A 57,671-nucleotide genomic window follows, 5' to 3' on the forward strand; every position below is an offset into this window, starting at 1 on the left:
GCCGCCCGTGCGAGCCGGGCCCGGGACGGACCGACCGGGCGCGCACACGACGCCCGCGGGACGATGAAAGCAGCCCTTCGGAGCCACCCACGTGGGTGGCTCCGAAGGGCCCCTTTCCCGACGAGTCCGGGCCGGGCCGGGTCCTACGGGTGTCTGACAGATCCTGTGCGGTGTCCGCGGTGTCCGGTACGCGGGAGTGCGTGCCGGGCGCCTCGGGCGCCGTGCGGGATCTGTCAGACACCCTCCTAGTCGAGGTAGTCGCGCAGGACCTGCGAGCGGGACGGGTGGCGCAGCTTCGACATGGTCTTCGACTCGATCTGGCGGATGCGCTCACGCGTCACGCCGTAGACCTTGCCGATCTCGTCGAGAGTCTTCGGCTGACCGTCGGTGAGACCGAACCGCATCGAGACCACGCCCGCCTCACGCTCGGAGAGCGTGTCGAGGACGGAGTGGAGCTGCTCCTGGAGCAGGGTGAAGGAGACCGCGTCCGCCGGGACGACCGCCTCGGAGTCCTCGATGAGGTCACCGAACTCGCTGTCGCCGTCCTCGCCGAGCGGGGTGTGCAGGGAGATGGGCTCGCGGCCGTACTTCTGGACCTCGATGACCTTCTCGGGGGTCATGTCGAGTTCCTTGGCCAGCTCCTCCGGGGTGGGCTCGCGGCCCAGGTCCTGGAGCATCTGGCGCTGGACGCGGGCCAGCTTGTTGATGACCTCGACCATGTGCACCGGGATGCGGATGGTGCGGGCCTGGTCGGCCATGGCGCGGGTGATCGCCTGCCGGATCCACCAGGTGGCGTACGTGGAGAACTTGTAGCCCTTGGTGTAGTCGAACTTCTCGACCGCGCGGATCAGACCGAGGTTGCCCTCCTGGATCAGGTCCAGGAAGAGCATGCCGCGGCCGGTGTAGCGCTTGGCCAGCGAGACCACGAGGCGGAGGTTGGCCTCCAGCAGGTGGTTCTTGGCCCGGCGGCCGTCCTCGGCGATGATCTCCAGCTCGCGCTTGAGCTTCGGGGCGATCTTGTCCGCGTTGGCGAGCTTGTCCTCGGCGAACAGGCCGGCCTCGATGCGCTTGGCGAGTTCGACCTCCTGCTCGGCGTTGAGGAGGGGGACCTTGCCGATCTGCTTGAGGTAGTCCTTGACCGGGTCGGCCGTGGCGCCGGCGGCCGCGACCTGCTGCGCGGGCGCGTCGTCCTCGTCGTCGTCGGACAGGACGAAGCCCTGGCTCTCGCCGCCGGTGCCCTCGGGCGCGCCTTCCTCGCCCGGCTTGCCGGTGGTGGGCTTCTCTTCGGCCTCCTCGTCGAGCAGCTCGTCGACGACGTTCTTGGCCGCGGTCTTCTTGGCGGCGGTCTTCTTCGCCGTCGCCTTCTTCGCCGTCTTCTTGGCGGCGGCCTTCTTGGCCGTCGCCTTCTTCACGGGCGCCTCGTCGGACTCCTCGTCCGACGGCGCGGCCGCGGGGGCGCTCTTCTTCGCCGGGGCCGCCTTGGCGGCCACCGTCCTGGTGGTGGCGGTGCGCTTCGCCGGGCTCTTCGCCGCGACGCTCTTCCGGGCGCGCTTGGGCTCCGCGGCACTGACCATCAGCGTCACACCCTCTTCCTCGAGGATCTGATTGAGGCTGCGCAGAACGTTCTTCCACTGAGTGGCCGGGATCTGGTCAGCTTCGAAGGCACGACGCACGTCGTCGCCGGCGATCTGCCCATCAGCCTTTCCCCGCTCGATCAGCGCCATCACAGACTGGGACTCGGCGATCTCCGGCGGGAGCGTACGGGATGTGCTGGCCGACACGAACAACCTCTCGGAACGTTGAAAAAACGGCTTCCGACTCCTGTCCTGGGTGAAGGACGAGAGCCGACGACCCACGGCTGGGTTGGGCCGGGGGCGCTGCGGGACCGGTGAGGGTTACAGCGTCGCGAACGACGACCGCGTTCCCTCCTCGGCTATCACCTCTTAGGTCATCGCGCTGCCCGGTCGAGCGTTACGCCCAATCCACGTGGCCCGAGTCACACCCCTATATCGGTCAAAAATCTCCGAATAGCGACAGAGGGTGACATCAAGATTCCGTGAGGTGCGAGGCCGGGAGTGACGCGTCGCTGTCAGGAGGCTGAGCAGGCTACTGCCCCTTCGGACGGGAAGGCTCGGAGCAGCCGGCGAGCGCTTCCCGCGCCGCCCGGCCCTTCCACAACGGCGTACGGGGCCTCCCTCTTCCCTGCGCGTCACGTCCCTTACGCGTCGCACGCCCACGCGTCACACGCCCGGCCCCTGGCGCCTCGGCGGTGGGCCGGGTGCCAGGGGCCGGGGGAACGTTTCCGTGGGACCGTCCGGAGGCGGAGGCGGGGGCCGGAGCCCGTACGGCCGAGGCTCACAAGGCCGGGTCCCGGCCATCGGGCGTGGGCAGTGCGAGCCTCTTCGACCGAGGGGCGGCCGGTGCCGGCCTCCCCGCGCGAGACGAGTCCGGCGGGGTGGCCGGCCGGGCGGGCCGGGGGCTGGTCGGCTCCGGCGGACCGGAGGGAGGCGGCGAGGGGCGCGCCATCGGCCGGGAGGGGTTCAGTGCTGCTCGCGCGGCCCGGGGACGACCCGCTCCACCTCGGGGTGGGCGGTGAGGAGCTGGCGCATGGCGTGCTCGGCGGCCGCCCCGTCGCCCTCGGCGAGGGTGTCGATGATGCGGGCGTGGTGCCCGAGGGAGGTCTCGTTCGGCCGGTCGCAGCCGGTGGCCGGGCCGCCGGAGACCTGGAGGGCGGCGGAGACGATGCCGGAGAGGTGCTCCAGCATCCGGTTGCCCGCGAGCTGGATCAGCAGTCCGTGGAACTCGGCGTCGGCGCGGGAGAAGGTCATCAGGTCGCCCTGGCCCAGGGCGTGCCCCATGATGTCGACCATGTCCGCGAGCCGCTGCTGGGCGTCCTCGCGGCCGTGGCCCGCGGCGAGGCGGGCGGCGAGCGGCTCGATCGTCCAGCGCAGTTCGCCGAGCTCGCGGCGCTGGTCCTCGCGCTGCGGGCCGAAGGCGCGCCATTCGATGATGTCGGGGTCGAGGAGGTTCCAGTCGCTGACCGGGCGGACCCTGGTGCCGACGTTGGGACGGGCGCTCACCAGCCCCTTGGCCTCCAGCACGCGCAGGGATTCCCGGACGACGGTGCGGGACACCTCGAAACGCTGCCCGATCTCCTCGGGCACCAGGGGCCGGTCGGCGCCGAGATCGCCGGAGACGATCATCTGGCCGAGCTGCTGGACGAGTTGACCGTGAAGACCCCGGCCCCGGTTGCTGGTCGGGCGCCGCACGGCCCTGCCCAGATCCGAATCGGCGCCCTCCCAGGCCGTGGCGCTCCTCTCGGGCCCGGGCACCTCCGCGTAGGGGTAGCGGTCGAGTTCGGCCGGTCCCGCGAGGCTGGAGTCGGCGGAACGGGCGGTGGTCATCATGGAGTGCGCAAGGGTAGTCACGGAACCTTTGTCGGCGTCGGTTCCAACTCCCTTGAGGTCTTTGGTGAAAAGCACACGAAAGGGTGATCGCTCACCTCATGGCCCTTGACGCCCCGCCGAACGAGCCCGAACACCCCTGCCCGACCTCGGACTTGCCCTCCCGACCGATCGGAATCTGTCATCCCGCGGACACCACACGAACAGATCCGCACGGGATACGTGCAGGACAGAGCCCTGAACGACAACATGACGGTGATATCCGCAGGTTGTCCGCGCCTTCCCGCCCACTCGGGAGGCCCGCTCCCCCAGGTCGCTCCAGGGGTGTCACAACCGCCTTGTACGACAGCGCAGATCGCGCCCGGCGCGCACGACGGCGCTCGCACGAAGGGCCGTTGGACGCACGGGCGTACGAGGGGTGGCGACGGCCGGGCCGACGCTCCCCCAAGGGCCGCCGTGTCCCCGGCAGCCGGGCCACGGGCGGCCTGCCGGCGACGGAGGTTCAGACCTCGGGGCGCAGCATCGGCGGGTTGAGCAGGGTGGCGCCGCCCGCCCGGAAGAGCTGGGCGGGGCGCCCTCCCTGCCGGGTCGTGGTCCCTCCGGTGGGAACCAGGAAGCCGGGCGTACCGGTCACCTTGCGGTGGAAGTTGCGCGGGTCGAGGACGACGCCCCAGACCGCCTCGTAGACCCTGCGCAGCTCGCCGACGGTGAACTCGGGCGGGCAGAAGGCCGTCGCGAGGGAGGAGTACTCGATCTTCGAACGGGCCCGCTCCACCCCGTCCCCCAGGATGGCGCCGTGGTCGAAGGCGAGAGGTTCGGCCGCAAGCTCCGTGCGGCGGCCGCCGGCCGTCGTCCCCAGCAGCTCCTCGACCGGGGACCACCGCGCGTGCCGGGCGTCGCCGCCGGCCCGCGGCGCGGGCAGGTCGGGGGCGAGGGCCAGGTGCGCGACGCTGACCACCCGCATCCGGGGGTCGCGGTCGGGATCGCCGTAGGTGGCGAGCTGTTCGAGGTGCGCGCCGTTCTCGGCGGTCGGCGCCTCGGCGGTGTGGGCACAGAGCCCGGTCTCCTCGGTGAGTTCGCGGGCCGCGGCCGTGGACAGGTCCTCGTCGGGCCGGACGAAACCGCCGGGCAGCGCCCACCGCCCCTGGAACGGGGCCTCGCCCCGCCGCACCACGAGGGCGCAGAGGGCGTGCTTGCGCACGGTGAGGACGACCAGATCGACAGTGACGGCGAACGGCGGGAAGGCCGACGGGTCGTAGGGGGGCATGGGTGGATCATAGTCGTCTGCCTGACGATAAACAGCCTGTTCGCGGAGGCTGCGCCGGGTACGGATGGCGCGCTTTCGTGCTTGGGGGCGGCACCGTGGCTCAGGCGGGGAGATCGGTGAGCGTGCGGGTGAACCAGTCGCGGGCCTACGGGGCGAGGAAGTGTCGGGCGTCACTGGGGCTCGCGCGCTTACGACACCCCGGCCCCGGCCGTCCCCGCCAACTCGATCCGCTGGGCCCAGCCGAAACTCCCTGGCTCCCGGCGTCGGGACCACACAGCGGCCCCGACGCCGATCACAGCCCACGACAGACCACGACAGCCCAAGCCATCAACGCGAATGCTCAGCCAAGCCCCGAACGTCCCGACGCCGCAGGCCAACTCACCTCACTCCCTTCTCGCCCACGCCCTCAAGCCGCGTCGACGACACTGCAAACACCTTCTCCGGCGCCACACCGCCCCCGCCCGGAACCGAACCCACCCCCTGCGGCGCCCCTTCCCCGCCCCGAACGCCCCGCCACCCCCACGCCCCGCAGCCACAACCACGCCTCGGCGAGCCTCCGCCTGCTCCTCCACGCCAACGGCCTCCCCCGCATCGCAGACCGCCCACGCACACCCCCGCCGGACGCCCCCGTCACCGCCGCCCCCTGGGCGGTCGACCGCCCTGCGGGCGGCGGGTAGGCCGTGAGCTCCGCAGGGGCAGCCGCCCGCTCGGCCCCCGGCCGGGGGCCGCCCCGTACGGACCCCGAGGCCCGCCCGGCCCGGCTCCAGGGCGCCCGCCCCGCGGGCGTACCGGAAGAGGCGGGCGCCCGGCGCCCGTCTGCCTCAGCGAGCCCGCGCTGCCGCTGCTGCCCGGCCGGGCGTCCCTTCCCTGCTGTGAAGCACGCGCCGCGGGAGCTCCCCGGTCCGGAGCATTCCCGCCTTCCGCCCCGGAGGCTGAAGGCCGCGGCCGTCGGCCGGGCCACCTCAGAGCCGAAGGCAGGGGAACCGTCCGGCGCTGAGCCGACGGTCCGCTTCCGCGGCGTCCCGGCCCGGGCGTCCGCACCTTCTCGGCCACCCGGGTGGCCGCGAGACGCCGGTCCTTGCCCGCCCTGCGTAGGACGCGACGGATCGACTCGGCGGCCAGCCCTTCGTTGCACGCGTGGTGGAGGAGGAGTGCGAAGGTGTAGTCGGGGTCGGCCCGCAGTGCCAGGGCGAGTGCGACACGCGCCTCCGCGGGGTCGCCTGTCGACCAGGCCACCCATCCGGCGAGCGCGAGGGGGCCGGCCGCGTACTCGTCGTAGGCCCCGGAGCAGCGTCGGGCGAGGGCGCGCCACAGGCGCAGAGCGGGTGGGGCCAGGGGGCCTTCCATCCATTCGGCGGCCCGGTCGCGGGTCTCCCGGTCCTGAAGGCCCACGATCACGGCGGCTGCCTCGTCGAGGCCGATCGCGCGGTCGTCGCGGGCGTCGGCTTCCTTCGGGTCCCGTACCTCGGGGAGTTGGAGGAGCCTGGTGATGAGACCGGCGGCGACCGTCAGGGTCTGCTCGCCTACGACGGGTCCCTCGTCGTCGTCCAGCAGCCGGGGCAGCAGGTGGGAGCAGGCCCCGTCCAGGGCGGTCGTCCAGGCGGGGTCGCCGCCGTCGTCCGGCGGGAGCAGGCGGCGCTCCATGGCGCGCAGGCTCCCGCGGACGGCGACGCCTGCGTAGACGGCGGCCGCGGCGAGGACCGAGGTGCCGGGCGGTGTCAGGGGTGTCCCCTCCGCCGGGCAGCAGACAGGGTCGGGGCAGCAGTAGGACCAGCAGCGGTGGTCGGAGAGGCAGATGGCCTCCACCACCGGCACGTCGCGCGCACCGGCGGCGAGCCGGACGTGCTGGGCGAGGGGGCGCAGCGCCTCCATGACGGTGGCGCCGGTCTCGCCGGGACCCGGTTCGCGGCAGAGGAAGGCGACGATGGCGTCGGGTGTGCCGAGGCGGCGGGCGCTGCCCGTGACGAGAGCGTCGGTGAGGACGTCGGCGATCGCCGGCCAGTCCGCGGGGTCGGTGGGGATGCCGACCCGGACCCGGCCGCCGAAGCGGCCTCCTGATCCGTGGACGGCGACGAGGACGAGGTTCTCGTCGGGTTGGAAGCCGAGGAGGTACGGCAGGGCGTCGGCCAGCTCGGTGTGGCTGCGGACGGTGATGCGGGGCTCGTCGGAATCGGCGGGCGTGGTGTTCGTGTGATCGCTCATGCCGCCGACTCTGCCGCGGTCCGGGGACCGCCGCCGGAGCCTGTGGACAGAAGCGGGTGGCGGAATTGTCCACATCCGGCGGGTTGTCCACATCGGGGCGGTCGCCCACAGGCTCGCCGGGCCTGTTCGCGGATTGTCCGACCCATCGGGTTGCATGGGGGCCACGAGCAACGCGGAGCTGCCGACCACGGCCGACTCCGTCCTCGCCCGGCTGGTGGGCGACCCGACGGGCGCCGCCGAGCTGCGGGAGGACCAGTGCGCGCCATCGAGGCACTGGTGGCGGAGGGCCGCCGGGTGCTGGTCGTGCGCCGAACCGGCTGGGGCAAGTCGGTGGTGTTCTTCGTGGCGACGGTGCTGCTGCCTGCCCAGGTGCCGGTCCGGCCGTGATCGGTCACGAAGCCGACACCGGGCAGCTCACCGCATGCCCCGAGTCCTCGGTCTGGGTCACGGCACATCCCTCCTCGACGCCGCCCACAAGGGTGCCGCCGTCGCAGAGTGAGGGGTTTTCAGGCGGGTGGTACCGACGCGGCCTGCCCGCCGGGCCCCGGCGCCGAACGCGAGCACTCGGTCGAGGGGCGGAACGCTACGGAAACCCTCACGGCCGGGGTGGGGCTAGCCGCACCCCGTTTCAGCAGGCTGGCGCCATCGAGCGGGCGACCGGCCCGCGACATGCTCAAGGAGTCGCCAGAACAGCCCTGTTGGAAGGAAACTCCGTGTCCGTTCGTCTTCGCACCTCCGCCCAGAACAAGCCGGCGAAGCAGCGCGGCCGCCGCGTGTTGTCGGTGGTCGCCGCACTGGCGGTCCTGGGCGGCGGCCTCGCTGTGAGCGGCTCCCCGGCCTACAGCGCCCCGGACCGTGCCGGTCACCCCGACGCCGTGAACGAGGGCGCGAGGAACCTGGTGCACGAAGACGGCTTCCCCGCCGTACTGGCCGCCGTCGAGGGACGCCACGGACGCGTCCGCGACCACACGGCCGGCACCGGTGACCTGGAGACCGGCGCGGCCGTGCCGGTGAACGGCCAGGTCCGGGCCGGCAGCAACACCAAGTCCTTCACTTCGGCGGTCGTGCTCCAGTTGGCCGGAGAGGGCAAGGTGGACCTGGACGAACCGATCGGGACGTACCTGCCGGGTCTGGTGCGCGGTGAGGGCATCGACGGGACACGGATCACTGTGCGGAACCTCCTCCAGCACACCAGTGGCCTGCCCGACTACACCCAGTCGCTGGACCCGAACCCGTTCGAGATCCGCGACACGTACTACAACCCGCGCGAGATGCTCGACCTCGCTCTGAGCGAGAAGGCCGTGTTCGAGCCCGGCGCGAAGTGGCAGTACAGCAACACCAACTACGTCCTGGCGGGCCTGCTCGTCGAAAAGGTCACGGGCCGCCCCTTCGGCGAGGAGATCACGAACCGGATCATCCGCCCCCTCGGCCTGAAGGACACCTACTGGCCGAAGGCGGGCGAGCGCGGTGTCCGGGGCGCCCACCCCAAGGGCTACGCCTCCGCGACCCCCGGCGGCCCGCTGGAGGACATCACCCGCCTCGACCCGTCTCAGGCATGGGCCGCCGGGCAGCTCGTCACCACCCCGCGCGACCTCAACCGCTTCTTCTCCGCCCTGCTCGGCGGCGAGGTGCTGGATGCCGCCGAGCTGAAGGAGATGACGACCACGGTCCCGGCCGCCGAAGGCTCCGCCACGCCGAACACCGAGTACGGCCTGGGCCTCTTCCGCACCCCCCTGTCCTGCGGTGTCGAGCTGTGGGGCCACGGCGGCGCCATCCACGGCTACGAGACCTTCGGCGGCGTCACGGACGACGGCCGCGCGGCCACGGTGGCTGTCACGGCGCTGTCGGCCTCGGTGGCCGCCGAGCCCGAAGGGATTCTGGAGGCGCACCAGCACGTGCAGGAGCTGGTGGAGACCGCCATCTGCGAGTAGCCGCTCGTCGCCGCCACCCACCGCGCACGTACTCACCGCCGACACCAGCTCTCCGTCCGAGCACGAGTGGCGAGGACTTGCCGCTGCTCTCCAGCCCCACCACACAGCACGAGTGACGGCCCGCCTCCGCACGTGATCTCGTACTTCGCCCCTGCCCATGGGCTTGTAAGCCGACACCGCTCGACGTGGAGGCGGAACGGCTCACAGCGGCGCCGGGGCCACGAGGATCTCGCCGCGGTCGTCGTCTGGAACGAGCCGAGGGGCGCCAGGACATCGTTCGCGGCTAGCCGGCCAGAGCCAGGACCAAGGGGAGTACTTGGTCGGCTCCGGCCTGGCGCAGGAGGCGTGCGCCGACGGCCAGGGTCCAGCCGGAGTCCGTGTAGTCGTCGATGAGCAGGACCGGGCCGGGGGCGTCGGCCAGGGCGGCGGTGAGCGTGTCGGGCACGGTGAACGAGTCGGCCAGGGCACGCAGCCGCTGGGCGGAATTGCTGCGGTGCGCGGCGAACTCGTCGGCGTGCGGGGTGTAGGCCAGGCTGCCCAGGAGCGGGAGCCTGCCCACACGGGCCACTCCCTCGGCCAGAGAGGCGACCAGCTGGGGGCGGGTGCGGGAGGGCATGGCCACGATCCCCACCGGCCGCGCCATCGCGTCAGGCGAGCCGCCGGCCCAGCCACCCGGCGAGCGGGCCCAGTCCGCCAACACGGTCACGACGGCGTTCAGCACGTCGTCCGGGACCGGCCCGTCCGCCGCCTGCGCCGACAGGAGGGGGCGCAGGCGGTTGCCCCAGCCGATGTCCGACAGCCGGCCCAGCGCACGCCCCGTCACCGCCTGCTGCCCCGCAGGGATACGGCCCTTGAGATCCATGCCGACCGCGGCGAGGCCGGTCGGCCACATCTTGCGGGGCTCGACCACGACGCCAGGCCGGTCCAGCTCGCCCGTCGCCGCCCCGAGGGCCGCGGAAGAGACGGCTGGATCGAGCCAGGAGCCGGCGCAGTTGTCGCAGCGGCCGCACGGAACCGCCTTCTCGTCATCGAGCTGCCGTTGCAGGAACTCCATACGGCAGTGGGTGGTCGCCACGTAGTCCCGCATGGCCTGCTGCTCCGCCGCGCGTTGCTTCGCCACCCAGGCGTACCGCTCCGCGTCGTACACCCACGGCTTCCCCGTCGCGGTCCAGCCACCCTTGACCCGCTTGACCGCCCCGTCCACGTCGAGGACCTTCAGCATCGTCTCCAGACGCGAGCGCCGAAGATCCACCAACGGCTCCAGCGCCGGCAGCGACAACGGGCGCCCCGCCTCCTCCAGCACCGAAAGCGTCCGCCGCACCTGCTCCTCGGGCGGGAAGCCCACCGAAGCGAAGTACGCCCAGATCGCCTCGTCCTCCCGCCCCGGCAGCAGCAGCACGTCAGCGTGGTCCACGCCACGCCCCGCACGGCCCACCTGCTGGTAATAGGCGATCGGGGACGAGGGCGACCCCAGGTGGACCACGAAGCCGAGGTCCGGCTTGTCGAAGCCCATCCCGAGTGCGGACGTGGCGACCAGCGCCTTCACCCGGTTGCCCAGCAGGTCCTCCTCCGCCTGCAACCGGTCGGCGTTCTCCGTCTTACCCGTGTACGAGGCCACCGGATATCCGCGCTGCCGCAGAAACGCGGCGACCTCCTCCGCCGCCGCCACCGTCAGCGTGTAGACGATCCCCGAACCCGGCAGATCCCCCAGCCGCTCCCCCAGCCACGCCAACCGGTGCGCCGCATCCGGCAACTCCAGCACACCCAGCCGCAGACTTTCCCGGTCCAGCGGCCCCCGGAGAACCAGCGCGTCCCCGCCGCCCGTACCCAATTGCTCCGCCACGTCCGCCGTGACCCGCGCGTTCGCCGTCGCCGTCGTGGCCAGGACCGGCACTCCCGCCGGCAACTCCGCGAGCATCGTGCGCAGCCGGCGGTAATCAGGCCGGAAGTCATGACCCCAGTCGGAGATGCAGTGCGCCTCGTCGACCACCAGCAGACCCGTCGTCGCCGCCAGCTTCGGCAGCACCTGATCGCGGAAATCCACGGAATTGAGACGCTCCGGGCTCACCAGGAGAACGTCGGTCTCCCCCCGCTCCACCTCCCCGTAGATCGTTTCCCATTCCTCAGGATTGGCTGAGTTGATGGTGCGCGCCCTGATGCCTGCCCGCGCCGCCGACTCGACCTGGTTACGCATCAACGCCAGCAGCGGCGAAATGATCACCGTCGGGCCGGCTCCACGCCGACGCAACAGGGCAGTCGCCACGAAGTACACCGCCGACTTCCCCCACCCGGTGCGCTGCACCACCAGCGCACGACGGCGCTCCTCCACGAGGGCCGCGACCGCCTGCCACTGGTCCTCCCGCAGCCGGGCAGCCCCTCCCGGGGCGCCGACCAGCTCAGCAAGGATGGCGTCGGCTTCGGTGCGCAGTTCCAGGGTGTCCATACCCCCATGCAACCCGACGGCGCCGACAATCAGCGAATCCACCCAGCAGGGCGGAAGGCGTACAAGGACCGCGTCCGCCACGGCTCCCACAGCAGGCGATGGGCGCGTACGCGACGACCGACGGTGCCGGATGGCGTTCCTGCGGCTGCTGCGACGGGCCGGAGCCGCCGGGTGGCGCCGCTGGCCCTTGCTGTCGAGGGGCGAGATCGCGCGTCGGACGGCTGTGCGCTGGGCATACATGGGTAAGGCGTATCGGCGGATACCGGTCGGCCCCTCCAATTGCTCGTTGCCGCGGGCCGGTGCGGCGGCAAGAATGGCCATCGCTCCCCGCGGCTTCGCATGGTCCGGCAGGGCTCTGCCGCGGTGCGCTCTCTCCTCGTCACCTCCTCGCCCGCAGTGTGGGCGCGTACCCGAAGGGAGGACCGTGACCTTCGGCTTGGCTCCGTCCGCGACGGCTTCGACGTCCCGACCGCCGATACCCACCGATTCCCCCAACCGGCTTGCCCGGACGTTGCAGCCCGCGGAGTGGGCCGCGGCGGGCATTCCCCTGCTGCGAGACCCGCGCGAGGTGGTGGGCGGCCTGCACGCGCTGCACCGGCCCACCGCGACGACGGCCGTCGTCGCGGTGCTGGACCACCGGGAGCGGGTGTGCGCCAGCGCCTCGTTCGCCCGCCGGTCCGCCTCGACCGACGGCTGGGTCTACCGGAACGCGCTGCTGGCCCAGTTGCGCCGGGTGGTGCCGCACGATCTGCGGCGGCGCTCACCGGCGCGGACGGCGGTCCTGCTGCACTGCCGTGACGGGGAGGGGCGTTGGACCGAGGAGGACGGCGCCTGGATGTGGGGGCTGCGGGACGCGTGCACGCTGCACGGTCTGCGCTGCGGGGCGTACATCACGCTCACCGGGGACGGCTGGCAGGTCCTGGGTGAGGACCGGGGCGGGCGTCGGCCGAGCGTCGGACCGGCGTCCGACCAGGCGGAGCAGGAGAGTTGGGAGATCCCGGCGCAAAGGGGCACGGTGCGGACGGGCTGACGCGTCCCGCGGCGTGCGGCCGCCGTCACGCAGGCGCGAGGGTCGACCGGTGCCCGGTGCGGGGCCTGGACCCGTCGTCAGGGCTGCCCGTCGGCATGTCGGCGGTCTGGCCCGGGCGTGAGCGGCCATGACCGAGTCGCGTCCGGGCGGCCGGCCGGAGACCGGAGGCGAACGCGCTCGAGGGCGGGCAGCGCCGCCCCGGCGCCGGAGGGGTCCGGCGCCGGGCTCGGCGTCAGACGCCCGCGCCCAGCACGGAGTTGATCTGCTGGGGGTCGCCGCAGACGATCAGCAGGGCCTGGGCCCGGCCGAGCGCCGCGGGGAGCACCGTCTTGACGGCGTCGGCGCCGCCGTTGGCCGCGACCACCACCACGGGGCGGGGCTCGGCCTGGTCGGCACAGGCGCCGTCGGCGTAGAAGACGTCGTCGGCCGCGTCCTGCTGCCGCCAGTAGGCGTCCTCACCGAAGGACCGTTCGTGCGCGGTCCACGGGTGGGGGTCGCCGGTGGTCAGCACCAGCACCTCGGCCGGGGCGCGCCCGGAGTCGAGGAGGAGGTCGACCGCCTCGTCGGCGGCGTCCAGAGCACCGTCGGCCGGGGCCGGGATGAGCTGGATCTGCGGGGCGCCCGCCGTGCCGGACGGGCCGGTCGGAGGCTTGGGCGCGGGGGCCGGACCGGGCTTCGCACCGGCGGCCCGCTGAGCGGGCGGCGCGGGGCGGGGCGGGCCGGGACGGGGCGGTACCGCGGAACGCGGTCCGGGTACGGGGCGAGGGGTCGGCGCCACGCGGCTGCTGGCCGGAGTGGTGCGGGGACCCTGGGCACTCTCGTGAATCTGAGGCTCCTCGGGAAAGGGAGGCATAAGGACGACATTTATCAAACGCCGACACAGGACATGGGAGGGGGTGGCACACAAGTGCGGAAAAGATCAGAAATCGAAACCGAGCTGTCCCTTGATCTCCGTGACGTTTCCGCGTACCGGCACACGGATCTTCTTGAGGTGCTGCCACTGCGGCAGCCCGTCAAGATACGACCAGGAGAGCCGGTGGTAAGGGGTGGGGCCCCGCTCCGCGAGCGCCGCCTGGTGCGCGGGCGAGGGGTATCCGGCGTTGTCCGCGAAGCAGAAGTCCTCGTGGTCGACGCCCAGTTCCGTCATCATGGCGTCCCTGCGCACCTTGGCGAGCACCGAGGCGGCGGCGACACAGACACAGGACTGGTCCCCCTTGATGACCGTACGGACCTTCCAGGGCGCACCGAGGTAGTCGTGCTTCCCGTCGAGGATCACGGCGTCCGGGCGGACCGGCAGCCCCTCCAGGGCCCGCACGGCGGCGAGCCGCAGGGCGGCGGTCATCCCGAGGTCGTCGATCTCCTGCGGCGAGGAGTGACCGAAGGCGTAGGCGGTGACCCAGCCCTCCAGCTCACCGGCGAGCGCGGTGCGCCGCTTCGGAGCGAGAAGCTTGGAGTCGGTGAGGCCTTCGGGTGCCCTGCGCAGACCGGTGACGGCGGCGCAGACGGAGACCGGGCCGGCCCAGGCCCCGCGCCCCACTTCGTCGACACCGGCAACGATCTTGGCCCCGGTCGTGGCGCGCAAGGACCGCTCGACGGTGTGCGTGGGTGATTCGTACGGCATGGCGCCAGACAGCGTACGCCGCCCGTTCCGGGGAGGACACCCCGGCTCCTCCCCTTGTCCGGATCCCGGGTGTCCGGGGCCCTCGCGCCTCCGCCCGCGCACCCCGGCGCGGACGGACGGCGCATCCTTCCGGCGGTCCCTCCGTGCACTGGTCATGGCCTTCGCTCCCGCACATCGAGCGTACTCCGGCTGGAGCGCCCTCCACCAGCACGGCGGCGGCGGTGACGAAGACACCCGCACCCCCGGAAGACTCCGAACCCTCCGCAAACTCGCTGGTAAGTCAGGCCGATTGACTCTGGCGGTCGGCGCGTTCCGGGAGTCCGCGGGACGTCTTCGGGGGCTGGGGGCGGGCGGGGCGTGGGGGCCGGTCGGAAGAGGGGGCGTTGGTCACGTATGCAAAGTGTGGTGGGAGGGTGGTCAGCGGACGGAAGGGTAGACGTCGTCGGTGAGGAGGTCGCGGCAGGGGTGGTCCTGGACGGGGCGGGCCGTCAGGATCTCGCGGGCGCGGGCCTGGCTGACGCTGGTCGCGTACCAGGGGGTGTCCTCGACCGCGACGGAGCGCAGGGCGCAGGAGCGCTGCGGTTCGTCGAGGCGGTCCAGGGCCGGGACGGCGTCGGCGGAGAGTCCCGAGAGGTAGGCGAGGTCGAGCGTGCGGCCCTCGTGGTGCGCGGCCACGTTGCTCTCGGCGATCAGTTCGTCGGGCGAGGCCAGGCCGAAGGCGAGGACCGCCACCGCGCCCGAGGCCACCACGGCGCGGGGCAGCAGCCGGGCGCCGAGGACGCCGGCCGCGATGATGAGCAGGACCACGGCGCCGAGCCACAGTTCCATGGTGACGACGGTGAGCCTGAGACGGGTCAGCCCGTACTCGTCCATGTACAGGTCCATGCGGCGGACCGCCGAGGCGACCACGATCAGGGTGAGCAGGCAGAGCGTGCCGAGGACGGCGCGGACCAGGGTCTTGTCGCGCGGACCCGAGCGGGGCGCGACGCGGACGGCGACGCAGATGACGGCGAGGGTCAGCACGGTGGCGAAGAGGAGCTGCCAGAAGCCCTCCCGGGCGTACTCGGCGTAGGTCATGCCGTTGCTGGCGCGCACCGCGTCCTCCCCGCGCAGCAGCACGGCGGCCTGGACCGCGACGAAGGCGGCGAAGAGCAGGTCGAGGAGGACCAGCGGCAGGGCCCACTCGACGCGTCCCCGGGCGCGGCCGGGACCGGGGCCCAGCCCGTCCCACCGGGTCGGGGCGGCCGCCGTGTGGGCGACGGCCAGCGCGGCGGCCGCGGCCAGCACGGCGAGCACCGCCCGCCACGGCACACCGGAGGCGCCGATGTCCGGGACGAGGCTGCCGAGGAGGTCGGCGAAGGCCCGGTCGGCGGCGGCGAACAGCCCGCCGAAGACCACCAGCAGGACCACCGCGACCAGCACCGACCGCAGCAGCGACCCGAGGTCCTTGTCGCCGCCCGAGGCCCGCGCACGCACCCCGCGCCAGCCCCAGCCCAGCGCCCGGCGCGCCGAGGTGAGGAGGCCGAACGGCGCCAGCAGCACCCCGGACCAGGTGCGGCACCCGTGCAGCGCCAGCGCCCCCAGCCCCACCGCGGCGAACAGCGCCAGCAGCGAAGGCCATTCGGCGTCGCTCCACACCGGTACGGCCAGCAGCGCCAGCCCGCCCGCACCCCAGCCGAGCGACGCCGGACGCGGACGGCGGCCCGCCCGCCGGGCGGCGAACCAGGCCGCGGCGGCGAGCGGGAGGGCCATGATCAGGGCGTTGACGGCGAGGCCCTCGCCGAGCAGGAGCGCGCTCAGCAGGCCGGTGGCGGCGGCGGCGACGAGCGTCGCCGTGCCGACGGGAGCGGGAGGCGCGGCGCGGACCTTGTCCAGCAGCGGCGGGGGCGGGCCGGGAAGCTTCTCGTAGCGGACGCCGCTGCCCTCGGTGGCGGGGCCGTCGGCGTCGGGTGTGCCGGCGTCGGCCTCGTCCGGGACAGGCTCCGCACCGGGCGCGGTGTCCCCCGCCGCCGCGTCGGGCCCGGCGCCCCCGTCGTCCTGTTCAGCACCGGCGCCCGTCTTCGCCAGTGCTTTCGGCTCGCCCTCCGCACCGGTGGCGGCAGTGGGGCCTCCCCCGGCGCGCGCCTCTGGCACACCCCGCTCCTCCGGCCGCGCCGACCCCCCGGAGCGTCTCTGCCCCTCGTTCTCCTCGACCCCGTCCGACACGGGTCCCCCTCCCGGCCGGCCCGGAGCAGCGGCCGTTCGGCTCCGGCGCGAACGCGAGGGAGGACGGGGCGCGCCGGAACCGGCGATCGTTCGTCGCGGCCGACGTGCTCGTCCGGGCGCGTGAGGGCAGGCTAGCCAGGGTCGGGGCGTGCGCCCCGGTCAGGACCGCGTTGTGGCATGACCGTGACACTTCCCGGGCGGGCGGGAGGGGGAGCTGCGCGGCGGGAGTCCAGGCGCCGACCCACGTACAGGTGTCCCGTGCGTCGCCCCCAAGGGGCGATCCTCCTGGTCGGCAGGTGGTTCCGTATCGGGGCGGGCACCTTTCGGGCAGCGGGGGCAGGCCCCGCTCGACCACGCTCGGAGTGCCGCATGCGCCGCTTGACCGCCGCCCTCGCCCTGTCCGCCGCAGTCCTCGTCGCACCCGCCTCCCCGGCGCTCGCCGCCCAGGGCACGCTCACCATCGGCTGGGACCAGTACGCGAACCCACAGGGTTGCTACCCGGTCCAGGGACAGGCCGACTCGCTCCTGGTCAACGACACCGACTCGTTGGCGCTGGTCCTCTCCGGCCCGAACTGCGAGGGACAGGTCGTCCATCAGGTGCCGGCCGGGGGCCGTGCCGTGGTGACGGCGGGCAGCAGCGTGTACATCGGCTGACCCGGGCGCTGCCGGGCGTGCGCGGGCGCGGCAGGGGGAACGGAAGCCGCTCCCCGCGCCGTCGGCGGCGCTACGCCCCGAGTGCCTCGTCCAGCCATCCCGGGAGCGGCTCGGTCCGTTCGGCCCATTCGGCGGGCGGGGCCGCGCCCGCCGCTGCGAGGATGCCGCCGACGATGGCGCAGGTGGTGTCGATGTCCCCGCCGACCTGGGCGGTGCGCCAGAAGGCGGCCTCGTAGTCGTCCAGGCCGCGCGCGGCCGACCAGAGGGCGAACGGCACCGTGTCGTGGGCGGTGGAGCGGCGACCGCAGCCCAGGACGGCGGCGACCGTGCCCGCGTCGCGGTAGTCGAGCATGTCGCGGGCGCGCCGCAGCCCCGCCTCGGCGGCGCTGCGCGGCACCAGCTCCAGTACGCCGTCCAGCAGTGTCCGCCCGTCCGGCGGCCCGGCCGGGCCGCCGGCGAGCGCGGCGGCCGCGGCAACCGCCATGGCCCCGACGACCGCCTCCCGGTGCTGGTGGGTGGGGTAGGCGGAGATCTCGGCCTGGTGGGTGGCCTGCTCGGGGTCGCCCGCGTACCAGGCGCCGAGCGGGGCGACGCGCATGGCGGCGCCGTTGCCCCAGGAGCCGTGGCCCCTGAACATCGCAGCCGACAGGTCGCGCCAGTCACCGCCGCCCCTGATCTGCTCCAGCAGCCAGTCGGTGCCCCGGCCGTAGGAGCGGGTGGGGTCGTGGTGGCGGGCGAAGGCGGTGGCCAGGCCGTCCTGGTCGATCCGGTGGTCGGCGGCGAGCGAGGCGACCACGGAGGCGGCCATCTCGGTGTCGTCGGTCCACCGCCACGGCCCGTCGGGGAGCCGTCGGCGGCGCAGGAGGGGATGGCTGCCGGGGTGGGAGAACTGGGCGCCGAGGGCGTCGCCGACGGCCACTCCGCGCAGAGAGGCCAGGGCGCGGGCGACGCGCGGGTCGGGGTTCGTGTCAGCGGTCATCGCGCTCTTCACTCTAGCCGGTGCGTCCGTAGGGCTCCGGTTCCCGCCAGCGGTCGAAGGGCCGGTCGAGGCGGTAGCGGCCGTCGTCGCCGAGCTCCAGGACGCGCAGCTCGCCGTTGTCCGGGTTGGAGAGCGACTCGAACTCGGCCACGGTCCAGTGGAACCAGCGCATGCAGAACAGCCGCATGGTGAGGCCGTGGGTCACCAGCAGCACGTTGGGCGGATGGTCGGGCGACTCGAAGCTGCGGTAGAGGCTCTCCAGGAACGCCCCCACCCGGTCGTACACGTCGGCCCCGGACTCGCCCTGCGCGAAACGGTAGAAGAAGTGCCCGTACGCGTCGCGGTACGCCTTCTGCCGGCGTACGTCGTCGCGTTCCTGCCAGTTCCCCCAGTCCTGCTCACGCAGGCGGGGCTCCTCGCGGACCCGGACGACCTGCGGGTCCAGGCCCAGGTGGGTGAGGGTCTGGTGGGTGCGGAGGTAGGGCGAGACGTAGACGCTGACGCGTTCGCGGCCGAACAGCTCGCGGAGCCGGCCGCCCGCCTGGACGGCCTGGGCACGCCCTCTCGCGGTGAGCGGGAGCGCGTGGTCGGGCTGGCGCTCGTACACGCTGTCATCGGCGTTGCCCACCGATTCGCCGTGCCGGACGAGGACGATGCGTCGCGGTCGGACCATGGGCAAACCCTAGTTCGGCCCCGCCGGGCGGCGGCGGCCGGGGCACCGGCGCGTCGTGGGCGCGCGGTCCCCGGGCGGGCGCCCCCTAGGGGCTGTCTGACAGATCCCGCACGGCGCCCACGGGGCCCGGCACGCACTCTCGCCGCACCGGACACCGCGGACACCGCACAGGATTTGTCAGACAGCCCCTAGACCGTCCAGGACGGTTCGAGGTCGACGACGGCGCCGGTCAGGGCGGAGACGTCGGCCGCCGTACGGGCCCGTAGGGAGAGCCGCTCGATGCGCTCGGTGCGGTACTTGCCGTGCTCGGCGGCCGCCTGCCACATGGAGAGGATCAGGAACTCGTCACCGGGCGCCTCGCCGAAGAGTCCGCGGACCATGCCGGGTGAGCCCGCCATGGCCGGGTTCCAGACCTTCTCCTGCATCAGCGCGAAGTTGTCGACCCGGCCGGGCCGGACCCGGCAGTGCGCCACCCGCACGACGTCCGCCTCGGTGAACCGCGGCTCGAACCCCGTCTTCACGTCGAAGCGGTACGAGAAGAGGCGCACCCGCGCCCCGGTGAAGGTGCCGGACTGCGAGGCGGCGAGCCGGTCGTGGGAGCGGGCCATGAAGGAGTCGTAGAAGGCGCGGCTCTCCCAGAAGGCGAACACGTGGACCACGTCCGGCCGTGACCGGCTCCACCCGCCCCCCTGTCCCAGGAACCCCGGCTCCCCCGGGAGCCCCGCCCACTTGCGCTGCCCCCGCTCGAATCCCCGGCGGTCCTTCACGGTGCAACGCGTCCACTTGACCAGCACCGCGCCATCGTACGGGCCCAGGCGCCCGCGCAGGGCCCCGCGCGCGAAGCACGGGTGGCCGAACTTCCGCGCCTCGCGCACCCGTTCGCAGGCGTGGAGGCTTCCGGTCCGGGGAAGCGGGGCATAGGGATCCCCGACACCGTGTCAGACCGGCGTGACACGATGGGGATTCCGGCGCCGAGAAGGGCCACAGGGGTATGTCACAGGGGGAAGGACCGCGATGAGCACGCCCAACAAGAATCTGGGGACGATCGAGATTCGCCTGAAGTGGGACCCGAGCCCGCTCGGCGAGACCGCCCACGACCTCGACCTGATCGCGGCCGTCTTCTCCTCGGACGACCCCCACGGCTCCCCCGACCACCTGGTCCACTTCGACGCCCGCTCCCCCGACGGCACCATCCACCTGCAGCGGGAGAGCCGCACCGGCCAGGGCCTCGGCTTCGACGAGGTGATGAGCCTGGAGTTCGAGCGGATGTCGCAGCGGCTCGACCGCATCGTCATCGGCGTCGCCATCCAGCAGCGCACCGGCGAGAAGACCTTCGCCGGCATACCCCGCACCGAGGCGGAGATCGTCGAGGAGTACGACACCCTCGCCACCTACGACTTCGCGGAGGTCGGCGAGGCCACGGCGGCGACCATCGCGGTCTTCCGGCGGAACGAGTCCGGCACGTGGCAGTTGCGGCGCGCCGTGCAGGGCTTCGCCGACGCCGACCCGGACGCCTTCGCACAGCTCATGGGCGGCGTCAGCGTCTGAGCGCGCCCCGCCCGGCCGCCCCGGTCAGCCTCCGGCGGTGCCGGGGCCGCTCGCGCCCCGGAGGTGGACGAGGCCCTCACGGAGCGGGCCGCCCGCGAGGCCGAGCACGGCGGCAGCGGCGGCGCACAGGGGATCTGGATCGGTGCGCCGGGCGACGGCGAGGTGGCCGTCGAGGAGGGCCGCACCGAGGACCGGGGCGGCCGTCCGCAGTCTGCGCGGGAGCCACTTGCCCGCGCCGCTCCAGGCGCCGCGCACGGCGCTGAGCAGGTGGGCGGCCTCACGCAGGGTCCGGTCGGCCAGGGCGAGCTGCTCGTACGGGTCCGCTCCGGGCGCCTCCGTGTCGGCCAGGTCCTCGGCGAGGTCGGTGAGCAGGTAGCGGCTGTCGTCGCGTTCGGCGTCGGTCAGCGGGCCGGGGCCGGCCTCGATCAGTTCGCGGGCCTCACGGCGCCAGCCGGCGGCGAGGCCGTGCGGGTCGTGCAGGGGGACGGCGTCGGCGTAGAGGAAGGCCATGGTGGCGCGGCGGTTGGCGCGGCCCTCCGCGAAGAGCCTCCGCAGGTCGTCGGGGGTGTGCAGGTAGACCTCGGCGCTGCGGCCCTCGTGGTGGACGGTCTCCCTGCGGTCGCGTCCGTCGTCGGGCAGCAGCACGGCGATGTCCAGGTCGCTGCGGGCCGTGAACCGCCCTCCGGCCGCCGAACCGCCGAGCACCGCGGCGAGGCCGTCGCCGTAGCGGGCCTCGACCAGGCGAAGAGCGGAGGCGGCGGGGTCGTGGGCGGGTGCGGGGCGGGTCTCGGGCGTCGTCATGGGGCCATGCTGCCGCGCGCCCCGGCCTGCGGGAGCGGAACGGGGTTGACCATGCGCCCGGCGTGCGCGTCGGGGAGCGACGGCCGCCGGGCGCCGGGGGGTTCAGACCGACCGGGCCAGCCGGAAGCCGAGGTCGTCGATGCGCAGGGTCGGGTGGCTCTTGCGGCGGCAGGCGGCGCGGACGCCGCGGGGTTCGTCCTGCCAGCCGCCACCCCGGAACACCCGGTAGGGGCCGTAAACCTCGGGGTCGTACAGGTCCCAGCACCACTCCCAGACGTTGCCGAGCATGTCGTGCAGGCCCCAGGCGTTCGGCTGCCGGGTCGCCACCGGGTGGAGGCGGCCGCCGGAGTTGCCGCGGTACCGGGCGACGGCGTCCAGCGGCCCGTACCGGACGTCCGCCGAACCGGCGCGGCAGGCGTACTCCCACTCGGCCTCGGTCGGCAGGCGGTAACCGTCGGCGTCCTGGTCCCACCGGGTGTCGCGGGCGTCCGGGCCGTCGCCGATGCGGTAGCAGGGGCGCAGGCCCAGAGCCTGCGAGAGCAGGTTGCAGTAGCGCAGGGCGTCGGCCCAGGAGACCTCGGTGACCGGGGCCGCCGGTCCGCCGGGGCCCTCCGGGGCCGCGCCGGTGAGCGCCGCGTACCGCTCCCGGGTCACCGGACAGGAGGCGAGCTCGAAGGCCGGAACGGCCACGGCCCGCTCGGTCCTGGCGGCCTCGTCGCGCAGGAGGACCTCGCCCGCCGGCAGCGGCAGCAGGCGGTCCAGGTCCGCCACGGGCCTCGTCTCTTCCCGGGTGCTCGTCACGTGCCCCTTCCTACCCGGTCCGGTCGCCGCGCGGGGGCGGAACGGGAGCATCCGGTGGCCGGTGCGCCGCACCGGGGAAACCGAAGAGGGCGCCGACCTCGCGGTCGGCGCCCTCTCACCCGGTCCTCAGCCCTGGACGCTCCTCAGGGCGTCCGGGGCCGCGGCCCGGTCGGTCGTCAGCTGCATCCGCTGGTGGAGCCGCAGCCCTCGCAGATGTAGCAGGAACCGGCGCGCTGCATCTTCGTGCCGCAGGAGAAGCAGAGCGGCGCGTCCGCGCTGATCCCCAGCTGCATCTCGACCAGCTCGGCCGAGGTGTGGGCCTGCTGCTCGGGCTTGGCCTGCGGGACCTCGGTGCCCGTCGCCGGGGCGGAGACGGCCGGGGCGGGCGCGGCCAGTTCGGCCTGCTCCTCCTCGGCGGGCTCGTAGGAGCCGGTCTCCAGGTGGCGGCGGCGCTCGTCGGCGGAGTGGATGCCGAGGGCGGAGCGGGTCTCGAAGGGCAGGAAGTCCAGCGCCAGGCGGCGGAAGATGTAGTCGACGATCGACTGCGCCATCCGCACGTCCGGGTCGTCGGTCATGCCGGCCGGCTCGAAGCGCATGTTGGTGAACTTCGAGACGTACGTCTCCAGCGGCACACCGTACTGGAGGCCGACCGAGACGGCGATGGAGAAGGCGTCCATCATGCCCGCGAGGGTCGAGCCCTGCTTCGACATCTTCAGGAAGACCTCCCCGAGACCGTCGTCCGGGTAGGAGTTGGCCGTCATGTAGCCCTCGGCGCCGCCCACCGTGAAGGAGGTGGTGATGCCGGGGCGGCCCTTGGGGAGGCGCTTGCGGACCGGGCGGTACTCGACGACCTTCTCCACGGCGGCGCGGATGGTGTCCTCGGCCTGCTCGGCGATCTCGGCCTTCTCCTCCTCCTTCTTCTTGGCGGAGAGGGGCTGGCCGACCTTGCAGTTGTCGCGGTAGATCGCGAGCGCCTTGACGCCCAGCTTCCAGGCCTCGAAGTAGACCTCCTCGACGTCCTCGACGGAGGCGGACTCCGGGAGGTTGACCGTCTTGGAGAGGGCGCCGGAGATCCACGGCTGGATCGCGGCCATCATCCGGACGTGGCCCATCGCGGAGATGGAGCGCTCGCCCATGGCGCAGTCGAAGACCTCGTAGTGCTCGGGCTTGAGGGCCGGGGCGTCGATCACGTTGCCGTGCTCGGCGATGTGGGCGACGATCGCCTCGATCTGCTCCTCGGAGTAGTCCATGCGGCGCAGCGCCTGCGGCACGGTGCCGTTGACGATCTGCATGGAGCCGCCGCCGACGAGCTTCTTGAACTTGACCAGCGCCAGGTCCGGCTCCAGGCCGGTGGTGTCGCAGGACATCGCCAGACCGATGGTGCCGGTCGGGGCGATGACCGAGGCCTGGGCGTTGCGGAAGCCGTGCTTGGCGCCGAGGCGCACCACGTCCTGCCACGCCTCGGTGGCGGCGGCCCAGACCGGGTTGTCCAGGTCGTCGGTGCGCACGGCCTTGGCGTTGGCGTCGGCGTGCTGCTTCATGACGCGCTGGTGCGGCTCGGCGTTGCGGGCGTACCCGTCGTAGGGGCCGACCACGGCCGCCAGCTCGGCGGAGCGGCGGTAGGAGGTGCCGGTCATCAGCGAGGTGATGGCTCCGGCCAGGGCGCGGCCGCCGTCGGAGTCGTAGGCGTGGCCGGTCGCCATCAGCAGGGCGCCGAGGTTGGCGTAGCCGATGCCGAGCTGGCGGAAGGCGCGGGTGTTCTCGCCGATCTTCTGGGTGGGGAAGTCGGCGAAGCAGATGGAGATGTCCATCGCGGTGATGACCAGCTCGACGACCTTGGCGAACCGCTCGGACTCGAAGGACTGGTTGCCCTTGCCGTCGTCCTTGAGGAACTTCATGAGGTTGAGCGAGGCCAGGTTGCACGAGGTGTTGTCCAGGTGCATGTACTCGCTGCACGGGTTGGAGCCGTTGATGCGGCCCGACTCCGGGCAGGTGTGCCAGGCGTTGATGGTGTCGTCGTACTGGATGCCGGGGTCGGCGCAGGCCCAGGCGGCCTCGGCCATCTTGCGGAAGAGGGACTTGGCGTCGACCTCCTCGATGACCTCGCCGGTCATGCGGGCCCGCAGGCCGAAGGAGGAGCCGGCCTCGACGGCCTTCATGAACTCGTCGTTCACGCGGACCGAGTTGTTGGCGTTCTGGTACTGGACGGACGTGATGTCGTCGCCGCCCAGGTCCATGTCGAAGCCCGCGTCGCGCAGGGCGCGGATCTTCTCCTCCTCGCTGACCTTGGTCTGGATGAAGTCCTCGATGTCGGGGTGGTCGACGTCGAGGATGACCATCTTGGCCGCGCGGCGGGTGGCGCCACCGGACTTGATCGTTCCTGCGGAGGCGTCGGCGCCGCGCATGAAGGAGACCGGGCCCGAGGCGTTGCCGCCGGAGGAGAGCAGCTCCTTGGAGGAGCGGATGCGGGAGAGGTTCAGGCCGGCGCCGGAGCCGCCCTTGAAGATCATGCCCTCTTCCTTGTACCAGTCGAGGATCGACTCCATGGAGTCGTCGACGGAGAGGATGAAGCAGGCCGAGACCTGCTGCGGCTGGGGCGTGCCGACGTTGAACCACACCGGGGAGTTGAAGCTGAAGATCTGGTGCAGCAGCGCGTAGGCCAGCTCGTGCTCGAAGATCTCCGCGTCGGCGGGGGAGGCGAAGTAGCTGTTCTCCTCGCCGGCCTTGCGGTACGTCTTCACGATGCGGTCGATGAGCTGCTTGAGCCCCGTCTCGCGCTGCGGGGTGCCGACGGCCCCGCGGAAGTACTTGCTGGTGACGATGTTGACCGCGTTCACCGACCAGAAGTCGGGGAACTCGACGCCACGCTGCTCGAAGTTGACCGAGCCGTCGCGCCAATTGGTCATGACGACGTCACGAAGCTCCCACTGAACCTCGTCGTACGGGTGCACGCCGGGCGTCGTGTGGATGCGCTCGATACGCAGGCCCTTGGCCTTGGAACCCTTCGTGCGGGAACCTCGTGCCGGGCCGCTCGCCGTCTCTGTCATGCCGCCTCCCATATCTGGGTGAAACACCCAAAAGTGCGCAGAGCTTCCCTGCCGCACGGTCTGTCTTGTCTTCCGGGCGCCGCCGAAGCGCCCGGCCACATCGTTCTCCCGCCGCCGGGAAATCGGCGGCCCGGGCCACTCAGTCGGTGGCCGTGACGGGGACCGGGACCCCCGGCTCCCGCTCGCCGCCGGCCTGCGTCCCGCCGCGCCCCTGCGCCCGCAGCTCGGTGATGGCGGTCTCGAAGTCGTCCAGCGAGTCGAACGCCCGGTAGACCGAGGCGAACCGCAGGTAGGCCACGAGGTCCAGCTCCTGGAGCGGGCCCAGTATGGCGAGCCCCACGTCGTGCGTGGGCAGCTCCGCGCTGCCGGTGGCCCGCAGCGCCTCTTCGACGCGCTGCCCGAGCTGGGCGAGCGCGTCCTCCGTGACCGGCCGGCCCTGGCACGCCTTGCGGACGCCGTTGATGACCTTGGTCCGGCTGAAGGGCTCGGTCACGCCGCTGCGCTTGACCACCATCAGCGAGCAGGACTCCACGGTCGTGAACCGCCGGGAGCAGTCGGGGCACTGACGGCGACGCCTGATCGACGTTCCGTCGTCGGTGGTGCGACTGTCCACGACACGGCTGTCGGGGTGCCTGCAGAAGGGGCAGTGCATGAGACTCCGAACCCTCCTTCACAGCACGACTCAGTGGCTCACCGGGACCGCGGGGGCCCCTCGAAGCAGGCTCCAGCATAGGCGATGAACCACTGCCTGAATCACCGGCACCACAACTTGTGGGCACTCTCTTCCGTCTCACCACTAGATCTGGTGTCTGGAGGGAAAGTACTCCCTATGGCGTGTCGCCCGCGGAACCCGGACGCACACCTCCGCAGAGGCCACCGCACACCGCCCGGGAAAGCCGCGCGAGCCGTTCCCGGAGCCGGACGCGCGCCGCCACGGAAGTCGGTACGCGGCCTCGCGCGGGCGCGTCGAGGAGGCGGGCCGGAATGGTTCCGCGGTACGGCGGGGACGGTTCCGCAGCATACGGAGGACCGGCGCGCGCCCTCGCGAAGGGGGGCCGGTGCGACCGGGCCGGCGCCCCGGATGGCAGACTGTGGCCTCGCCGGGAGCGGCTCACGCCACCTCCGGCACCCGGCAACGGCGGTGCAGATTACCGCACAGCCGATCGAACCGGGCGCGGCCGAGGGGAGGCGGGAGGCGACCCCCGCCGGGCGACCGGACACCCTCCGGCCACCGGAAGCGGACATCCCGGCGGTAAGCACCCTCGCCGCCGCTGACCTCGCCCTATACACCCGAACGCCCGCCCACGTCTGCTGAACTGCGGTTTTTCACTCGAACGTGTGTTTGGCGCAACCTTTCGAAAGCAACTACCGTTGGCTATCCAGGGAGTACACACCGAGAGGGGCCGACGTGACCACGACCGCAGACAGCGCCACCATCACCGCCCAGGGCCGGTCCCAGGGACGACGGGAGTCGGTGCACGCCATGAATGAGCCCGCCTCGCACCAGGAGGGGGCGAAGCCCGCCCGCTCGCTCCCCGGCCGACCTCCGGGTATCCGCGCCGACAGCTCAGGACTCACCGACCGGCAGCGCCGCGTGATCGAGGTCATCCGCGACTCGGTGCAGCGCCGCGGCTACCCCCCGTCGATGCGGGAGATCGGGCAGGCCGTCGGCCTCTCCAGCACCTCCTCGGTCGCCCATCAGCTCATGGCCCTGGAGCGCAAGGGCTTCCTCCGCCGCGACCCGCACCGCCCCCGGGCCTACGAGGTGCGCGGCTCCGACCAGCCGAGCGCGCAGCCCGCGGACACCGCGGGCAAGCCCGCCGCCTCCTACGTCCCGCTGGTCGGCCGCATCGCGGCGGGCGGGCCGATCCTGGCCGAGGAGTCGGTGGAGGACGTCTTCCCCCTCCCCCGGCAGTTGGTCGGTGACGGTGAGCTCTTCGTCCTCAAGGTCGTCGGTGACTCCATGGTCGAGGCGGCCATCTGTGACGGGGACTGGGTCACCGTCCGCCGCCAGCCCGTCGCGGAGAACGGCGACATCGTCGCCGCCATGCTCGACGGGGAGGCCACCGTGAAGCGGTTCAAGCGGGAGGACAACCACATCTGGCTGCTGCCGCACAATGCGGCGTACCAGCCGATTCCCGGCGACGAGGCCACCATCCTCGGGAAGGTTGTCGCCGTGTTGCGGCGGGTGTGAGCCTGCCGGTACCCCCTGGCGAGTCCCGGAACCTCTGCGCCGGTTCCGGGACTCTTCTTTTTTGGCCTCACGCGCCGGCCGGGCTGAGGTCTGGCCTCAAGCGCCGGCCAGGCTGGGGTGGGTCTCGCGCGCCGGGTGGGCTGGGGCTCGGCTGGTTACTTTTCCTCTGCTTGGGCCGCCGCGTCGATGGCGGCCAGGGAGCGGCGGGCCTGGTTGCGGTCGGTGGTGTACCAGAAGTCGGGGAGGGAGGCGCGGAGGTAGCTGCCGTAGCGGGCGGTGGCGAGACGGGGGTCGAGGACGGCCACGACGCCGCGGTCGCCGGTGGCGCGGACCAGGCGGCCCGCGCCCTGGGCCATGAGGAGCGCGGAGTGGGTGGCCGCGACCGCCATGAAGCCGTTGCCGCCGGCTTCCTCCACGGCCTTCTGGCGGGCCGACATCAGCGGGTCGTCGGGGCGCGGGAACGGGATCCGGTCCATGACCACCAGCTGGCAGCTCGGCCCGGGCACGTCCACGCCCTGCCAGAGGGAGAGCGTGCCGAAGAGGCAGGTGCGCGGGTCGGCCGCGAAGTTCTTGATCAGCTCCCCGAGGGTCTCCTCGCCCTGGAGCAGGATGGGCACGTCCAGGCGGCCGCGCAGTTCCTCGGCGGCGGCGCGGGCCGCGCGCATCGAGGAGAAGAGGCCGAGGGTGCGGCCGCCCGCCGCCTCGACCAGTTCGGCCAGCTCGTCGGTCATGTCGGCGCGGGTGCCCTCACGGCCGGGGTTGTTCAGGTGGCGGGCGACGTAGAGGATGCCCTGCTTCGGGTAGTCGAAGGGCGAGCCGACATCGACGCCCTTCCAGACAGGGAGGTCGGCGCCGGGTGTGCCGTCGACCCCGGCGGTGCCCTCGGGGGCGAGGCCGAGGGAAGCGCCGACGCCGTTGAAGTCACCGCCGAGCTTGAGGGTGGCGGAGGTCAGGGTGACCGAGCGGTCGGCGAAGAGCTTCTCGCGCAGCAGCCCCGAGACGGAGAGCGGGGCGACCCGCAGCGAGGCGCCGAAGCGGTCGTGCCGCTCGTACCAGACGACGTCGTACTCGGAGCGCTGGGCGATCCGCTCGGCGACGGTGTGGATGGACTCGACGGCGGCGAGCGCCTGCTTGCGGACGGCGTCCTCGTCCTGCACCGACTTGTCACGGGTGCTGCCCAGCGCCGAGATCACCGTGCGGGCGGCGTCCCGCAGGGCGGCCAGGGCGTACTCCAGGTCTTCGGGGATGGTCTCCAGGCGGCCGGGGAGGGCCAGCTCCATCAGCCCCTCGAAGGTCTCGGAGGCGGTCTGGAGGGCGTCGGCCGCCTTCTCGTTGACCAGTTTGGCGGCGCGGCGGACGGCGCGGTTGACCTGGCCCGGGGTGAGTTCGCCGGTGGCGACGCCGGTGACGCGGGAGACCAGTTCGTGGGCCTCGTCGACGATCAGCACCTCGTGCGAGGGGAGGATCGGGGCGCCCTCGATGGCGTCGATGGCGAGCAGGGCGTGGTTGGTGACGACGACGTCGGCCAGCCGGGCCCGCTCCCGGGACAGCTCGGCGAAGCACTCCTCGCCGTAGGCGCAGCGGCTCGCGCCGAGGCACTCCCGGGAGGAGACGGAGACCTGGGACCAGGCGCGGTCGGAGACGCCGGGGGTCAGGTCGTCCCGGTCGCCGGTCTCCGTCTCGTCGGACCAGTCGCGCAGCCGCAGCAGGTCCTGGCCGAGCTTGCTGGTGGGGGTGGCGGCCTCGAACGGGTCGAAGAGGCCCTCCTCCTCTTCCTGCGGCACGCCCTCGTGCAGCCGGTGCAGGCAGAGGTAGTTCGACCGGCCCTTGAGCATGGCGAACTCGGGGCGCCGGCGCAGCACCGGATGGAGCGCCTCCACCGTGCGGGGCAGGTCCCGCTCGACCAGCTGGCGCTGGAGGGCCAGCGTCGCCGTGGCGACCACGACCCGCTCGCCGTGGGCCAGGGCGGGCACGAGGTAGCCGAGCGACTTGCCGGTGCCGGTGCCCGCCTGGACGAGCAGATGGGAGGAGTCGTCGATGGCCGAGGCGACGGCTTCGGCCATGGCCACCTGACCGGGCCGCTCGGTGCCGCCCACGGCGGCGACGGCGGCGTGCAGGAGCTCGGTGAGTGAGGGCTTCGTCATAGCCGCTCCAGCCTACGGTGCGCCACCGACAGCCCCGTCCCGCTCCCGCACCGGGCCACCCGCACGCCCCCGGCGCACGCCCCTCACTCCGGTACGAGCGGGTGCGGTGTCTCGCCGTGCAGCGGGTTCGCCACCGTGCCGTGCACGGCGGCGTGCGGGCGGGCGGCGCGGTCCCGGTACCCGTCGAGGTGGAGCCGGTTGCGGTTGAGGCAGAGGCGGTCGATCCGGGGGGCGAACAGGTCGAAGAGCTCGTACCGCTCCTTGAGGTGGGGGAAGCGGGCCTGGTGGCGGGTGATCTCGGCGCGCGCCAGCTGCCAGAAGTCGGCCTCGGGGACGCCGAGCTGGGTGGCGCAGAGCGGCGCCAGGTAGCGGAAGACGCCGATGAACAGGCCGGAGTGGATGAACTGGGGCAGGAAGTCCGGGCTCTCGGTGAGCAGGACGGCGCGTACCTCGTCGGGCATGGTGGCGTGCTCGGGCAGCGGTTCGGAGCTGACGTTGACGTCGTCGACGAAGTCCTTGACGGCGAGGCGGGTGGGGACGTCGTGCTCGTCGAAGACGACGATGGCGTTCTCGCCGTGCGGGGAGAAGACGGTGCCGTACTGGTGGAGGAAGTGCAGCAGCGGCGGCAGCAGGGCGGCGAAGAGGTGGCGCAGCCAGTCGCGGGGGGCGAGGCCGGAGCGGGCGACGAGTTCGGCGGTGAAGGCGCGGCCGTCGCGGTCGGTGTGGATCAGGGAGGCGAGGGTGCGGGCGCGTTCGCCGGCGTCGAGGTGGCGGGAGAGCGGTTCGCGCCAGATGACGCCGAGCAGCTCCTTGTACTGGTAGGGGACCTCGGGCAGTCCGTCGTAGACGGGGTGGCCGACGGTGACGGAGGCGACCTCGCCGAGGAGGACGACGCGGCATTCGTCCCGCAGGTAGGGGTCCCGTTGGCGCAGCCCCTGCACCCAGGCGGTGACGGCGGGGGCGGCGAGGGTGCGTTCGGTCGGCAGGCCGCGCCAGACGAGGGTGTTGAGGATGGCGAGCGGGAGCTTCACGGTGTGGCGGCGGGGGTGGGTCAGGTTGAGGAAGGTGCGGATGGACTGCTGGGGCAGCCGGGTGTCGGGGTCGGCGGGGAGCGGGACGATCCGCCGGTCGGCGACGGCGGGGGCGAAGAGGGGGACGACGGTGTCGTCCCACTGCCAGGGGTGGACGGGGAGGTAGAGGTAGTCGGCCGGGTCGAGGCCCTGGTCGCGCAGGGTGGCGGCGAACAGGTCGCGGGTGGCGTCGTCCAGCTCGCCCCGGTAGAGGCGGTCGGCGTCGAGGCCGGGGACGCCCCGGTAGTCGGCGAGGGAGGTGTGCACGGCGATCCAGGGCAGCCGCGCGGGGCGGCGGGCCTCGGGTGCCCAGCGGGCGGAGTCCTCGGCGGAGAAGCCGATGCGCCCCTTGTTGAGGACCAGCCAGGGGTGACCGGTCTGGTGGCCTTCGAGGGCGGCGTAGTCGAGGTCGGCCAGTTCGGCGGCGGTGAGCGCGGTCGCGTCGAGCCGGGTGTCGGCGGCGAGGGTGCGGGTGAGCTCGCGCAGGACGTGGCCGAGGGTGTCGCCGTCGAGCCGCAGCAGGGGGCGGGCGCGGACCAGGAAGTCGAGCGGATCGCCGTACGGGCGGTGGGCGTCGGTGCCGTTCTCGGCGAGGGTGACGCTCTCCGGCTCGACCTGCCAGTGCCCGTAGGCCCAGCGGCGCGCCCGGAACCGCAGCTCCGCGCCGCCCGGGTGGCCGAGTGGCAGGGCGTAGGCGGCGCCGTCGGGCCCGGGGGGCGTCAGCGGGTGGGGTTCGATGATCTCCTCGTATGCGAACTCGCCGAGCATCTTGGCCAGCAGCCGGCGCTCGGCCCGCCGCCAGGCGCCCGCGGTCAGTTCGGGCGGGGCGTAGAGAGCGGTGTCGGGGCCTTCGGGGCCGGGCTGGTCTGCGGTCGGATGCGGCACGGGGACTCCTCGGAGGGGAACCGGATCGGGACAGCCGGGTGTCGGTCACCGACGCCCGGAGCGGAACGGTCGCAGTGATCGGGCCACGAGGGAACAGGGCCCGGCGCGCGGTAGGTTGCCGCGCGCCGGGGCGTACGCCCTCGGAGCGCACGCGCGTTCGCGGGGCCGTGTCTTGCGGGGTGGGCGCGGGGCGCGCGCCGGGCAGGCGGCGCGCCCCGGGGCGAGTGCGGGCGCGTGGGGCGGGGTCTCGGCGACCCCCGGTTCCGCGCGCCCCGGCCGGGACGCGGGCGCTGCCCTGAGCCCACGGGTGCTTCCGCACGGGAGGCGGCGGCCGGCAGACGGTGCGGCGCGGCGCGCGGTCGGAGCGTGTGCGTACGGCTCGCGGCGGGGCAGGGCGACGGCGGTCCGAGGCGGACTGGCCCCGGCACGTACGGGTGCGGGGCGGCCGGTGCCACGCGGTTCCCCCAGGCGCCAGGGGCCGGTGAGGGCGCGCCGGAAGGTACGGGACCGCGGTGGGCGGGCCTGTTCCGGGCGGTCACGGGCGCGGCGGTGCCGGCTCCGTCGGGTCGGTTCTCTGCCGGACCATCAGGGCCGCGCGCTTGTCGGGGAGTTCCACCTCGGTGTCGAGGCGGAACCCGGCGCGGCGGAAGGCGGCGACCGAGGGGGCGTTGCGCACGTCGGGTTCGGCGACGACGCGGCCGCACCGGGGGCGGTGGGCGAGGACCAGGCGGGCGACGGCGCGCAGCAGGGCGGTGCCGAGCCCGCGGCCCCGGTCGGCGGCGCCGCCCAGCAGCAGGTGGACGCCGGTGTCGTGGGGCCGGGCCGGGTAGTGGCGGGCCAGCGGGTCGAGGTCGGCGCGGTAGAGCTCCCAGTAGCTCATGGGGCGCCCGTCGAGGAGGCCGAGGCACGGGACGCTGCGTCCGTCGCCGGAGAGCTGGGCGTGGACGTGGCGGGCGGTGACCTCGGGCGGCCCGGCCAGTTCCCAGAAGGCGGCGACCGCCGGGTCGTTCATCCATGCCGTGACAAGGGCGAGGTCGTCGGCCGGGGCGAGGGGGACGAGCCGGAATATCCCGAACGGGGTGGCGGCGGGGGCCCATCGGCCGACCCGGTCGAGCAGGGCGCCGCCGTCGCCGTGCCGGGGCCGCCCGGCGGGCGCGGCCGGGCCGGGGAGCAGGGCGCCGGGCCCGGCCGCGTCGAGCGCGGCGCCCTCGGCCCCCGCCGCCGCCCGGGGGGAGCCGGATGGCGGCCCCGCCGCGTCGCCCCGCGGCGCCGGTGCGGGTCCGGGCACGCCGGGCCTGGCCCCGGCCGTGGGGGCGGCGGTTTTGTGGGGCGGGGTGTCGGCAGGGGGCACGCGGAGCTCCTTCCGGGCGCGGGGGCCGTACTCAGGCCCCGGCGGTGTGCAGCGGGTTGGCGATCGTGACGTAGACGGACTGGGTGTCGACCGGTCCCACGAGTTCGTCGAGGCCGTGCAGGCGGGTCAGGAGGTTGGCCTTGCACCGCAGCGTCGGGGAGTCGAGCAGCAGGCGGGGCAGGGGCGAGAGGGGACCGGGAGCGGCGGCCTCGGCGGTGAGGAAGCGGCGCAGCACGGTCAGCAGCAGCCGCTCGTCGGCGAGGCGCTGGGAGCCGAAGGCGCCGATCAGACCGAGGACGTTGTTGATACCGAGGTAGTAGGCGAACCGCTCGTCGGTGACCGCGTCGGTCACGAAGGTGTCGCTGGCCTCGCCCGCCCCGGGCAGCCGCGCCTGGAGGGCGTCGCGGTGCGAGGTGCGGAAGTAGTAGCCCTGGTTGTCGCGGTAGCGGCCGCCGGCGGGCCAGCCTTCGGCGTCGAGCAGGACCAGGGTGTTCTGCTGGTGCGCCTCCAGGGCGATGCCGGCGTGGCCGTCGAGCCACAGCACGGGGGCGACCACCTGCTGGAGGTAGCGCGCGAACCACTCGGCGCAGACCGCGCCGCGCGAGCGCCCGGCGCGCCCGGCGATGCGGGTGACCAGCTCGCCGAGGCGGGAGCGCATCCCGGTGCGGCCGCCGTGCCGGGTGTCGCCCGCGGGGCGCGGCGAGACGAGCCCGGCGACGCAGGTAGCGTCGTCCTCGGGGGTGAAGGGGTTCTGGCGGATCATCACGTCGAGGCCGGTGACGGGGGCGCCGTCGGGGCCGTCGACGGCGAGCCACGCCGGGTCGCGGACGATGTCGAAGCCGGGGTGGGCCGCCTGCCACCGCGCGCCGAGTCCGGTGCGCAGCAGCCGGTGCACCTCGGCGCCCCGGGCCAGCTCCTTGCGGAGGTTCTCCCGGCGGGAGTTGGTGATGCGCAGGCCGAGCGAGAGTTTGAGCATGGCCGGGGCGTGCGGGCGGTAGACGGTGCGCACCGAGGAGGTGGGGTGCCAGGGCTCGCCGCACGGGCCGAGGTCGCGCAGCGCCCCGGCGTCGAGGAGGGCGGCGGCCTCGGGGCGGCGGCGCAGTTCGCGGATCTGCCAGGGGTGCACGGGGAGCGCGGCCGTGCCCTCGGGCAGCCGCAGCCCGGGCCCGGCGAGGCGGGCGGTGAGCTGTTCGGCGGGGACGGGGGCTCCGTCCTCGTGCCAGGCGGAGTCCTGGGCGAGGACGGAGCGGTCGACGGCGAGCCAGTGCAGGGCGAACGAGCCGCCCAGCTCCGGCGAGTAGGCGCGGGACTCGGCCTCGGTCAGCCCTTCGCGGCTCTTGGGGGTGGGGTGCAGCGGGTGGCCGAGGACGAGGGACTGCTCGGCGGCGAGGAAGCGGTCCTTCCCGTCCTCGGGCCGGGCGCGGCGGTCGGCGAGGAAGACGGTGGTGCGGCGGGCCGAGTCGCCGACCCGCTCCAGCAGGTCCCCGTCGCGCGCCTCGGTGGCCGACTCGCGCTCCAGCAGCTCGGCGACGGCGGCGACGTCGAGCAGCGGGGAGGCCCCGGCGGGCGCGTCCTCCCGCATCGGCGGCCCGAACCGGTGCCACCCAGCGAGCGACCAGTGCTGCACGGGGACGAGCAGCGCGGTGCCGCTGGCGGGCAGCGGGATGCGCAGCACCCCGTGGGCGGGGTCCGGCGGGGAGGTCTCGCGGACCCAGCAGCGCAGCAGGCTCTCCAGCGCGGCGGCCTCGGCGGCGATCCGGGCGTCGGGGTGTTCCAGCAGGTCGGTGCCGCCGCCGGGGAACCGGAGGGTCCCGACGCCGCCGGGCTGGCGCGGGACGGTCGCCCCGTCGGCCGGGATCTCGCGCGTGGCGGAGGTGCCGCGCGGGGAGGGGTGGCGGCCGCCGTCGGGTGCGGGGGTGACGTTCAAGAGTGCTTCCTTGGGGCGTGGTGCGGATTCCGTGCGCCGGGCGGTGGAGCGGGCGCGGCGCAGGGTGGGGTCATCCGGAGAGGTCCTGGGCCGCGCTGCCGAGGGCGTCGGTCAGGCGGTCGAGCACCGCGTCGGCCTGCTCGTCGGTGAGGGTCAGCGGCGGCAGCAGGCGGACGACGGCGGAGCCGCGTCCGCCCAGCTCGACGATGAGTCCCCGGCTCAGGCACGCGCGCTGCACGGCGGCGGCGGTCCGGGGAGCGGGGGGTGGCGGCGTGCCGGGGGCGGTGTCGGCGGCGGGGTCGACCAGCTCGACGCCGATCATCAGGCCGCGCCCGCGGACGTCCCCGATGAAGGGGTGTCCTGCGGCGAAGGCCCGCAGCTGGTCCAGCATGCGTGCGCCGAGGGTGGCGGCGCGGTCGGCGAGGCCGTTCTCCCGGACGTGGGCGAGGGTGGCGGCGCCCGCGGCCATGGCGAGCTGGTTGCCGCGGAAGGTGCCCGCGTGGGCGCCGGGCTGCCAGACGTCGAGGTCGTCGCGGTAGACGACGACGGCGAGCGGGAGGCTGCCGCCGATCGCCTTGGAGAGGACCATGACGTCGGGGACGATCCCGCTGTGGTCGACGCCCCAGAACCGCCCGGTGCGCCCCACGCCGGTCTGCACCTCGTCCGCGATCAGGGGGATGGAGCGCTCCTCGGTGATCTGCCGGAGGCGGCGCAGCCAGGCGTCGGGCGCCGGGTTGACGCCGCCTTCGCCCTGCACCGGTTCGACCAGCAGGCAGGAGGGGTCGGGGATGCCGGACTTGGGGTCGTCGAGGAGCGACTCGGTCCAGCGGGCGGCGAGTTCGGCACCCTGCTCGCCGCCGACGCCGAACGGGCAGCGGTAGTCGTGCGGGAACGGCAGCCGGGTGACGCGGCCTTCGCGGGCGCCGCCGGAGGCGGAGAGGGCTCCGGCGCTCATGCCGTGGTAGGCGCCGGTGAAGGCGAGGACACCGGGGCGGCCGGTGGCGGTGCGGGTCAGCGTCAGCGCCGCCTCGACGGCGTCGGTGCCGGCCGGGCCGCAGAACTGGATGCGGGCGCGGGAGGCGAGGGCGGGCGGCAGGGTCGCGAACAGCTCGGTGGTGAAGGCGTCCTTGACCGGGGTGGCGAGGTCGAGCACGTGCAGCGGCGCCCCGGAGTCGAGGACCTTGCGGATGGCTTCGAGGACCACGGGGTGGTTGTGGCCGAGGGCGAGGGTCCCGGCGCCGGAGAGGCAGTCGAGGTAGCGCCGGCCGTCGGCGCCCTCGATCGTCACGCCGCGGGCGCGGACGGGGACGATCGGCAGCGAGCGCGCGTAGGTGCGCGCGGCTGACTCGCGCGACGCCTGGCGGCGCAGGATGCCCAGGTGCGCGGTGGTCTCGGTGACGGGCGCCGGGGCTTGCTCGGTCACGGCCACAGGTGTGCTTCCTCCCGTGGTAGCAGGTTGCGTCGTGCGGTGGTTCCGCGCGCACGGCGCGGGCCCCCGCACCTACCAACGACCGTGCCGCGAAAGGAACACGGGCACGGGCAAGATCCTTGACCGCCGCTCCCGGGACCGCCGCCGGCGGTGTGCGGGGGCCGCCGCCGTGACGGAACCGTTGCGGCCCCGTGGGTCGTCCCCCACGTCACCCGCATAGTCTGAGGGGCCACAACCCACCGCCCGCGAGGGCGAGTTCACGTCCGAATCCAGGGGGAATCCGACATGCGACCCATACGCCCACTTCTCACCGGGCGCCGGAGGGGGGCGCGCGGCCGGGCCGGTTCGGCTTCCGCGGTGGCCCTGTGCGCGGCGCTGGCGCTGACCGCCACGGCCTGCGGCCCCGAGGACGACCATGCCGGGGGCGACCCTTCCGCCTCGGCCTCCACGGCGACCGACGACAAGATCCGCATCCCCGACAGCGTCAAGGACCGGCTCAAGGAGCACGGCCTGAACCTGGACGAGTGGAAGGACGGCGCCTGGAAGGACTTCTCGCGCGACGACTGGCTGCGTGAGGCCGAGGACTACATCAACCCGATCATCGAGGACCTGTGGGACCCGGACCGGATGCGTGAGGCGGAGGACCCCACCGAGCGGGAGGTCGACGAGGAGGACATCTCCGGCGACCAGGGCGTGACCGACCCGACGCCGCAGCCGGTGGACGCCACGGCGGTGGACGCCAAGTACCACGACCAGGCGCCGGAGGCGGGCAAGCTCCTCTTCGACGGCCCCGACGGCTCGATGGTCTGCTCGGCCACCGTGATCGCCGACCCGGCCAACCCGGGCAAGTCCAACCTCGTCTGGACCGCCGGTCACTGCGTCCACGCGGGCAAGGACGGCGGCTGGTACCGGAACATCATCTTCGTCCCCTCCTACAACGACGGCGCACTGTCGACGGAGCAGCTCCAGAACGCCTCGCAGGAAGAGGTCGCCCCGTACGGGGTCTGGTGGAGCGACTGGGCGCAGACCTCGGACCAGTGGATCGAGCAGGGCGGCCAGACCGGCGGTGACGGCGCGCCGTACGACTTCGCGGTGCTGCACGTGACGCAGGAGAAGGGCCAGAGCAAGTCGCTGGAGGAGACCGTCGGTTCGGCGCTGCCGGTCGACTTCAACGCGCCGGCGGCCGACAGGATGAGCTCGCTGACGGCGACCGGCTACCCGGCGGCACCGCCGTTCGACGGCCAGAAGATGTTCCAGTGCGCCGACAAGCCCGGCCGCCTCTCGGTCACCAAGGGCGACCCGACGATGCACCGGATCGGCTGCACCATGACCGGCGGTTCGTCCGGCGGCGGCTGGGTGGCGGAGGGCGCCGACGGCAAGCCCGCGCTGGTCTCCAACACCTCCATAGGCCCGGTGACCGCCGGGTGGCTGGCCGGTCCCCGGCTGGGCAAGGAGGCCGAGGGCATCTACACCGCGGTCAGCAAGAAGTTCGCCGCCAAGTGACGTCCGGGCGCCCGGGGAACAAACCCCGGGCGCCCGCCCGCTCCGGCCCTCCCCTCCCGCACGCGCGACCGGCGGGACACCCGGAGCGCCACATGACGCGAACATGACATTTACGCCCGGGGAGCGTCCCGTGTCCCGTACGCGGTCCCGCTCCCCCCACCGCACACGGGGGTACCACCACACCATGCGTTCCCTGCGCAGGCCGTCCCGCCCGCTCCGCGCCCGGCGGCCGCTGCTCGCCGCGGCCGGACTCACCACCGCGCTCGCCCTGGCCCTCACCGGCTGCGGCGAGGAGAAGCCCGCTGCCGCACCGGAGCCCGCCGCGGCGGACGGCAAGAAGGCCGGGGAGGGTCCGGAGGGCGGCCAGGAGACCGGTGACCGCGCCGGTGCCGCCGCCCAGGAGCTCTCCGACCGGCTCAAGGAGCACGGCATCGACGCCGAGCGGTGGAGGAACGGCGCCTGGAAGGACTGGAACGACGACGACTGGCTGCGGGAGGCGAAGGATTTCGTCAACCCGGTGATCAAGGGGCTGTGGAAGCCCGGCCGGATGCGCGACGCCGAGGACCCGGGCAAGACCGTCACCACCAAGGACACCGCCGCCGACCAGGGCCAGACCGACCCGGCCCCCCGCGCCGTCCCGGCCGAGCGGGAGCAGACCCCCTACCACCGGCACGCGGCCCCCGTCGGCAAGGTCTTCTTCGACTCCCCCGACGGGTCGATGGTCTGCTCGGCCACCGTCGTCAAGGACCCCCGCAACCCGGGCAAGTCCAACCTCGTCTGGACCGCCGGTCACTGCGTCCACGCGGGCAAGGACGGCGGCTGGTACCGCAACATCGCCTTCGTCCCCTCCTACAACGACCTCGGCAAGGACGCGTCGGGCCTCGCCTCGGCCGCACCGCACGAGTCCGCCCCGTACGGCACCTGGTGGGCGGACTGGGCCGCGACCTCCAACGAGTGGATCGGACAGGGCGCCGGATCGGGCGGCGCCGGCGCCCCGTACGACTACGCGGTGCTGCACGTGACGCCGGAGAACGGCGCCAAGTCGCTGGAGGAGACGGTCGGCAACGCCCTGGAGGTCGACTTCCGCGCCCCGGGCACGGAGCGGCTGGGCACGCTGGGCGCCTGGGGCTACCCGGCGGGGCCGCCCTACGACGGGCTGCTGATGCACCGGTGCGCCGACCGGCCCGGCCGCCTGACGCTCGCGCCGTCGCAGCCGAGCATGTACCGCATCGGCTGCACCATGACCGGCGGCTCCTCCGGCGGCGGCTGGTTCCGGCAGGACGGCGGGAAGACCCTCCTGGTCTCCAACACCTCGATCGGCCCCACCGACAACACCTGGCTCGCGGGACCCCAGTTGGGCCGCCAGGCCGAGCGGCTCTTCGACATGATGAGCCAGAAGTACGGCGCGAGCTGAGCCACGGCACGGCGAAGGCCCGCTCCCAGCACCGCGGCTTCGCGGGTGGGGGCGGGCCTTCGCCGTACGGGCCGCCGGGGTGGGCCGGGCGGTCCGGTCAGCTGGTGGCGAGGACGAACGTCGAGAGTTCCGCCGCCAGTTCCTGGTGGACGCGCACCTTCAGCAGGGTTCCCTCCGCGGTGTGCTCCTCGGAGATCACCTCGCCCTCGGCGTGCGCCCGGGAGACGACCTGGCCCTGGGTGTACGGGACCAGCACCTCCAGCTCCACCTCGGGGCGGGGCAGGATCTCGTCGATGAGGCCGAGGAGTTCGCCCATGCCGACGCCGGTCCGCGCCGACACCGCGATGGCGTGCTTCTCGACCCGCAGCAGCCGCTGGAGGACCAGCGGGTCGGCCGCGTCGGCCTTGTTGACCACGACGATCTCCGGGACGTTCACCGCGCCGACGTCCCGGATGACCTCGCGGACTGCGGCGAGCTGCTCCTCCGGGGCGGGGTGCGAACCGTCGACCACGTGGAGGATCAGGTCGGAGTCACCGACCTCCTCCATGGTGGAGCGGAACGCCTCGACCAGGTGGTGCGGCAGGTGCCGGACGAAGCCGACGGTGTCCACGAGGGTGTAGAGCCGCCCGCTGGGCGTCTCCGCGCGGCGGACCGTCGGGTCCAGGGTGGCGAACAGGGCGTTCTCCACCAGGACTCCGGCGCCTGTGAGGCGGTTGAGCAGGGAGGACTTGCCGGCGTTGGTGTAACCGGCGATGGCCACCGAGGGGACCTTGTTGCGCCGGCGTTCCTGGCGCTTGAGCTCGCGGCCGGTCTTCATCGCCGCGATCTCCCGGCGCATCTTCGCCATCTTCTCGCGGATGCGCCGCCGGTCCGTCTCGATCTTGGTCTCACCGGGACCGCGGGTCGCCATGCCGCCGCCACCGCTGGAACCGCCGCCGCCCATCTGCCGGGAGAGCGACTGGCCCCAGCCGCGCAGCCTCGGCAGCATGTACTGCATCTGGGCCAGCGAGACCTGGGCCTTGCCCTCCCGGGACTTGGCGTGCTGGGCGAAGATGTCGAGGATCAGGGCGGTCCGGTCGACCACCTTGACCTTGACGACGTCCTCCAGGTGGATGAGCTGGCCGGGGCTCAGCTCACCGTCGCAGACCACGGTGTCGGCACCGGACTCGCGGACGATGTCGTACAGCTCCTGGGCCTTGCCGGAGCCGATGTACGTCGCCGGGTCCGGCTTGTCGCGGCGCTGGACGACCCCGTCGAGGACGAGGGCGCCCGCGGTCTCCGCGAGGGCGGCCAGCTCGGCCAGCGAGCGTTCCGCGTCCTCGGCCGTGCCGGAGGTCCAGACGCCGACCAGGACGACCCGCTCCAGCCGCAGCTGGCGGTACTCGACCTCGGTGACGTCCTCCAGTTCGGTGGAGAGACCCGCCACGCGGCGCAGGGCCGCCCGGTCGGAGCGGTCGTACTGGTCGCCGTCACGCTCACCGTCGAGTCCGTGGCTCCAGGCGACGTCCTCTTCCATCAGGGCATCGGCCCGAAGGCTCTCGGCGTGCTGCTCGGCCGCGAGACCGGCGGCGTCGTGCGTGTGCTGCATGTCGTGCACGTCCTGGGAAGGGGAGGAAGAGGAGGTCATTGGGTCCTTACGTCGATCCGATGGGTGGCGCGGGCGGCCGGTCGGCCGGGTCGTCGCCGTATGTGTCCCAACGCGCGGAGAGCCCGGGAGATTCCCGTGGGCCCCGCCCGGTCGCGACGTGACGATGTTCGCACCCGCCCGGCCGTCCCGTCACCCGACTTTCCCGTACGCATCCGGGTGGTGCCCCGTCCGGCACGGGCGGACGCGGGTCAGGGCGCCTCGGAGCGCCACTGGGGGTGGCCGGGCATGGCCGGGGTCCGCTCGGCGTACAGCCAGCCCTGGAAGAAGGCGGTCAGGTCCCGTCCGGTGGTGCGGGAGGCGAGGGTGACGAAGTCGGTGGTGGAGGCGTTGGCGTCGCGGTACTCGCGCACCCAGGCGCGCTGGAGCTCGGCGAAGGCGGCCTCGCCGATCTCCTGGCGGAGGGCGTAGAGGACAAGGGCGGAGCCGTCGTAGACGATCGGGCGGAAGAGGCTGATCTTCTCGCCCGGCTCGGGCGCCTTCGGGCGGGCCGGCGGGCCGCCGGCGGCGCGCCAGCTGTCGGAGTCGCGGTAGGCGGCGCGCATCCGGTCCTCCAGGGCGGGCCCGCCGTGCTCCTCGGCCCAGAGCGCCTCGTACCAGGTGGCGTGGGACTCGCTGATCCACAGGTCGGACCAGGCTGCGGGCGAGACGCTGTTGCCGAACCACTGGTGGGCCAGCTCGTGCACCATGATCGACTCGACGTATCCCCGGTCGGCGGCGCCGGTGAAGAGGTTCCGCTCGAAGAGCGAGAGGGTCTGCGTCTCCAGCTCGAAACCGGTCTCGGCGTCGGCCACCAGCAGCCCGTACGTCTCGAAGGGATAGGGGCCCAGGCGGTCCTGGAGCCAGCCGAGCTGCTCCGGGGTGCGGCTCAGCCACGGCTCCAGCGCCTTCCGGTCGCCGGTGGGGACCACGTCGCGCAGCGGCAGCCCGCCGGGGCCCTCGCGGCGCACCACCGTCAGGTCGCCGATGCCTACCTGGGCCAGCTCGGTGGCCATCGGGTGGGCGGTGCGGTAGGTCCAGGTGGTGGTGGCGCCGCGGGTCACCGGCTTGCCCGCGGGCAGGCCCCCGGCGACGGCGGTGAGCCGCTTCGGGGTGGTGACGCGGAAGGTGAAGCCGGCCTTGTCGGCCGGGTGGTCGTTGCAGGGGAAGACGCGGTGGGCGGCGTCGGCCTGGTTGGCCATGACCAGCCCGTCCCGGGTCCGCACCCAGCCGCCCTGCCCCTCGGCCGGTTCGGCGGGGTCGGAGGTGTGGCGGACGGTGATCCGCAGCGGCGACCCGGCGGGCACCGGCTCGGCCGGCGTGACGACCAGGTCCTCCCCGGCCGGGGCGAAGCGGGCGGGCGCGCCGTCGACCGTCACCGAGGAGGCCTCGCCGTGCGCGAAGTCGAGGTTGATCCGCTCCAGCCGGGCCGTGCTCCGGGCGTCGATGACGGTGACGGCGTCCAGCGGCGCCGTGTTGTCACCGCCGTAGGCCAGGGAGATGTCGTACGCGGTGACGTCGTACCCCGGGTTGCCGAGGTGCGGGAAGAGCGGGTCGCCGATGCCCAGGGGGTGCGCCTGCGGGGGCGGGGCGGCGCCCAGCAGGGTGAGGGAGGCGGTGGCGAGCAGGGCGGCCTTGAGCCGGGCGGAGAGCAGCATGCCCCACCGCTACCAGCGTCCCCCGCCGCCCGGTCGGCGGCGCGCGTCCGGGGCACCCGTACGAGGGGCCCGGGCGCGGCTCGGGTGACGGGCGGCGGGTCAGCGGCGGGCGTCGGCGGAGCGCTGGGCGCGGCTGACGTCGTAGACGCCGGGGACGTCGCGCATGGCGCGCATCAGGTCGGGCAGGCCCGCGGCGTCGGGGAGCTGGAGGGTGTAGGTGTGGCGGACCCGCTGCTCGGCGGGGGGTTCGACGGTGGCGGAGATGACGGCGACGCCCTCGGCGGCGATGGCCTCGGTGAGGTCGGCGAGCAGGTGCGGGCGGCCGAAGGACTCGGCGAAGAGGGTGACCCGGAACTCGGTGTTCTCGCCCCAGCGGACCCCGACGGGCTCGCGGCCGGTGGCGGCCATCCGGGCCACCGAGGGACACGCGGAGCGGTGCACGGTGACGACGCCGCCGCGTACCGCGAAGCCGGTGATCTCGTCCGGCGGGACCGGCGTACAGCAGCGGGCCAGCCGCACCGTGGCGCCGGGCAGGTCGGTGACGGCGCTCTCCGGCACCTCGTCGGCGGGGGTGGGGGCGGCGCCGGTCAGCGGGGGTTTGCGGGTGCCGGGGCCGGGCGCGGGCCGGTCGGGGTGGGCGCCGAGCCAGCGGCGGATGGCGATGCGGGCGGCGGGGGTGCGGGCGTGCTCCAGCCAGTCGGGGGACGGGCTGACGTCGTCCCCGGCGGCGGCGAGCAGCGGGTGGACGGTGTCGCCGTCCTGAAGGACGGTGCTGAGGGTGGCGAGGCGGCCGTTGACCCGGGCGCCGATGCAGGCGTGGGCGCCCTCGCCGTACTGGGCGTAGGCGGCGTCGACGCAGGTGGCGCCGCCGGGCAGGGCGAGGGTGCCGCCGTCGGTGCGGAAGACGGTGATCTCGCCGTCCTGGGCGAGGTCCTCGCGCAGGGTGGACCAGAAGGTGTCGGCGTCGGGGGCGGCGCGCTGCCAGTCGAGGAGGCGGGAGAGCCAGCCGGGGCGGGTGGGGTCGGCCCGCTCGCCCTCGTGCGGGTCCTCGCCGCCGGTGGCGCCCGGGGCGTACGGGTTGCCGAGGGCGACCACGCCGGCCTCGGCGACCTGGTGCATCTGGCGGGTGCGGATGAGGACCTCGACGACCTCGCCGTCCTCGCGGGCCACCGCGGTGTGCAGCGACTGGTAGAGGTTGAACTTGGGGACGGCGATGAAGTCCTTGAACTCCGAGACGACCGGGGTGAAGCAGGTGTGCAGCTCGCCGAGGACGGCGTAGCAGTCGGCGTCCTCCTGGACCAGGACGAGGAGCCGGCCGAGGTCGACGCCGCGCAGTTCGCCGCGCTTCCCGCGGACCCGGTGCAGGGAGACCATGTGGCGGGGGCGGATCTCCACCTCGGCGGTGATGCCCGCCTCGCGCAGCACGGCCCGGAAGCGGCCCGCGGTCTCGGCGAGCGGGTCGGGGGCGGCGGCGTGGGCGGTGGCGATCTCGCGGGCGGCGGCGTACTCCTCGGGGTGGAGGATGGCGAAGACGAGGTCCTCCAGCTCCGTCTTGAGGGCCTGTACGCCGAGCCGCTCGGCGAGCGGGATGAGCACGTCGTGGGTGACCTTGGCGATGCGGACCTGTTTCTCGGGGCGCATCACGCCCAGGGTGCGCATGTTGTGCAGCCGGTCGGCGAGCTTGATCGACATGACGCGGACGTCGTTGCCGGTGGCGACGAGCATCTTGCGGAAGGTCTCGGGCTCGGCGGCCGCCCCGTAGTCGACCTTCTCCAGCTTGGTGACGCCGTCGACCAGATAGGCGACCTCGGGCCCGAACTCGTCCAGGACCTGGGTGAGGGTGACGTCGGTGTCCTCGACGGTGTCGTGGAGGAGCGCGGCCACCAGCGTCGTCGTCTCGGCGCCGAGCTCGGCGAGGATCAGCGTGACGGCGAGGGGGTGGGTGATGTAGGGCTCGCCGCTCTTGCGCATCTGGCCGCGGTGCGAGGCCTCGGCGAGGACGTAGGCGCGGCGCAGCGCCTCCAGGTCCGCGTCGGGATGGTGGGCGCGGTGGGCCTCGGCGACATGGGCGATGGCGTCCGGCAGGCGGTCGCGGGAGGTCGGCCCGAGGAGGGCGGCGCGGCCGAGGCGGCGCAGGTCGATGCGGTGGCGGGGCCGCTTGCGGGCGGCCGGTGTGGCGGGCCGTGCGCCCTGGGACGCTGCCTTGGGCAGCAGCTCCGGGGGGACGGCGGGCGTCGTCGCAGGGTTCGTGGCCTCTGCACTCATGGGCACCTCCGGCTGCGTCGACCGGCGGGCTGGGGTTCCCTCCGGGATGCGGTGGGCTGGAGAGGGCTGTCGGTCTCCCCCGTGTGGGCCGGTGCTTGATGCTACCGAGCCGACCACGGCCCGAAGTCCCGCTCCCGCCGAGCGTGAAACGGATCACCCATTCGAGCGACCGTCCCCGGGACCCCGGCGTGGCGTGCACCGTACGGTGCGTACCGGCCGTAAGGGGTGGTGCGCGCGGCCGCGCCCCCGCCGGAGAGCGCCGCCGTGTGGTGGCGTCAACACGCTCGGCGGGCCGGGTATGCCCGGCCGGGAGGGTGAGCGAGGTCACCCTCCCGGGCCGCGCTCAGCGGGCTCCGGCGAGCCAGTCGGCGTCGATCTCGCCCTCGGCGACGATCACGGCCGGCCCGGTCATGTCGATCGAGCCGTCCGGGTACTCCGTGATGACCAGGCGGCCGCCGGGCAGGTCCACGGTGTACGCGACGGGGGTGCCGGTGGCCGCGGGGTCGGCGCCGTCGCGGCGGGCGGCGGCGACGGCGACGGCGCAGGCGCCGGTGCCGCAGGAGCGGGTCTCGCCGGAGCCGCGCTCGTGGACGCGCATCGCGACGTGGCGGGGGCCGCGGTCCACGACGTACTCGACGTTGACCCCGCCGGGGTAGGCGGTGGCCGGGGTGACGGCGGGCGCGGAGAGCAGGTCACCGGCGTCGGAGAGGTCGGCGACGAAGGCGACGGCGTGCGGGTTGCCCATGTTGACGTTGAGGGCGGGGGCCGTGCCGTGGGCGGTCGCCACGGTGACGGCGCCCTCGGGCAGCACCGCGCGGCCCATCGCGACGGTGACGGGGCCGGTGCCGGGCTGGGCGCCGGGCTCGTCCTTGGCGAGGTGGGCGTGTTTGACGCCGCCCCGGGTGGCGATGGCGAGGTCGCCCTCCGCGGCGTGGCCCGCGCGCTGGAGGTAGCGGGCGAAGACGCGGACGCCGTTGCCGCACATCTCGGCGACGGAGCCGTCGGCGTTGCGGTAGTCCATGAACCACTCGGCCTCACCGGCGAGGTGCCGGGCGTCGGGGTGGGCCGCGGAGCGCACCACGTGCAGCAGCCCGTCGCCGCCGATGCCGGCGCGCCGGTCGCAGAGGGCGGCGACGGTGTGCGGCGGGAGGTCCACGGTGTTGTCGGGGTCGGGGACGATGACGAAGTCGTTCTCGGTCCCGTGGCCCTTGAGGAAGGCGATCCGCGTGCTCATGGTCCCGATCGTACGGCGCGCGGGGCGCGGCGGCCCGGCCGGTTCAGCGCAGGCGGGCGACGCGCCAGACGGCGAGGGTGACGAGGGCGGCGACGACGACCGCGTAGCCGAGGACGACCCGCCAGTCGGGGCGGCGGCCGGAGCCGCGGGCGGGCAGGCCCGGCCAGGTGTGGCCGACGCGGCGGGCGGCCATCATGCCCCAGCCGGCCGCGCAGAAGCTGATGAGCAGTCCCAGCATGGCGATGACGGCGCCGCCGTCCCCGGTGCCGAAGGCGAGCGGGAAGGCGAACATCAGGGAGCCCATGGCGGCGAGGCCGACGATGGGGGCGAGCTGCCACAGGCGCAGGCGGCGCTGCGGGCGCAGCTCGACCTCGACTTCCTGGGGCGGCTCGGCGGCCGGCTCCAGGCCGTCGTCGGCGCTCTGCGCCGGACCGTCCGCGGTGAGCGGCTCCGGTCTGCCGTGTGCGGTGTCACGAGGGCCGGCCTCCATCGCCACGCGCCCTCCCAACTCGGACTTCTCTGGTCGATCGATGGTCGATGATGGCACGCCGTCAGGTGCCCCGATGACGGGTGGAGCGTCCCGATGCCATCACGTGATCAGGCTGTAACCGCTCGTTCGAGCAACGACACTGCCCGGCCGGGGAGTTCCCCCCGGTCGGCGGCGGCACCGCTGAGCCAGTGGACGCGCGGGTCGCGCCGGAACCAGGAGTCCTGGCGGCGGGCGAACCGCTTGGTGGCGCGCACCGTCTCGGTCCGCGCCTCGTCCTCGGTGCACTCCCCCGCGAGCGCGGCGAGCACCTGCTGGTACCCGAGGGCGCGGGAGGCGGTACGGCCCTCGCGCAGGCCCTCGGCCTCCAGCGCGCGGACCTCGTCGACCAGCCCCGCCTCCCACATACGCTCGACGCGGTCGGCGATGCGGGCGTCGAGTTCGGGGCGGGCCACGTCGACGCCGATCTGGACCGTGTCGTAGACGGAGTCGTGGCGCGGCAGGTTGGCGGTGAAGGGGCGGCCGGTGATCTCGATGACCTCCAGGGCGCGCACGATGCGCCGGCCGTTGCCCGGCAGGATCGCGGCGGCGGCCTCGGGGTCGGCGGCGGCGAGCCGGGTGTGCAGCGGGCCCGGGCCGTGCGCGGTGAGCTCCTCCTCCAGCCGGGCGCGGACCTCGGGGTCGGTGCCGGGGAAGTCGAGGTGGTCGACGGCGCCGCGCACGTAGAGGCCGGAGCCGCCGACGAGGACCGGGGTGCGGCCCTCGGCGAGGAGGCGGTCGATCTCGGCGCGGGCCAGCCGCTGGTACTCGGCGACGCTGGCGGTCTCGGTGACCGGCCAGATGTCGAGCAGCCGGTGCGGGACGCCGCCGCGCTCCTCCTCGGTGAGTTTGGCGGTGCCGATGTCCATGCCCCGGTAGAGCTGCATGGAGTCGGCGTTGACGACCTCGCCGCCGAGGTGCCGGGCGAGGAAGACGCCCAGATCCGATTTTCCGGCGGCGGTCGGGCCGACGACGGCGATGACCCGGGGGGCGGGGACTGAGCTGCTCACCGCCCCAGTCTCGCAAACCCCCGCCGGGCCCGTGCACCCGCGGCCCGGGCCCGCGCACTCCGACGGGCGCCACGCGGGCCGCCGGACGGGTGGGGCGGCCCGGGATGGGGAAAACTTGAGGTCATGAGCTTCCTGGACAACCTCAAGGCAAAGATCGCCCCCGCCAAGGAGAAGGTCGCCGACCTGACCCGGCAGCACGGCGACAAGATCGACCAGGGTCTGGACAAGGCCGCGCAGGCGGTGGACAGCCGGACCAAGGGCAAGTACAGCGACAAGATCCGCACCGGCACCGAGAAGGCGAAGGGCGCCCTGGACCAGCTCGGCCAGGACGACCGGAAGAAGGACGGACCCGAGCGGGGCGGGCAGACGCCCGGCACGCCGGGCCAGACGGCGCGGCCGCAGCACCCGGAGACGGGGACGCGGAAGCCGGAGGGCGAGGGACCGACGGGCTCCTGAGGCCGAGGGCGGGGGCGGGGGCGGCGGCACGGTCAGGCCCGCCGCCCCCGCCCCCCCGTGTCCCCTGCCACCGCGCAGGGCCCGCTCGGCCCCGGCCCAGGGCCCCCGGTCAGTCCTGCGCGGCCATGTCCCGGCGGTCGCGGACGACGACCACGTTGCAGCGGGCGTGCTGGGTGACGTGGCGGCTGACGGAGCCCAGCACGGCTCCCTTGAGCCCGCCGTACCCCCGGGTGCCGACGACGATCAGCGTCGCCTCCTCGGAGGCCTCCACCAGGACGCGGGCGGCCGGGCCCTGCACCACGCGCACCTCGACGGGGACGCCCGGCTGCGCGCCCAGCGTCCCGGTGACCAGCTCCTCGACCTTGGCGCGGGTCAGCTCCTCCATGGAGGGCGTGTCGGCGTCGGGCGCGGCGTACTCCAGGGCCGGGCCGATCAGGTTGAACGGGCTCGACCACTCCCAGCCGCAGACCACCCGCACGGTGGCGGCGCGCAGCCGGGCCTCCTCTGCCGCCCAGATCAGGGCGTCGCGGGAGGTCGGTGATCCGTCGACACCGGCGACGATGACGGGGCGCTGCTGCCCGGGCGCGGACGCGGTCCCGGTGGCTTGCTCGGTCACGGAAGGTTCTCCTCTCGGCCGCCCGGCGGGTCGGCGGGCGGTGCGGTGCGGGGCACGCCGGGGCTCGTGCCCCGGGCGGGGGCGGGCATGCGGGCGGAGCCGGTGCGCGGCATCCCCGCGGGCTCAGCTCCAGGCGGCGACGAAGTATCCGACCCCGTACGGCGCCTCGTCGTGCAGCAGCTTGCCGGTCAGCTCCGCGTCGGCGGCGGCTGCGGCCAGCACCTGCCACGGGGCGCGTCCGGCGGCGCCGAGCTCCTCGGCGAGGACCGGGTCGAAGGCGGCCAGGGCGGCGGTGTCGGCGGCGCCGAGGGCCTCGGCGGCCGAGGCGTCGAAAGGGGCGGCGCGCTCGTCGAGGTAACCCGGCGCCTTCACGGTGCGGCAGGCGCTGCCGTCGCCGAGGACCAGCAGGGCGGTGCGGGTCGCGCCCGCGGCCAGGTCGCGGCCGGTTCCGGCGCACCGCTCGGGCGGGCATCCGGTGCCGACGGCGAGCCCTTCGACGGGCCCGGCGGTCCAGCCGTGGTCCGCCAGCAGCCAGGCGCCGACGGCGAGGGAGGCGGGCAGCGGGGCGGCCGCGGGGGCCTGGGCGCCGGGGCCGAGGGTCACGTCGACGGCGGCGCCGAAGCCCCGGAAGGAGCCCGGGGCCCCCGACGGGTGCGGGGTGAGCCCGTCCCCCGTGTCAGGGCCGACCACGACGAGCCGCTCGGGGCGGGCCTCGGCGAGGGTGTCGAGGGCGGCGGCGCAGCTCTCGCGCAGGGCGGCCAGTTCGGCGGCGGCCCCGGCCGCGACCTGCGGCAGGAGCAGGGGCGGGCAGGGGCAGACGGCGGCGGCGGCAAGCATGCCCGGAGCCTAACCTCCGGGTCGGGGGCCCGGGGCCGGGGCCGGGCCGAGGGGGGCTCGGCCGGGCTCGGGGGCGTACCGGATCAGCCGGGCGCGCGGGCCGCCCGGCGCTCGGAGCGTAGGGGCCGCCCGGCGCTCGGAGCGTAGGGGCCGCCCGGGACCACGGGCGCCCCGGCGCTCGGGGCGTGCGGGAGCGCCGGGCCCGTGGGCGTGCGGGGTCAGCAGACGGAGCAGCCGCCGGCCGGGGCGGGCTGGGGGGCCGGGGCGCCGACGGTGGGCAGGCCCAGCATGACGCCGGGGGTCTGGGCGGGGGCGGCGTTGCGGCGCTCCCAGGCGTCGCCCGCGCGGGTGCGGCGCACGGCGTGGGCGGCGCCCTCGGCGAGCAGGTGGTGCGGGGCGGCGTAGGTGATCTCCACGGTGACGACGTCGCCGGGGCGGACCTCCTCGTCCGGCTTGGTGAAGTGGACCAGCCGGTTGTCCGGGGCGCGGCCGGAGAGGCGGTGCGTGGCGCCGTCCTTGCGGCCCTCGCCCTCGGCGACCATGACCTCCAGGACGCGGCCGACCTGCTTCTTGTTCTCCTCCCAGGAGATCTCCTCCTGGAGGGCGACCAGCCGCATGTACCGCTCCTGGACGACCTCCTTGGGGATCTGCCCGTCCATCTCGGCGGCCGGGGTCCCGGGGCGCTTGGAGTACTGGAAGGTGAAGGCCTGCGCGAAGCGGGCCTCGCGGACCGTGTGGAGGGTCTGCTGGAAGTCCTCCTCGGTCTCGCCGGGGAAGCCCACGATGATGTCGGTGGTGATCGCGGCGTCGGGGATGGCGGCGCGGACCTTCTCGATGATGCCGAGGAACCGCTCCTGGCGGTACGAGCGGCGCATCGCCCGCAGCACCGTGTCGGAACCGGACTGGAGCGGCATGTGCAGCTGCGGCATGACGTTGGGCGTCTCGGCCATGGCGGCGATCACGTCGTCGGTGAAGTCGCGCGGGTGCGGGGAGGTGAAGCGGACCCGCTCCAGACCCTCGATCTTCCCGCAGGCGCGCAGCAGCTTGGAGAAGGCCTCGCGGTCGCCGATGTCGCTGCCGTAGGCGTTGACGTTCTGGCCGAGCAGGGTGATCTCGCTGACGCCCTCGGCGACCAGCGCCTCCACCTCGGCGAGGATGTCGCCGGTGCGGCGGTCCTTCTCCTTGCCGCGCAGCGCGGGGACGATGCAGAAGGTGCAGGTGTTGTTGCAGCCGACGGAGACCGAGACCCACGCGGCGTAGGCGCTCTCGCGGCGGGTCGGCAGCGTCGAGGGGAACGCCTCCAGCGACTCGGCGATCTCCACCTGCGCCTCCTCCTGGACGCGGGCGCGCTCCAGCAGGACGGGCAGCTTGCCGATGTTGTGCGTGCCGAAGACCACGTCGACCCACGGGGCGCGCTTGGTGATGGTGTCGCGGTCCTTCTGCGCGAGACAGCCGCCGACGGCGATCTGCATGCCGGGACGCTTCGTCTTCATCGGGGCGAGCCGGCCGAGGTTGCCGTAGAGGCGGTTGTCGGCGTTCTCCCGGACGGCGCAGGTGTTGAAGACGACGACGTCCGCGTCGCCCTCCTCGGCGCCCTCCGGGGACCGGACGTACCCGGCGCCCTCCAGCAGCCCGGCGAGCCGCTCGGAGTCGTGGACGTTCATCTGGCACCCGTAGGTGCGCACCTCGTACGTCTTCACGCCGCCCGCGTGCGCCTGCTCGCCGTCCACCACTTCGCCCGCCACGTTGTTCCCGCTCATCCGTCCAGAGTAAGGGCTGCGGGCCCGGGCTCCGTCCGGTGGCCGGTCGCGCGCGGTACGGGCCGTTCCGCCGGTGCGCCGATCCGCCTCCGCGGGGCGGCAACCCTGGTCAGCGGCGGCCCGGGCTGGCAGGATCACCCGCATGGTCCCGGTTTCCCTCCGTACGCGCGGGCGCGCCCTGACCGCCGCCGGTGCGGTGGCGGTGGCGCTGGCCGTGCTGCTGTGGTGGCTGCTGCCTCTCGGCGAGACCCCGCCGCGCACCCCGCTCACCATGAGCACCGGGGTGGGCACGGGCGTCTACGCAAAGTACGGCACGCTGCTGAAGAAGGCGCTCGGCAAGGACGCGCCGGAGCTCGACCTGGCGCTGTGGCCGAGCGAGGGGTCGCAGGAGAACGTGCGGCGGGTGGCGACCGGCAAGGCCGACTTCACCATTGCCACCGCCGACGCCGTGGAGCAGTACCGCGCCGAGGGCGGCCCCGACGCGGACCGGCTGCGCAGCAGCGCCCGGCTCTACGACGACTACGTCCAGGTGGTCGTGGACGAGGGCTCGGACGTGAAGCAGGTCGCCGACCTGCGTGGCAAGCGGGTCGCGATCGGGCAGGTCGGCTCCGGCGTACGGCTGGTCGCCGAGCGGGTGCTGCGGGCCGCCGGGATCGACGCGGAGCGGGACATCGACGCCTCCCCGGCGGGCATCGGGGACACCCCGGACGCGCTGCGGAGCGGCGACATCGACGCGTTCTTCTGGTCCGGCGGGCTGACCACGGACGCGGTGCGCAAGCTCTCCGAGGAGCACGAGATCCGGCTGCTGCCGCTCAGCTCGCTCATCGACCGGCTCCACCACGGCGGCGGCTCCGCCAGCTACTACCGGACGGCCGTGATGCCCGCCGACGCCTACCCGCCGGCCCAGCGCGGCGTCGACGTGCCCACCCTGGCGGTCGCCAACATCCTCGTCACCACCGACCGGATGGACGCCGACCTCGCCGAGAAGATCACCCGCACCGTGATCGGCAGCCGCGACCACATCGGCGCGCAGGTCCACGCGGCGCAACTGGTCGACGTGCGCACTGCGATCTACACCGACCCGCTGGAACTGCACGACGGCGCGCGCCGCTACTTCCGCTCGGTGAAGCCCTGAGCGGCTGCCGTCCGGCACCTGGCGGGTACGCCTCCTCGCGCCCCGCCCGCCTCACTCCGCGCCGTCGGCCGCCACGGGTTGCTCGGGCGCCTGCCGGGGCACCGTCAGCGTGACCTTGAGGCCGTTCGGCTCGGCGTGGGCGTAGGCCAGCTCGCCGCCGCCGGCGCCGAGCAGGGCGCGGGAGATGGAGAGGCCGAGCCCTGAGCCCTGCACGTTCTGGTGGCGGCCGCTGCGCCAGAACCGGTCGCCGATCCGCTCCAGCTCCTCGTCGGTGAGGCCGGGGCCCGCGTCGGCCACCTCGACGGTGGTACGCGCCCCCGAGGAGGCGGCGCGCACGGTGACCTGCTCGCCGCCGGGGGTGAACTTCAGCGCGTTGTCGATGACGGCGTCCAGCGCGCTGGAGAAGGCGACCGGGTCGGCCCAGCCGGTGACGGCCGGGCAGTGGGCCGTCAGCCGTATGCCGCGCTCCTCGGCGAGCGGGCGCCAGGCGGCGGCGCGCTCCTCGGTGAGCTGGCCGAGGTCGGTGAGGTGGAGGTCGGGGGCGGCGTGCTCGGCCAGGGCGAGGTCGAGCAGGTCGTCCAGGACCCGGGCCAGGCGCTTGCCCTCGGCGCGTACGGAGGCGATCTCCTCGTTGCCCTCGGGGAGCTCCAGCGCGAGGAGCTCGATGCGCAGCAGCAGCGCGGAGAGCGGGTTGCGGAGCTGGTGGGAGGCGTCGGCGACGAAGGCCCGCTGCTGTTCGAGGACGTCCTCGACGTGGTCGGCCATCTCGTTGAAGGAACGGGCCAGACGGCGCAGTTCGGGCGGCCCGCCGGAGGGCGCGACCCGGGACTTGAGGCGGCCGGTGGCGATGTCGTGGGTGGTGGCGTCGAGGACCCGGACCGGAGTGAGGACCCAGCCGGTGAGGCGCAGCGCGAAGGCGACCGCGACCAGCATGGCCAGGGCCTCACCGGCGGCGATCAGCAGCAGGCCGTGGAGGATCTTCGACCGCATCTGCCCGGTCGGGGAGTCGGTGACCACCACCGCGATCACGTCGCCGTCGCGGATCACCGGGGAGGCGACGACGATCCGGCCGTCCTGCCAGGGCCACACCTGGCCGGGGTCGTGGCTGCGGCGGGACATCAGCGAGGTGGTGAACGCCTCCCGCGCGTCGCCCGTCTCGGGGATCTGCCAGTTCTGTGGGGCGCGGGCCATGGGCTCGCCGTTGCGGTAGAAGACCCCGGCCTTGATGCCGTACACCGCGTGGTAGCGGGAGAGTTCCTGCTGAAGGGTCTCGCGGCGCTCGTCCTTGCCGGTGAGCGGCGCGGAGCCGGTGGTGCGCTTGGTGACGTACTGGGCGAGGGAGGCGAAGCGGGCGGTGTCGTCGATGCGGTCGACGACGACCTTCTGCTGCTCGGCGCCCGCGACGTTCTGCGCGAGCGGCACGCCCAGCATGACCAGCACCACGGCGAGCAGGGTGATGAGGAGCTGGAGAAGGCGGGTACGCACGGGACCTACGCGCCGGGGTCCACGAGCCGGTAGCCGACGCCGCGGACCGTCTCGATCAGGGCGGGGCGGCGCAGCTTGGCGCGGAGCGAGGCGACGTGCACCTCCAGGGTCCGGCCCGTCCCCTCCCAACTGGTGCGCCACACCTCGCTGATGATCTGCTCGCGGCGGAAGACCACGCCGGGCCGCTGCACCAGGAGGGCGAGCAGGTCGAACTCCTTGCGGGTCAGGGCGACGGTCTGGCCGCCGACGCTGACGCGCCGGGTGGGAAGTTCGACCTGGACGGCGCCGAGGACCAGCGTGCCGGGCGCGGGGGCGGCGGCGTCGTCGGGGTCGCCGGGCTGGTTGCGGCGGGCCACGGCGTGGATACGGGCGAGGAGTTCGCCGGTGTCGTACGGCTTGACCACGTAGTCGTCGGCGCCGAGGTTGAGCCCGTGTATGCGGGAGCGGACATCGGCGCGGGCGGTCACCATGATGACCGGCACGGCGGAACGGGCGCGGATCTTGCCGCACACCTCGTAGCCGTCCTGGTCGGGCAGGCCGAGGTCGAGGAGGACGACGCCGAACGGCGGGCCTTGGGCGGGCAGCAGTGCGGTGAGCGCCTCCTCGCCGCTGCGGGCGTGCGTCACCTGGAAGCCGTGCCGGGCCAGGATGGCGGAGAGGGCGCCGGCGACATGGTTGTCGTCCTCGACGAGCAGCAGTCTCACGTCCGGCCTCCTCGGTAGCTCAGGTCGTGTCCTCGGCGGCCGGCGCCGCCCCCGGGGAGACGTCCCCTGGCGCGTCCCCCGTCCCGTCCTCGCTGCGTGGGCCGGTCCGCGGACACCCTCGGTGCGGCTGCGGGCGCAGACGCGGGGTACTGAGCATCCACGCGGATGGCAGGGGTGCACGTCAAGAGCCCCGGGGTCACGGGCTTGTTCCGTTATGCACCCGGTACGCGCGGAGACCGTCCCGTTCACGGCCTGTGTCCGGTTGAAGCCCGATCGTTATGCTCAATTTCCGCTCAGATGTAATGACGGTGATCGCACTGCGTGACTACTGTCCTCCCCAACCGAGGAGGATGGAGCAAGACCCCGATGAGTGACGTATCGGTGACCAAGGACACCATTCCCGCGGCAGAGGCAGACGCACTGGTCGCGCTCAGCAATGTCAACAAGCACTTCGGTGCGCTGCACGTGCTCCAGGACATCGATCTGACCATCGCCCGGGGCGAGGTCGTGGTCGTCATCGGCCCTTCGGGTTCGGGCAAGTCCACGCTGTGCCGCACGATCAACCGCCTGGAGTCGGTCGACTCCGGCAGCATCACCCTGGACGGGAAGCCTCTTCCGGCGGAGGGCAGGGAACTGGCCCGGCTCCGTGCCGACGTGGGCATGGTCTTCCAGTCCTTCAACCTCTTCGCGCACAAGACCGTGCTCGAGAACGTGATGCTGGGGCAGATCAAGGTCCGCAAGAAGGACAAGGCCGAGGCCGAGCGGTCGGCCCGCGCCCTGCTCGACCGCGTGGGCGTCGCCAACCAGGCGGACAAGTACCCGGCGCAGCTCTCCGGCGGCCAGCAGCAGCGGGTGGCCATCGCCCGCGCGCTGGCGATGGAGCCGAAGGTGATGCTCTTCGACGAGCCGACCTCCGCGCTCGACCCGGAGATGATCAACGAGGTGCTGGAGGTCATGCAGCAGCTCGCCCGGGACGGCATGACGATGGTCGTCGTCACGCACGAGATGGGCTTCGCCCGCTCCGCGGCCAACCGCGTGGTCTTCATGGCGGACGGCCAGATCGTCGAGCAGGCGACCCCCGAGCAGTTCTTCACCAACCCGCGCAGCGACCGGGCGAAGGACTTCCTCTCGAAGATCCTGCATCACTGATCCTCCCCACGAGGATCCCGCCCTTCGGCCCCAGGACCCGCCCTAGGACCCGGAGCCGCCCACCCTCCCCCCGGGAGGACACCCGCTCCCCTGGCGGGAGGGCACCCGCACCCGGCCGCGTACGCGCTGTCGAACCATCTGACTAGGCAAAGGATGTCCACGATGAACTTCCGCAAGGTCTCGGCCGCCTCGGCTGCCGTCGTCGCCCTCGCCCTGACCGCCACCGCGTGCGGGTCGGGCGACGGTGAAGAGGGCGGCGGCAACGGCGGCGGCAAGACGATCGCCGTCGGTATCAAGTTCGACCAGCCCGGCATCGGCCAGAAGACGCCGCAGGGCACCTTCACCGGCTTCGACGTGGACGTCGCGACCTACGTGGCCAAGGAGCTGGGCTACTCCGAGAAGCAGATCGAGTTCAAGGAGACCCCCAGCGCCGACCGCGAGAACGCCCTCTCCCGCGGTGACGTCGAGTTCATCGCCGCCTCGTACTCGATCACCGAGGAGCGCGAGGCGAAGGTCGACTTCGCCGGCCCCTACCTCCTCGCCCACCAGGACGTGCTGATCCGCGCCGACGACAAGATCGGCAAGGCCGAGGACCTCAACGGCAAGACCCTCTGCTCGGTGGCCGGTTCGACCTCCGCGCAGAACGTCAAGGAGAAGTTCGCCAAGGGCGCCCAGCTCAAGGAGTACGGCGGCTACTCCGAGTGCCTGGAGGGCCTGCAGACCGGTGCCGTCGACGCGCTGACCACCGACGACTCGATCCTCGCCGGCTACGCCGCGCAGGAGCAGTACAAGGGCAAGTTCAAGCTGGCGGGCCTGAGCCTGTCCAACGAGAACTACGGCGTCGGCGTCAAGAAGGGCTCCGACCTCAAGGCCAAGATCAACAAGGCTCTGGAGAAGATGGTCGAGGACGGCAGCTGGGACAAGGCCGTCGAGGCCAACTTCGGCCCGGCCGACTACAAGAACGAGCCCGCCCCGAAGATCGGCGACGTCGTCAAGTGACCCGCGGGTCGCACTGACCGAAGTCCTGCCGGCACGCCGCCCCGACGCGGGCGGCGTGCCGCGCCGCCCATACATGCGAGAGCGCGGGAGATCGTGTTCGACTTTCTTCAAGACTATGACTTGCTCGGGGCCTTCTGGGTGACGGTGAAGCTCACCCTCCTCTCGGGCGTCGGTTCCCTCGTCCTGGGCACCGTGCTGGCCGCGATGCGGGTCAGTCCCGTGCCCCTCATGCGTGGCTTCGCCACGGCGTACGTGAACATCGTCCGGAACATTCCGCTGACGGTCATCATCGTGTTCACCTCGCTGGGCCTGGCCGACACCTTCCGGCTCACCCTCGGCGGCGAGGGTGTCCAGGACGTCGCCTTCCGGATGGCGGTCCTCGGACTCAGCGTCTACACGGCCGCCTTCGTCTGCGAGTCGGTGCGCTCCGGCATCAACACCGTCCCCGTGGGACAGGCCGAGGCGGCTCGCGCCCTCGGGCTCAACTTCACCCAGGTGCTCACCCTCATCGTGCTGCCGCAGGCGTTCCGCACGGTGATCGCGCCGCTGGCCAACGTCCTGATCGCGCTGACCAAGAACACCACGGTCGCGGCGGCGATCGGCGTCGGCGAAGCCGCCCTCCTGATGAAGGAGATGGTCGAGAACGAGGCGCAGCTGATCCTGATCACCGGCGTCTTCGCCCTCGGATTCGTGGTCCTGACACTTCCCACCGGCCTCCTGCTGGGATGGCTGGGCAAGCGGCTGGCGGTGAAGCGATGAGCTCCGTTCTGTACGACAACCCGGGCCCCCGCGCCAAGGCGCGCAACCTGATCGTCTCCGTCATCTTCAGCATCCTGCTGGTGGCGGGCGTCTGGTGGCTGGTGGCCGCGCTGGGCGACAAGGGCCACCTGGACTGGGCGAAGTGGAAGCCCTTCACCGAGTCCTCGTCCTGGACCGTCTACCTCCTGCCGGGCCTGGGCAACACCCTCAAGGCCGCGGCCCTGTCGATGGTCATCGCCCTCCCCCTGGGCGCGGTGTTCGGCATCGCCCGGCTCTCCGACCACGCGTGGATACGGGTCCCGGCGGGCATGGTGGTGGAGTTCTTCCGCGCCATCCCGGTCCTCATCCTGATGGTCTTCGCCAACGAGCTGTACTCGGGCGTCGTCGAGTCCGACATCCGCCCGCTGTACGCGGTCGTCACCGGCCTCGTCCTCTACAACGCCTCGGTGCTCGCGGAAATCGTCCGGGCCGGCATCCTGTCGCTGCCGAGCGGCCAGGCCGAGGCCGCCAAGGCGATCGGCCTGCGCAAGAGCCAGACGATGCGGTTCGTCCTGCTGCCGCAGGCGGTCACCGCGATGCTCCCCGCCATCGTCAGCCAGCTGGTCGTCATCGTGAAGGACACCGCGCTCGGCGGAGCCATGATCGGCTTCACCGAACTGCTGCGGTCCCGCGGGACCATGAGCGCCTTCTACGGCAACACCATCCCGAGCTTCATCGTGGTGGCCGTCATCTTCGTGGTGCTCAACCTGATCCTCACCTCCTTCGCCTCCTGGCTGGAGAAGTGGCTGCGGCGCAGGAAGAAGTCGAGCGGCGCCGTCCTCGGCGCCGAGGCCGTCGAGGACGCCAAGACGGTGGGCGCCAAGGCCCGGCTCGGTGCCGGTCCGGACGGCGGCGCGGGCGGCCCGGCCGACTAGCGGCCCCACCCACCACC

Annotated in this window: 44 protein-coding genes and 1 pseudogene; 14 read left to right on the top strand and 31 right to left on the bottom strand. The window is 73.6% G+C overall.

Annotated elements, in window-relative coordinates; translation table 11 throughout:
- Window positions 1–245: 245 nt before the first annotated feature.
- The 4 genes from ACFWMZ_RS15135 to ACFWMZ_RS15150 form a co-directional block, all read right to left on the bottom strand.
- Window positions 246–1,787: an RNA polymerase sigma factor gene (locus ACFWMZ_RS15135; protein ID WP_383201865.1), complete on the bottom strand. Its 1,542-nt coding sequence runs from the start codon at window positions 1,785–1,787 to the stop codon at window positions 246–248.
- A gap of 753 nt (window positions 1,788–2,540) precedes the next feature.
- Window positions 2,541–3,482 (bottom strand): FadR/GntR family transcriptional regulator, encoded by a 942-nt coding sequence (locus ACFWMZ_RS15140; RefSeq protein ID WP_383175717.1) that lies wholly within the window; start codon window positions 3,480–3,482, stop codon window positions 2,541–2,543.
- Window positions 3,483–3,906: 424 nt separating this feature from the next.
- Window positions 3,907–4,671, bottom strand: coding sequence for an NUDIX domain-containing protein (locus ACFWMZ_RS15145; protein WP_383175714.1), 765 nt, complete (start codon window positions 4,669–4,671; stop codon window positions 3,907–3,909).
- A gap of 630 nt (window positions 4,672–5,301) precedes the next feature.
- A complete protein-coding gene (locus ACFWMZ_RS15150) occupies window positions 5,302–6,873 on the bottom strand; it encodes a DUF4192 family protein (protein WP_383201868.1) in 1,572 nt (523 codons plus the stop codon).
- A gap of 154 nt (window positions 6,874–7,027) precedes the next feature.
- On the opposite strand from ACFWMZ_RS15150, the pseudogene ACFWMZ_RS15155 reads away from it, so the two are divergent.
- Together ACFWMZ_RS15155 and ACFWMZ_RS15160 are read left to right on the top strand one after the other, a co-directional pair.
- Window positions 7,028–7,262, top strand: a pseudogene (locus ACFWMZ_RS15155) (recombinase RecQ); the annotation flags it as partial.
- Window positions 7,263–7,586: 324 nt separating this feature from the next.
- Entirely contained in the window at window positions 7,587–8,804 is a 1,218-nt protein-coding gene (locus ACFWMZ_RS15160; RefSeq protein WP_383201934.1) for a serine hydrolase domain-containing protein, read from the top strand.
- A 283-nt stretch (window positions 8,805–9,087) separates the two neighbouring features.
- Here ACFWMZ_RS15160 and ACFWMZ_RS15165 read toward each other — a convergent pair whose 3' ends face one another.
- On the bottom strand, window positions 9,088–11,247 hold the full coding sequence (locus ACFWMZ_RS15165; RefSeq protein WP_383201871.1) for a DEAD/DEAH box helicase: 2,160 nt from the start codon (window positions 11,245–11,247) through the stop codon (window positions 9,088–9,090).
- A 424-nt stretch (window positions 11,248–11,671) separates the two neighbouring features.
- Here ACFWMZ_RS15165 and ACFWMZ_RS15170 point away from each other — a divergent pair, with 424 nt between their 5' ends.
- On the top strand, window positions 11,672–12,277 hold the full coding sequence (locus ACFWMZ_RS15170) for a hypothetical protein (RefSeq protein ID WP_383175692.1): 606 nt from the start codon (window positions 11,672–11,674) through the stop codon (window positions 12,275–12,277).
- 232 nt (window positions 12,278–12,509) lie between these two features.
- Here ACFWMZ_RS15170 and ACFWMZ_RS15175 read toward each other — a convergent pair whose 3' ends face one another.
- From ACFWMZ_RS15175 to ACFWMZ_RS15185, 3 genes are all read right to left on the bottom strand, one after another.
- Window positions 12,510–13,130, bottom strand: a complete 621-nt coding sequence (locus ACFWMZ_RS15175; RefSeq protein WP_383175690.1) for a hypothetical protein — start codon at window positions 13,128–13,130, stop codon at window positions 12,510–12,512.
- 66 nt (window positions 13,131–13,196) lie between these two features.
- On the bottom strand, window positions 13,197–13,898 hold the full coding sequence (locus ACFWMZ_RS15180) for a ribonuclease HII (RefSeq protein ID WP_383175687.1): 702 nt from the start codon (window positions 13,896–13,898) through the stop codon (window positions 13,197–13,199).
- Between the two features lie 417 nt (window positions 13,899–14,315).
- Complete coding sequence (locus ACFWMZ_RS15185) at window positions 14,316–16,103, bottom strand: DUF4173 domain-containing protein (protein WP_383201874.1); 1,788 nt, start codon at window positions 16,101–16,103, stop codon at window positions 14,316–14,318.
- A gap of 369 nt (window positions 16,104–16,472) precedes the next feature.
- On the opposite strand from ACFWMZ_RS15185, the gene ACFWMZ_RS15190 reads away from it, so the two are divergent.
- A complete protein-coding gene (locus tag ACFWMZ_RS15190; RefSeq protein WP_383175681.1) occupies window positions 16,473–16,757 on the top strand; it encodes a hypothetical protein in 285 nt (94 codons plus the stop codon).
- A 70-nt stretch (window positions 16,758–16,827) separates the two neighbouring features.
- Here the strand turns inward: ACFWMZ_RS15190 and ACFWMZ_RS15195 are convergent, their stop codons facing one another.
- The 3 genes from ACFWMZ_RS15195 to ACFWMZ_RS15205 all read right to left on the bottom strand — a co-directional run bounded on the left by ACFWMZ_RS15195 (window position 16,828) and on the right by ACFWMZ_RS15205 (window position 19,203).
- Window positions 16,828–17,736: an ADP-ribosylglycohydrolase family protein gene (locus ACFWMZ_RS15195; protein ID WP_383175678.1), complete on the bottom strand. Its 909-nt coding sequence runs from the start codon at window positions 17,734–17,736 to the stop codon at window positions 16,828–16,830.
- 13 nt (window positions 17,737–17,749) lie between these two features.
- Window positions 17,750–18,409, bottom strand: a complete 660-nt coding sequence (locus ACFWMZ_RS15200) for a histidine phosphatase family protein (protein ID WP_383175675.1) — start codon at window positions 18,407–18,409, stop codon at window positions 17,750–17,752.
- 188 nt (window positions 18,410–18,597) lie between these two features.
- Window positions 18,598–19,203 carry a YdbC family protein gene (locus ACFWMZ_RS15205; protein WP_383175672.1) on the bottom strand — a complete coding sequence of 202 codons (606 nt, stop codon included), beginning with the start codon at window positions 19,201–19,203 and terminating at the stop codon, window positions 18,598–18,600.
- A 154-nt stretch (window positions 19,204–19,357) separates the two neighbouring features.
- On the opposite strand from ACFWMZ_RS15205, the gene ACFWMZ_RS15210 reads away from it, so the two are divergent.
- A complete protein-coding gene (locus ACFWMZ_RS15210; protein ID WP_383175669.1) occupies window positions 19,358–19,957 on the top strand; it encodes a TerD family protein in 600 nt (199 codons plus the stop codon).
- Window positions 19,958–19,981: 24 nt separating this feature from the next.
- Here the strand turns inward: ACFWMZ_RS15210 and ACFWMZ_RS15215 are convergent, their stop codons facing one another.
- The 4 genes from ACFWMZ_RS15215 to nrdR all read right to left on the bottom strand — a co-directional run bounded on the left by ACFWMZ_RS15215 (window position 19,982) and on the right by nrdR (window position 25,258).
- Complete coding sequence (locus ACFWMZ_RS15215; protein ID WP_383201877.1) at window positions 19,982–20,758, bottom strand: nucleotidyltransferase domain-containing protein; 777 nt, start codon at window positions 20,756–20,758, stop codon at window positions 19,982–19,984.
- 102 nt (window positions 20,759–20,860) lie between these two features.
- Window positions 20,861–21,559, bottom strand: coding sequence for a formylglycine-generating enzyme family protein (locus ACFWMZ_RS15220; RefSeq protein ID WP_383201880.1), 699 nt, complete (start codon window positions 21,557–21,559; stop codon window positions 20,861–20,863).
- A gap of 176 nt (window positions 21,560–21,735) precedes the next feature.
- Window positions 21,736–24,606 carry a vitamin B12-dependent ribonucleotide reductase gene (locus ACFWMZ_RS15225; RefSeq protein WP_383175660.1) on the bottom strand — a complete coding sequence of 957 codons (2,871 nt, stop codon included), beginning with the start codon at window positions 24,604–24,606 and terminating at the stop codon, window positions 21,736–21,738.
- A gap of 139 nt (window positions 24,607–24,745) precedes the next feature.
- Window positions 24,746–25,258, bottom strand: coding sequence for a transcriptional regulator NrdR (gene nrdR, locus ACFWMZ_RS15230; protein WP_383175657.1), 513 nt, complete (start codon window positions 25,256–25,258; stop codon window positions 24,746–24,748).
- A gap of 756 nt (window positions 25,259–26,014) precedes the next feature.
- Between nrdR and lexA the strand changes: the two genes are divergently transcribed.
- A complete protein-coding gene (gene lexA, locus ACFWMZ_RS15235; RefSeq protein WP_383175654.1) occupies window positions 26,015–26,800 on the top strand; it encodes a transcriptional repressor LexA in 786 nt (261 codons plus the stop codon).
- A gap of 155 nt (window positions 26,801–26,955) precedes the next feature.
- Here lexA and ACFWMZ_RS15240 read toward each other — a convergent pair whose 3' ends face one another.
- From ACFWMZ_RS15240 to ACFWMZ_RS15260, 5 genes are all read right to left on the bottom strand, one after another.
- The gene (locus tag ACFWMZ_RS15240; RefSeq protein ID WP_383175651.1) at window positions 26,956–28,944 is read right to left on the bottom strand and encodes an ATP-dependent DNA helicase; all 1,989 of its coding nucleotides are present in this window, start codon (window positions 28,942–28,944) and stop codon (window positions 26,956–26,958) included.
- 83 nt (window positions 28,945–29,027) lie between these two features.
- Window positions 29,028–30,899 carry an IucA/IucC family protein gene (locus ACFWMZ_RS15245; protein WP_383175648.1) on the bottom strand — a complete coding sequence of 624 codons (1,872 nt, stop codon included), beginning with the start codon at window positions 30,897–30,899 and terminating at the stop codon, window positions 29,028–29,030.
- Between the two features lie 535 nt (window positions 30,900–31,434).
- The gene (locus ACFWMZ_RS15250; RefSeq protein ID WP_383201883.1) at window positions 31,435–32,250 is read right to left on the bottom strand and encodes a GNAT family N-acetyltransferase; all 816 of its coding nucleotides are present in this window, start codon (window positions 32,248–32,250) and stop codon (window positions 31,435–31,437) included.
- A gap of 31 nt (window positions 32,251–32,281) precedes the next feature.
- Complete coding sequence (locus tag ACFWMZ_RS15255; protein ID WP_383201886.1) at window positions 32,282–34,177, bottom strand: IucA/IucC family protein; 1,896 nt, start codon at window positions 34,175–34,177, stop codon at window positions 32,282–32,284.
- A gap of 70 nt (window positions 34,178–34,247) precedes the next feature.
- A complete protein-coding gene (locus ACFWMZ_RS15260) occupies window positions 34,248–35,606 on the bottom strand; it encodes a diaminobutyrate--2-oxoglutarate transaminase family protein (RefSeq protein WP_383201889.1) in 1,359 nt (452 codons plus the stop codon).
- A gap of 285 nt (window positions 35,607–35,891) precedes the next feature.
- On the opposite strand from ACFWMZ_RS15260, the gene ACFWMZ_RS15265 reads away from it, so the two are divergent.
- Window positions 35,892–37,109 carry a trypsin-like serine peptidase gene (locus ACFWMZ_RS15265; protein WP_383201892.1) on the top strand — a complete coding sequence of 406 codons (1,218 nt, stop codon included), beginning with the start codon at window positions 35,892–35,894 and terminating at the stop codon, window positions 37,107–37,109.
- 184 nt (window positions 37,110–37,293) lie between these two features.
- A complete protein-coding gene (locus ACFWMZ_RS15270; protein WP_383175633.1) occupies window positions 37,294–38,523 on the top strand; it encodes a trypsin-like serine peptidase in 1,230 nt (409 codons plus the stop codon).
- 97 nt (window positions 38,524–38,620) lie between these two features.
- On the opposite strand, the gene hflX is transcribed toward ACFWMZ_RS15270, so the two are convergent.
- From hflX to miaA, 6 genes are all read right to left on the bottom strand, one after another.
- Complete coding sequence (gene hflX / locus ACFWMZ_RS15275) at window positions 38,621–40,150, bottom strand: GTPase HflX (RefSeq protein WP_383175630.1); 1,530 nt, start codon at window positions 40,148–40,150, stop codon at window positions 38,621–38,623.
- 209 nt (window positions 40,151–40,359) lie between these two features.
- Complete coding sequence (locus ACFWMZ_RS15280; RefSeq protein WP_383175627.1) at window positions 40,360–41,805, bottom strand: M1 family metallopeptidase; 1,446 nt, start codon at window positions 41,803–41,805, stop codon at window positions 40,360–40,362.
- Between the two features lie 99 nt (window positions 41,806–41,904).
- A complete protein-coding gene (locus ACFWMZ_RS15285; protein WP_383175624.1) occupies window positions 41,905–44,070 on the bottom strand; it encodes a RelA/SpoT family protein in 2,166 nt (721 codons plus the stop codon).
- Window positions 44,071–44,413: 343 nt separating this feature from the next.
- Window positions 44,414–45,304, bottom strand: coding sequence for a diaminopimelate epimerase (gene dapF, locus ACFWMZ_RS15290; protein WP_383175621.1), 891 nt, complete (start codon window positions 45,302–45,304; stop codon window positions 44,414–44,416).
- Window positions 45,305–45,347: 43 nt separating this feature from the next.
- Window positions 45,348–45,794 carry a hypothetical protein gene (locus tag ACFWMZ_RS15295; RefSeq protein WP_383175735.1) on the bottom strand — a complete coding sequence of 149 codons (447 nt, stop codon included), beginning with the start codon at window positions 45,792–45,794 and terminating at the stop codon, window positions 45,348–45,350.
- A gap of 107 nt (window positions 45,795–45,901) precedes the next feature.
- Complete coding sequence (miaA, locus tag ACFWMZ_RS15300; RefSeq protein WP_383175618.1) at window positions 45,902–46,840, bottom strand: tRNA (adenosine(37)-N6)-dimethylallyltransferase MiaA; 939 nt, start codon at window positions 46,838–46,840, stop codon at window positions 45,902–45,904.
- Between the two features lie 123 nt (window positions 46,841–46,963).
- On the opposite strand from miaA, the gene ACFWMZ_RS15305 reads away from it, so the two are divergent.
- Window positions 46,964–47,296, top strand: a complete 333-nt coding sequence (locus ACFWMZ_RS15305; protein ID WP_383175615.1) for an antitoxin — start codon at window positions 46,964–46,966, stop codon at window positions 47,294–47,296.
- A gap of 109 nt (window positions 47,297–47,405) precedes the next feature.
- On the opposite strand, the gene ACFWMZ_RS15310 is transcribed toward ACFWMZ_RS15305, so the two are convergent.
- The 3 genes from ACFWMZ_RS15310 to miaB form a co-directional block, all read right to left on the bottom strand.
- Window positions 47,406–47,912, bottom strand: coding sequence for a universal stress protein (locus ACFWMZ_RS15310; RefSeq protein WP_383201895.1), 507 nt, complete (start codon window positions 47,910–47,912; stop codon window positions 47,406–47,408).
- 123 nt (window positions 47,913–48,035) lie between these two features.
- Window positions 48,036–48,749 carry a class III extradiol dioxygenase subunit B-like domain-containing protein gene (locus tag ACFWMZ_RS15315; RefSeq protein ID WP_383175609.1) on the bottom strand — a complete coding sequence of 238 codons (714 nt, stop codon included), beginning with the start codon at window positions 48,747–48,749 and terminating at the stop codon, window positions 48,036–48,038.
- A gap of 218 nt (window positions 48,750–48,967) precedes the next feature.
- Window positions 48,968–50,509 carry a tRNA (N6-isopentenyl adenosine(37)-C2)-methylthiotransferase MiaB gene (miaB, locus tag ACFWMZ_RS15320; RefSeq protein WP_383175606.1) on the bottom strand — a complete coding sequence of 514 codons (1,542 nt, stop codon included), beginning with the start codon at window positions 50,507–50,509 and terminating at the stop codon, window positions 48,968–48,970.
- Window positions 50,510–50,651: 142 nt separating this feature from the next.
- On the opposite strand from miaB, the gene ACFWMZ_RS15325 reads away from it, so the two are divergent.
- Window positions 50,652–51,644 (top strand): TAXI family TRAP transporter solute-binding subunit, encoded by a 993-nt coding sequence (locus ACFWMZ_RS15325; protein WP_383175603.1) that lies wholly within the window; start codon window positions 50,652–50,654, stop codon window positions 51,642–51,644.
- 51 nt (window positions 51,645–51,695) lie between these two features.
- On the opposite strand, the gene ACFWMZ_RS15330 is transcribed toward ACFWMZ_RS15325, so the two are convergent.
- Entirely contained in the window at window positions 51,696–53,129 is a 1,434-nt protein-coding gene (locus ACFWMZ_RS15330) for a sensor histidine kinase (RefSeq protein WP_383175600.1), read from the bottom strand.
- Window positions 53,130–53,134: 5 nt separating this feature from the next.
- Complete coding sequence (locus ACFWMZ_RS15335; RefSeq protein WP_383175597.1) at window positions 53,135–53,833, bottom strand: response regulator transcription factor; 699 nt, start codon at window positions 53,831–53,833, stop codon at window positions 53,135–53,137.
- A gap of 366 nt (window positions 53,834–54,199) precedes the next feature.
- On the opposite strand from ACFWMZ_RS15335, the gene ACFWMZ_RS15340 reads away from it, so the two are divergent.
- The 4 genes from ACFWMZ_RS15340 (at window position 54,200) to ACFWMZ_RS15355 (ending at window position 57,654) form a co-directional block, all read left to right on the top strand.
- Window positions 54,200–54,982: an amino acid ABC transporter ATP-binding protein gene (locus ACFWMZ_RS15340; RefSeq protein WP_023416661.1), complete on the top strand. Its 783-nt coding sequence runs from the start codon at window positions 54,200–54,202 to the stop codon at window positions 54,980–54,982.
- 162 nt (window positions 54,983–55,144) lie between these two features.
- The gene (locus ACFWMZ_RS15345; RefSeq protein ID WP_383175593.1) at window positions 55,145–55,981 is read left to right on the top strand and encodes a glutamate ABC transporter substrate-binding protein; all 837 of its coding nucleotides are present in this window, start codon (window positions 55,145–55,147) and stop codon (window positions 55,979–55,981) included.
- A gap of 93 nt (window positions 55,982–56,074) precedes the next feature.
- Window positions 56,075–56,740, top strand: coding sequence for an amino acid ABC transporter permease (locus ACFWMZ_RS15350; RefSeq protein WP_383175590.1), 666 nt, complete (start codon window positions 56,075–56,077; stop codon window positions 56,738–56,740).
- Complete coding sequence (locus ACFWMZ_RS15355) at window positions 56,737–57,654, top strand: amino acid ABC transporter permease (protein WP_383175587.1); 918 nt, start codon at window positions 56,737–56,739, stop codon at window positions 57,652–57,654. Before ACFWMZ_RS15350 ends, ACFWMZ_RS15355 begins: the two co-directional genes overlap by 4 nt.
- Window positions 57,655–57,671: the final 17 nt, after the last annotated feature.

It is taken from the genome of Streptomyces sp. NPDC058373 (assembly GCF_042723275.1).
Classification (GTDB): domain Bacteria; phylum Actinomycetota; class Actinomycetes; order Streptomycetales; family Streptomycetaceae; genus Streptomyces.

Bases quoted from the DNA above. Each gene is read 5' to 3' on its own strand.
- ACFWMZ_RS15240 (WP_383175651.1), bottom strand. From the start codon at position 28,944: ATGACGAAGCCCTCACTCACCGAGCTCCTGCACGCCGCCGTCGCCGCC.
- ACFWMZ_RS15145 (WP_383175714.1), bottom strand. From the start codon at position 4,671: ATGCCCCCCTACGACCCGTCGGCCTTCCCGCCGTTCGCCGTCACTGTC.
- dapF (WP_383175621.1), bottom strand. From the start codon at position 45,304: ATGAGCACGCGGATCGCCTTCCTCAAGGGCCACGGGACCGAGAACGAC.
- ACFWMZ_RS15175 (WP_383175690.1), bottom strand. From the start codon at position 13,130: ATGCCTCCCTTTCCCGAGGAGCCTCAGATTCACGAGAGTGCCCAGGGT.
- ACFWMZ_RS15325 (WP_383175603.1), top strand. From the start codon at position 50,652: ATGGTCCCGGTTTCCCTCCGTACGCGCGGGCGCGCCCTGACCGCCGCC.
- ACFWMZ_RS15165 (WP_383201871.1), bottom strand. From the start codon at position 11,247: ATGGACACCCTGGAACTGCGCACCGAAGCCGACGCCATCCTTGCTGAG.
- ACFWMZ_RS15225 (WP_383175660.1), bottom strand. From the start codon at position 24,606: ATGACAGAGACGGCGAGCGGCCCGGCACGAGGTTCCCGCACGAAGGGT.
- ACFWMZ_RS15295 (WP_383175735.1), bottom strand. From the start codon at position 45,794: ATGGAGGCCGGCCCTCGTGACACCGCACACGGCAGACCGGAGCCGCTC.
- ACFWMZ_RS15180 (WP_383175687.1), bottom strand. From the start codon at position 13,898: ATGCCGTACGAATCACCCACGCACACCGTCGAGCGGTCCTTGCGCGCC.
- ACFWMZ_RS15355 (WP_383175587.1), top strand. From the start codon at position 56,737: ATGAGCTCCGTTCTGTACGACAACCCGGGCCCCCGCGCCAAGGCGCGC.
- ACFWMZ_RS15285 (WP_383175624.1), bottom strand. From the start codon at position 44,070: ATGAGTGCAGAGGCCACGAACCCTGCGACGACGCCCGCCGTCCCCCCG.
- hflX (WP_383175630.1), bottom strand. From the start codon at position 40,150: ATGACCTCCTCTTCCTCCCCTTCCCAGGACGTGCACGACATGCAGCAC.
- ACFWMZ_RS15190 (WP_383175681.1), top strand. From the start codon at position 16,473: ATGCGCCGCTTGACCGCCGCCCTCGCCCTGTCCGCCGCAGTCCTCGTC.
- ACFWMZ_RS15280 (WP_383175627.1), bottom strand. From the start codon at position 41,805: ATGCTGCTCTCCGCCCGGCTCAAGGCCGCCCTGCTCGCCACCGCCTCC.
- ACFWMZ_RS15270 (WP_383175633.1), top strand. From the start codon at position 37,294: ATGCGTTCCCTGCGCAGGCCGTCCCGCCCGCTCCGCGCCCGGCGGCCG.
- ACFWMZ_RS15265 (WP_383201892.1), top strand. From the start codon at position 35,892: ATGCGACCCATACGCCCACTTCTCACCGGGCGCCGGAGGGGGGCGCGC.
- ACFWMZ_RS15150 (WP_383201868.1), bottom strand. From the start codon at position 6,873: ATGAGCGATCACACGAACACCACGCCCGCCGATTCCGACGAGCCCCGC.
- ACFWMZ_RS15340 (WP_023416661.1), top strand. From the start codon at position 54,200: ATGAGTGACGTATCGGTGACCAAGGACACCATTCCCGCGGCAGAGGCA.
- ACFWMZ_RS15200 (WP_383175675.1), bottom strand. From the start codon at position 18,409: ATGGTCCGACCGCGACGCATCGTCCTCGTCCGGCACGGCGAATCGGTG.
- ACFWMZ_RS15315 (WP_383175609.1), bottom strand. From the start codon at position 48,749: ATGCTTGCCGCCGCCGCCGTCTGCCCCTGCCCGCCCCTGCTCCTGCCG.
- ACFWMZ_RS15195 (WP_383175678.1), bottom strand. From the start codon at position 17,736: ATGACCGCTGACACGAACCCCGACCCGCGCGTCGCCCGCGCCCTGGCC.
- ACFWMZ_RS15305 (WP_383175615.1), top strand. From the start codon at position 46,964: ATGAGCTTCCTGGACAACCTCAAGGCAAAGATCGCCCCCGCCAAGGAG.
- nrdR (WP_383175657.1), bottom strand. From the start codon at position 25,258: ATGCACTGCCCCTTCTGCAGGCACCCCGACAGCCGTGTCGTGGACAGT.
- ACFWMZ_RS15345 (WP_383175593.1), top strand. From the start codon at position 55,145: ATGAACTTCCGCAAGGTCTCGGCCGCCTCGGCTGCCGTCGTCGCCCTC.
- ACFWMZ_RS15215 (WP_383201877.1), bottom strand. From the start codon at position 20,758: ATGACGACGCCCGAGACCCGCCCCGCACCCGCCCACGACCCCGCCGCC.
- miaB (WP_383175606.1), bottom strand. From the start codon at position 50,509: ATGAGCGGGAACAACGTGGCGGGCGAAGTGGTGGACGGCGAGCAGGCG.